We start from the raw sequence: 57,671 nt of genomic DNA, 5'->3' as shown, positions 1-57,671 counted from the left end.
CCAGTCCAGTTCGCGAATATGGATCCGGAACTTGCCGCTGCGATCACGAACCCGTTCGCCCAGCACGAGGTCTTCGCTCAACAGGCTATTGGCGCCTCCAAGTCGATTGCGCTGCTCGGCGAGAATCTCGACCCGGCGCTCTACGCACTGTTCCAGGCTTAGCTCGGCGTGCTTGAAGTAATAACGCAGCACCGCTTCGATCAAGGCTGCCGAATGGGCTCGGAGACTCAACAGGCCCAGGTACGGCAACAGGCGTTTCCAGTTCAGTTGAGTAGCCTTGCGAATTTCTTCGCCTCCCAGACCGATAAGCGCGAACAGTTGCTCCGAAAACGGGTCCCGAGCGCCACTCTGGAAACTCTGGTAGTAACGATATTTTCGCCATATCGGCAGCATCAACCGCTGGAGGCGATGGTGGAATACGTCGAGGAACTGGCGAGTCGGATTGCCATCGCCGTCTCCCAACGCCTGCTCGCCATAAAACGCCGGTACCGGTGATCCTGTTCCCACCAGGCCGATCAGGTTGATACTCAGGCGAGCCCGCACCTGCCCATGCTCCTGGAAAAATTCCACGCGCTCGATATCACTGGCCGGAAACCCCAGGCTCGGATTGGCCTGGAACTCCAACTGGTCATACAGTGCTTCGTCATCCAGCCCGGGATGGGCGCCGCGCAGCCGCTCGACCACGAGTAAGATCGCCTGGAACAACGAATACTCGCGTATACCTCTCGTCAGCGCGCTCATAGAAGCGGCTGCTGGCCCATACGGGGTGTCCATTGGTACACCTCTCCCTGCGTACTGTTTACCCGCAACTGGTGATACGAGTTGAGGCTGGCGTAGAGCGCGAAAAACTCGTTGAGGACGGACGCGAAGACGTACAAATCGCCTTCGCCGATATAGCCCTGAGGATCGATCGTCAGCTCTGTACATATGCCGCGAACGGGCAAGCCGTGATGCAGCCGATCAACATGGTGGTGTTCAATCGCCTTCAGGCCGCTCAGCAGAAGCTTGCTGACCTTTTCGGTTTGTTCGTCGTGGTAACGCGGAAAGTCGTAGGTTTCGAGTATTACCTTCAGCGCATTGACGTCCACCAGCGACAGGTAATTGAGCGACATGTTGCTGATGAGCTTCCAGAGGAAGTCACGATCCAACGGAGGCGCGTAACTCGGCGTAACCGGACCGATGTTGCGGAAGCCAAGCGACGCCGGGCTCTTGTCGCCCGGTTGATTGATATCACCCGGATTGAGCTGGCGCGGCAGGTTCCGATTGGTGCACATCAACTCGATCGACAGCGTCTCCTGGGTCGGGTTGGGCCGGATGCCGAATCCCAGGCAAGTGTCAAAGCCACCGTGTAGCAACGAAGGCCGTTGGCGAACGCTGTAATAACCGCGATTGCCAGGTACGTCGAAACTGGAATCGTGTTCGAACGATTCGAAAGGCACGTAGGCCTGGTAACCCAGCCCACCGGGGTTCCAGCCAGTAACGCTCTCGACGGAAAACACGCCGCAGTGTTCAGGGTCGTATCGGGCCGGCAAGAGCAGGTATTCATCCTGCTTCCCATCCAGGCGAATCGGCTGCGCGTCATGTTTGAACAGATTGACGATAGGCGTGCAATAAAGCTTTACGTTATCCAACGTCGGACGTAACTGCTGATTACCGCTCTTGCCGATGTCGAAACGCAGGTCCAGCCCTCGCATCTGTTTCAGGATGTCTTGCGGCAACGTGTTGAGTACGTCGAGGCCATTGACATCGATGAACAGGAATTTTTCCTGGAACGCGAAATATTCTTGCAGGTAGCGATAGCCGCGAAAGGTGTTCAACGGATAAGGGACCAGCGCGTGCTCGTCGGCGAACCCCACCGGCCGGACTTGGCTGGCGGCGATCCTGAACGTCAGGGGATCACCATTCGCAGCGGTTACGGGACCGCCATCACCGCCCAACGGGATCAGCTGGACATGTTCCAGGTTGCGCATCAGATTGAGGTAGAGCATCTGGCTGATGTAACGCTCGCCGGTCAGATGCAGGCGCAGACGGTTTAGCTGCAACTCTCCCAGGTGGCCATCGCAAGTCATCTGCAGACGCAGGCTCAATAACGAGCCGTTTCCCTTTACCGAGTAACCGAGCCCAGTCAGATCCAGCGACAATACCTCGGTCGGGTAACAGGTTCGAAAACGACAGATCACCTCTTTGATCGGCTTGCTCTCCACCGGCGTATCGCGCTCGACCTGCAATGCGGGGCCAGCCCGCTGTAGCGGATCAAACTGCAAGATACCGAAGGACGGTAGCGGCCTCATGTAGTTGGGCCAAAGCAGTTGCATCAACGAATGGCTCAACTCCGGCAATTCGTCATCGAGCTTCTGGCGCAAACGCCCTGTCAGGAACGCGACGCCCTCCAGCAACCGTTCAACATCAGGGTCGCGGCCAGCCTGGCCGAGGAACGGTGCCAGCGCAGGATTTCGCTCGGCAAAACGCTGGCCCAACTGGCGAAGCGCGCTCAACTCGCTCTGGTAGTACTGATTGAATGACATATCTATCCCTGAATGACCTTGACCTGGCCATTGCCGTCCAGGCATGCGGAGAAATTCACCGCTCCCCTGAAGCCTTCCACTTCCAGAAAGGCGTCAATGTGAAAAGACAGGCGGAGCTGGTCGGCATCATTGGGCGCTGAAACGACACAGACATTCCTCAAACGCGGCTCGTAGGCCTCGATAGAGGCCTGGATCGCACGACAGGCCTGACCACGGGCGTCGTGCAAACTCAGCCGCATATCGTTGAGGTCGGGCAATCCGTAATCGGCTGCGATTTGTGCGCTGCCCGCTCGGGTGCAAAGCATTTTTGCCAGATGGGCAGCCACGGACGCTACGGCGCAGGCATCGCGACTCAATCCCGAGCGTGCTTCGGTATCGCCATTCAAGCGTTCGAAAAGGCTGCCGTATCCAGTCATGGCGCGGGCTCCGTTTACTCTTTGTCCAGCTTGCCGACCAGCGACAGGGTGAAATCGGCGCCCATGTACTTGAAGTGTGGGCGGACATTCAGGCTGACGCGATACCAGCCCGGCTCACCCTCCACGTCTGTAACAATGACCTGGGCCGCACGCAGCGGCCGCCGGCCACGGACTTCGGGGCTCGGGTTCTCCTGGTCGGCGACGTATTGGCGGATCCACTTGTTCAGCTCCAGCTCAAGGTCGGTGCGTTCTTTCCACGAGCCGAGCTGCTCACGCTGCAGCACCTTCAAGTAATGAGCCAGGCGGTTGACGATCATCATGTAAGGCAGTTGCGTACCGAGCTTGTAGTTCAACTCGCTCGCCTTGCCTTCGGCACTGATGCCAAAGAATTTCGGTTTCTGCACGGAACTGGCGGAGAAGAACGCAGCGTTATCACTACCTTTACGCATGGTCAGTGAGATGAAGCCTTCTTCGGCCAGCTCGTATTCGCGACGGTCGGAGACCAGCACTTCGGTCGGGATCTTGGTTTCGATCTCGCCCATGCTTTCAAAATGGTGCAATGGCAGATCTTCAACCGCGCCGCCGCTCTGGGGGCCGACGATGTTCGGGCACCAGCGAAACCTGGCAAAGCTGTCGGTGAGCCGAGTGCCGAATGCGTACGCCGTGTTGCCCCACAAATAATGCTCATGGTCATTGGCAACGGTTTCCTTGTAGACGAAGGATTTGACCGGGTTTTCCTGCGGATCATAGGGTGTACGCAAAAGGAACCGCGGCACGGTAAGGCCTATATAACGTGCGTCTTCCGATTGACGAAAACTTTGCCATTTGGCGAATTGCGGACCTTCAAAATGCCCTTTGAGATCCTTGAGGTCTGGCAGGCCAGTGAAGCTTTCCAGACCAAAAAATCCTGGACCGGCCGCAGCGATGAAGGGCGCATGGGACATGCACGCCACGCTGGCTACGTACTGCATCAGCTTCACATCGGGGGATCCGGGAGACAGGAAATAGTTCGCGATAATCGCCCCGACCGGCTGGCCGCCGAACTGACCGTATTCGGCGGTGTAGATGTGTTTGTACAAACCCGACTGCATGACTTCCGGCGAGTCTTCGAAATCATCCAGCAAATCGTCTTTGGAAACATTGAGCATCTCAATCTTGATGTTCTCGCGAAAATCCGTGCGATCAACCAATAGCTGAAGGCCACGCCACGCCGACTCCAATGCCTGGAAGTCGGCGTGATGGAGGATCTCGTCCACCTGGCGGCTGAGCTTGGAGTCGATCTCGGCGATCATGCGGTCAACCATGGCCTTCTTGACTGGCTCGCCGCTGTTCTGCGGCTTGAGAAGCTCTTCGATGAATGCCGACACGCCTCGCTTGGCAATGTCATAGGCGTCGTCTTCAGGCGTCAGGCGCGTTTGAGCGATGATGCTTTCGAGAATGCTGTACTCGCCGCTATCTCGGTGCTGCGCTGCGTGATTATTCATATGGCGACTTCCTTGGCTGAGAGAGAATCAAACGTCCGGGGCTGAGGCAGCCAGGCCCAGTTCATCCAGCACGCGACTGCGGGATGTATCGTCGGCAAGCACGCCTTCGATGGCCTTGCGAAACGCCGGTGCGTTGCCCAACGGCCCTTTGAGTGCCACCAGCGCATCTCGCAGCTCCATCAACTTCTTGAGTTCAGGCACTTGGTCGACCAGGTTCGCCGGGTTGAAATCCTTCATTGAACGCAAGCGCAGTTGTACGGCGAGCTCGTCGGTATCGCTCTCTTGCTGGAGGCGGTTCGGTACGCTCAGGAGCAGGCTCAGCTCTTGCTTGGCCAATACTTCGTCGAAGGTCATCCTGTCGATACCGATCGGTTTGCGGTTCTCGATCTTGCGTTCGTCCTTGCGATGGATGTAGTCACCGATTGCCAACAGTTTGAGGGGCAGTTCGATCTCTTCCTGGCCCCCTCCGGTAGCAGGCTTGAAGGTGACGTTGATGCGTTCCTTGGGGGCGACAGAGCCTTCTTTGGCCATGACTTTTCTCCTTGCGATTAGAGGCCTGCAGGCCTATTCGATGACCCGTTCCAGGTCGAGATGACACAACCTGCGGTAGGTTTCATCCTTGCGCTCGCGAACGAGGTGGTTCTGGGGCAATAACTCACAGCAGTGATGCAGCAAATGCAGGACCTGTAGCTCGAGATCGGGCTCCCAGGCATTCAAGCCCGCGTCTTGCAACGCCTGGTTCAGCGCTTCGAGCTGGACCTTGGCAAGCTCGTATTTCTTGGCCGAGAAGCACAAGCGAGCCAATGAGAACCGCCAAAGGAAAAGCGCCCGCGCACCCTCAGCGGTTTGCATCCCTTGCCTGAGAAACTGAACGGCAGGCTTGAGGCCGTCCACGGTCAGTATTGATCCAGCTTCTTCCAGGGCCAGCTCCCAAGGCGCCTGGTTATCGATGGCCTCGACTCGTGGCGCAGTGTTGGGGCGTTCCAGCCGAGGCATGACCTGCGCAGCGATCCAGGCCCGGGTGGCCGGGTCGGCGAACGGCTCGCCGTCGTGCCAGCGCAGCTCGACGACGCCCGGAAGGCGATGGATGAATAGTGCGAAATGGACCTCTACCTCGCGCATGGCCGATTCGGCATTCAACCCTTGAAGACACTCCCATGCGAGCCGCTGACCGTCGAACCAGAACGGCGCCTTTGTCAGGCTGGTCTCGATCTCTACCAGCAGGTCCGCGTACTCGCCCCGCTCGCGTCTGTCCTGATAAGCCTTGAGCTTATCCACCGGAAGCCTGCGTAGCTGGGTGACCTGTCCGGCATTGCGCTCCGGCACCGCGTCGATGCCCAACCAGAGCAAGGTGCGGTTGAGGCGCAGCGCGCGCGCATCCGTCACTTTTTGCTTGAGCCACCAGGCGCATAACGTACGAGCGCTTTCCTGCTGAGCCCGCAACACCTTGTGGGCATCCCTTTCGTTCTCGATCGGAGCACCGGAAGCGAGCAGTTGGGTAGCGGCTTGTTTTACTTGAGCCACCATCGTCCCGACAGATCCAGGCTGCGGCTGGCCACTGGTCACACGCTGGATCATGCCCTTGAGACGTCGGCACAGCGGCAATACCAAAGGCGCGTCATTGCCGAGATGAGTGGTGAAGACGGCATCAAGGTCTTCAAGTTGTTCTGCCAGATGACGGAACAACGGCAGTTGTTTGCCTATCGCGACATCTTCACTTAACGCCTGCTCCAGGCGAGGCACCAACCAATGAAAACTGGCGGCACGGGTTCGGGTCTTGACCGGGTGGAGCTCAAGCCAATGGTTCTTGCACAGGTGTCGCAAAAGCCCGAGGCCGGCTAGCAACCCTTGGAAGGACTCACGCTGGTACAACGCCCAGGTCAGCCAGGCGGCCACTCGCAAATCTTTTGACTGGGTACGCAGCAGGGCTTCACTTTTTTCAAGGATCTTCAGCCAGTCGATCTGGCCGTTCTCATGCATCGACTGGGCTTTGCCGAGCTCGCGTTCCAAAACTTCATATTCATCTGAAAAACGCACATCTACCCCCGCGAAGTTTTCGCTGGAAACGGGAGAACTGGCAAGGACCAGATAATGGGCAGAAAGTTTTTCAGAGTAAGACATGTATGCCTTCAAAATTTGCTCAGCTTTATTAATCAGCGGCAAGCCATCAACACCAGTTTCGACATAACCGTCAGAAATCTTTTCATCAGCGATAACTTACGCAAGCGGACTTGGCTCATGCACCGCTACCGATCGACGCGAAGCATGCCAAGGTTTTAAAAATAAAAATGTAGGAAACTTCTCTAAATACGGTATCAATCAAAAAATCTTTAGCACTCAAACTATAACCCCGAGAGCCCTACTACTTTTTTCCAACTTTTAACATACCCATTCGAAGCAGAATTGAGACGAATGATTTCTACCTACGCTTAATTTAGAGAATTCTTACATACCTGTCTTTTTTTCATCGTGATGGAGTGCGGCGGTCCTCTGACTTGCTTCAATGAAGGGAAGCCAGCCCACTGCGAAGGAACGGAACATGCCCACTCGTTACGCGTTTCCTATGTTTCATCTTGATATCGAGGATTTCGGGCGTGATCTTCAGGTACTGAAATTCGAAGGCCGCGAAGCAATCAGTACCCCTTATCTGTTCGATATAGAACTGGTCAGCGAACGAAAGAATCTGGACCTCGAGAAACTCTTGCACAAGCAGGCGTTTCTTGGGTTTAACGCAAAGGACTGTGGCGTCCATGGACAGATCCACCGTGTAACTCAACGCGACTCCGCAAAACGCCTGGCTCATTACCACGTGCAACTGACTCCCAGGCTGGCTTATTTGCAGTACCGCACCAATCAACGCATCTTTCAGCAAATCACTGTTCCCGAGATCATTTCTTCCATTCTCAAGGAATATGGAATACTGGCTGACGCCTATAGCTTCCGACTGGGTACGAGCTACTCACCGCGTGACTACTGTGTCCAGTACCACGAATCGGACTTGGCTTTCATCGCTCGCCTGTGTCAGGAAGAAGGCCTGCACTATCATTTCCAGCATAGTAAGTCGGGGCATCACCTGGTGTTTGGCGATGACCAGACCGTATTCCAGAGGCTTGATCGTCCCACGGCTTATAAACAAGGCAACGGCCTGCTGGGCGAGGAGCCGGTTGTACAACGTTTCGATGTGCAGCTGGAAACCCGGACCAGCAGGGTTACTCGTCGTGATTATGATTTTGAGAAATCAACGTTCATCCTCGAACAGGACTACCAGCCAGCCATCAACAAAATCCGACCGGACCTGGAGGCTTATGATTATCCTGGGGGGTTCATCCAACAGGAGCATGGGAAGCGATTGACCCGGCGGGCCTTTGAAAGCCATCGCGCCGACTATCGCAGGGCCGAGGGTACAAGTGATCAGCCAGAATTGGTGTCCGGCCATTTCCTGATGTTAAGTGAGCACCCGCGTCCGGAATTGAACGACTTGTGGCTGTTGACCGAGTTGCATCATCAAGGCATCCAGTCGCAAGTGCTGGAGGAAGGCCTGGACGACGACGTCGGACGCCCTGAGAACGAAGGCTACCGGAACAGCTTTGTCGCCACGCCGTGGGATTCGATTTTTCGCTCACCACGAGCTCATGAAAAACCTCGAATGTCCGGAAGCCAGACGGCTATCGTTACCGGTCCGCAAGGCGAAGAAATCCATTGCGACGCGTACGGCCGGGTCAAGGTCAGGTTCTTCTGGGATCGCGCCGGCGATACCAGTGAAAACAGCAGCTGCTGGCTGCGGGTGGCGTCCAATTGGGCCGGGAACGGCTTCGGCGCCGTCACCATCCCCAGGGTAGGCATGGAAGTGCTGGTGACCTTCCTGGAAGGCGATCCAGACAAACCTCTGATCAGCGGTTGCCTGGTCAACAGCAGCAACGCCGCGCCCTATCAGTTGCCCGCACATAAGACCCGAACGGTGTTTCGTTCCCGCAGCTCACCGGGTGGCCAAGGTTTTAATGAGCTACAGCTGGAAGACCGCGCGGGGCAGGAGCTGATTTACCTCCGAGCCCAGCGCGACATGGAGCAGAAGATCGAGCATGACAGCCGACTGGAGATCGGCAATGAACGTCGAGAAAACATCAAGGGCAACAGCACCACGGTGCTGCACGCCGGTGAACACCGGACCATCGCCGCCGATCGCACGGTCCAGGTAAAAGCCAACGACTACCTGCACGTTGCCAATCGCCATACCCACGCGGACCAGGTGCTGATCGTCGAGGCCGGCCAGCAGGTGCATATAAAAGCCGGTGCTCATCTGGTCCTGGAAGCGGGAGCGACGCTCAGCCTGAGTGCCGGAGGCGAGCATATCGTGATCGGCCATGGCGGCATTTTCAGCAGTAGCGCAATCCAATTGGGTGGCGCCCCGCTTCCCGGTGCACGTGCCGCAGCATTCGATCCAGGGTCGATCGACCCGTTGGCTACGCTGCTCAACCTGCCGCCCACGCTTGCGCCCACCCAACGCGCCCTCATGACAACCAGCAAGGTCGCCGGAGCGGATTTCTGCCCCCTTTGCGAAGCCTGCCGCGAGGGCGCATGCCCGATGGAGCCCATAGCCGCATGAACGATACCCAACCTCGGCAGTGGCTGCTTGAACACCTCCGCCTCGGCCATGCCCTGTGTGTGATCCTGGATGCGGACGGCGAACAACCGATGCTCCAGGCCCTGATCAAGAACAGTCGACCCGATCAATACCTGAGCGTCTACAGCAAAACCCTGATTGCCGATCTCAGCGAGGTCGGGCCGTTTGTCTTCACCTTCGATAACCCTAACGATAAAAATCTCCAGGAGTTGCTCAAACGACCGGACAGTCATTGGGGTTGGCTCGCCAGCCTCCCCAAGGGCCACCTCCCCAAGTTGGTCGGGCACTGGCGCGAGCGATTGATTGTCGGGGAGCGTCCTCATCAAGCGGTGTATCGCTTCCACGACAACCGGGTATTGGCCCGGGCGCTTGCGTATCTGCCAGTCGAAGCGCATGCCGCCTATCTCGGTCCGGTCAATAGCGTGTGCTATTGGCAAGGTGATCGCTGGGAACACATCGACAACTCCTCACCCGGGATCCATCCGGTGCCGGAGGTACCGCTTTGGTTGCAAGTGCCCACACCCGAACAGCAAGCACGAGCAACACGCCGGATCAATGCCCGACGCTTTTTATTGGCCGAGCACCTGGACGCCTACGCGAAGCTCGCCGAACACGAGGACCCGGACGCCTGGTTGCGTGCCACCCTCGACCAGGCCGAAGCATGGAACTGGTTGGCGCCTGAACAACTGGCTTTTTTCCTGACACAACGCCTGCAAACGCCAACACGGACGCCGACGCAGTGGCAAGCACGCGAAGGCGAAAGCCCTGAGGAGCATTTTGAACGTGTGCGGTTGATGGTGGACTTCTGGCAAGGAGAAGCATCGCTATGACACAGGTCTTACGGGGCACATGCCTGGGCTGCTGCATAGCGATCGCTGCGGGATGTGCCAAACAACCAGACACATTTACTTTGACGGGTGATTTGCCGCCTGGCTTTGCCTATGAAGCGGCGGTGTATTACGTCCCCGCTCCGGGGGAAACCTGCATCGTCGAGAAAAAAGACAACAAGGCACCAGTATTCAAGAGCAAGGACAAGCCCGTTGCCGAAATTCTTATCCGTAGGACTCGCAGCGGCTGTCCGCTGGTGGTCAGTCGCATCGAGCTTGAAATCAGCTCTGTCTACGGCCCGCATTGGCTCGATTCCAGTCGAGATACTGCCAACGTGGTTATACGTGATGAGCTGGAGGAGCAATACAAGGGCACCTTCAGCAAGGCGGGTGAGAGCACCCTCCACGGCCAATGCCAGTGGCTGTTCCGCACCTCGGGGGCCAAACGACGCATCGTAAAAATCCTCGACTGCAAAAAAACCAACCTAAAGGGCGACGTTGGAATCGGTCGGCCTTTCTCGGCGTTCACGCTTGATCAACTGCCGGGGAAAACGGTGAGGATGAAGATCAAGTTGGCAAGCGAGGAAAGACCCTACATGAAGGACACATGGGTCAAGTTCCCCCATGGCTGGAAACGCTGCATGGGCGATAACTTCGAAGACCAATACGCATTCTGCTTCGGCAATCACGAGGACTTCAGCGGTTTTCAAATGCCGGACGGAAGGCAGTGCGCCATCTATCCAGGCTGTACCGAATAAGGATTTCAGCGCATGACGTTATCAAACATAGAGTTGGCGTTACGTCTGGTGATGGCGGGTTTCTGGCGGGGAGAGGCACCGCTATGACACAGGCTTTACGGATCACATGCTTGGGCTGCTGCCTGGCGATCACTGCGGGATGTGCCGATAAACAACCGGACACATTTACTTTTACGGCGGACTTGCCGCCGGGTTTCGGCTATCAGGCCATCGCGGTGTATGTCCCGAACAAAGGCCAGACCTGCACCGTGCCGGGAGGAAGAGACACTGAGCTCGGATACAACCTGCAATGGCCTAAGGACTATCTGCCGAACGCTGAAATCCCCCTCTACCGAACCGTCAGTGGCTGTCCGTTGGTGGTCAGCCGTATCAAGCTCGTCCTCAGCTCCATCTATGGTCCGCACTGGCTCGATTCCAGTCGAGATACTGCCAACGTGGTTATACGTGATGAGCTGGAGGAACAATACAAGGGCACCTTCAGCGAAGCGGGCGAGACCGTTTTTCATGGCCAATGCCAATGGTTGTTTCGCACTTCGGGTAAGCCCCGGGTCCTCAGAAAAATCCTCGACTGTAAAAAAACCAACCCACAGGGCGTCGTCGGAACCGGTCGACCTTTTTCGGCGTACACCCTCGATCAATTGCCGGGGAAAACCGTGAGGATGAGGATCAAATTGGCGGACGAGGAACGACCCTACATGAAGGACACCTGGGTCAAGTTTCCTAAAGGCTGGAAACGCTGTATGGGCGATAACTTCGAAGACCAATACGCATTCTGCTTTGGCAATCACAAGGATTTCAGTGGCTTTCAAATGCCGGACGGAAGGCAGTGCACCATTTATCCGGGCTGTACCGAATAAGGAATTCAGTGCATGACGCAATCAAAAATGGAGTTGGCGTTACGTCTGGTGATGGCGGGTTTCTGGTAAGGAGAATCATCGCTATGACACGGGTCTTACGGGGCACATACCTGGGCTGCTGCATGGCGATCGCTGCAGGGTGCGCCGACAAACAATCGGACACATTTACTTTCAAGGGTGATTTGCCGCCGGGTTTTGCCTATGAGGCGGCGGTGTATTACGTCCCCGCGCCGGGGGAAACCTGCACCGTCGAGAAAAAAGACAACAAGGCACCAGTATTCAAAAGCAAGGACAAACCCGTTGCCGAAATTCTTATCCGTAGGACTCGCAGCGGCTGTCCGTTGGTGGTCAGTCGTATCGAGCTCGAAATCAGCTCTATCTATGGTCCGCACTGGCTCGATTCCAGCCGAGACACTGCCAATGTGGTCATCCGTAATGAGCTGGAGGAGCAATACAAGGGCACCTTCAGCGAAGCGGGCGAGAGCGTTTTTCATGGCCAATGCCAATGGTTGTTTCGCACTTCGGGTAAGCCCCGAGTCCTCAGAAAAATCCTCGACTGTAAAAAAACCAACCTAAAGGGCGACGTTGGAATCGGTCGGCCTTTTTCGGCGTACACCCTCGATCAATTGCCGGGGAAAACCGTGAGGATGAGGATCAAATTGGCGGACGAGGAACGACCCTACATGAAGGACACCTGGGTCGAGTTTCCTAAAGGCTGGAAACGCTGTATGGGCGATAACTTCGAAGACCAATACGCATTCTGCTTTGGCAATCACAAGGATTTCAGTGGCTTTCAAATGCCGGACGGAAGGCAGTGCACCATTTATCCAGGTTGTACCGAATAAGGAAGTCATTGCATGAAGTTATCGAAAACGGACTTGAAGCCACGTCTGGGCAGTCGTGTCCTCGCCTGTCCTGTGGGAGGTCGGCGGACCAGCTTTCAATTGGTGGATGAATTTGGCTCTGGCGAGCCTTACGCATGGCTGGCCTATGTTGTCACCGACTCGGAAGGGCAAACGTACCGTGGCGATCTCGATGCCACGGGAAAGGGCAAGGTCAGCAATCATTTCGCCGGGCCGATCGCCTTGACCTTGGATCAGGAATATCAGGGCCAGGAACGGTTATACATAGAGCTCCAGAGCAGAGATAGCTACCCGCTCAAAATCACTGAACTCCAAGTCCGCGCTGAGCAAACCCACTACCTGAACGACAACGCCACCAGCACCCGAGAAAACCCCGCCCAAGCCTGCGCCGATCAGTTCTTCCAAGTGGAGGTGCGCGACCTGGTCGAGCATGTAGCCCATCTGCCACCGCGAGTGTACCGGCATTACCCACCAAACCAGGGGCCGGCACGGCTCATAGGAAAGTTTGGCGAGACTGGCGTAGCGTTGATGCCTGAACTGCATACCGTGCTGGAAGTGCGCCCGCTGCGGGCCTTGCGGCCCATGCTGTCCACCACTTCGGAATTCTGCGCGCTGAACCTGTACCAACTGGCACTCATGGCGACCCTGAGTTACTGCCCCTTCGGCCAGAAGCCCGGCGAGGCGCCGATACACTCACCGGTGAGCTTTCCCGAACAACCGAGCGTGGGTAACTGGTTCGGCGATGCATTGGCCAAGTTCGAGGAGCTTTGGAAGGTCGACCCGGGACAGATAAAATCCCACTACCCCTTGTATGAGGATGTGCCCTACTCCAAGCGTCTGGAAATCGTCCCGTTCGATCCTGCTCTTTATCCTATGAACAATCCGGAACTAGGCGCAGAACAGGAACATCCTGCCGTCGTCCATTTCCTTGACGACACGAAACTCAAGGGGCAAAGCACCGATACCCAAGCCTTCATCACTCACAATGACGAAGTGATCCTGATTGCAGTGCGCGGAACAGCGCAGATGCTTGCCGACGGCCTGCGTGACGCCGATGCGCTCCAAGTTCCGTTTGAGGAAGGTCGCGGCAAGGTCCACCGAGGCTTTTATGGGGCCGCCAAAAAAGTCGCAGCCTTTGCGACCAACTATCTGGAACGGTTCTATGCCGGCCAGAAACTGCTGGTATGCGGCCATAGCCTGGGCGGTGCAGTGGCATTGTTGCTAGCGGAAATGCTACGGCTCAGACAGGAAGAGTACAACATCCAACTCTACACCTACGGTGCCCCTCGCGCCGCCGACGCGGCCTTCGTCGAAAACGCCGCCCCCCTGGTGCACTACCGCATGGTCAATCACAACGACCCGATACCCAGCGTACCGGGCAGTTGGATGGACACCAAGGCGAGTGTCTATGGCACGGGTTTCGCGCTGATGTTCGCCAACGTGCCGGCCGGCTTTTCAGTGTTCGTGGCGGGCATCTACAACTGGACGGGCGAGTCCTATGAACACCACGGCACCTTGCGCCATTTCCTGCCCGTGGAGTTCGGTCGTCAGGAGCGGTCGTCGATCCTCTGGACGCCAGGCTGCGACACCCTCACGCAACATGCCGCTTGCGAGCTGGCCTTGGAGCAGAGACGTGGCCTGCCGGACCGGGCGAAGTTCACCGCCCAGCTCTTTCAGGCCGGTAACCACCTCATGACCTCCAGCTATCTTCCTGCGTGCTGGGCAACCCTGCGCCGCTGGCAGGAAGCTCTGGAGTCGAAGAGCCCTCTGGTGACACAGCGTGAATACGAATGCATCGAAAATGCGCTGGAACAGATCACTCGGCAGTTGCGTAACGAAAGCAGACAGTTGATCGGGCGTCCAGATGGTTACGAGCGCACCCACCAACCGATCATTGATGCCCTCGCCCGTGAGGTCGACAAGGTGCACGCCACACGTGCTCGCCTGAGAGGGCTGCACACCACCTTGGTCAGCGACCAAGACGTTTACGGCAGCCTGTCCGAACACCCTGAGCAACTGGCGCAACACCTGACCCGCTGGCAGGCCCATCCGGAAAATCGCGTGGCTGAACAACTGGCCATGGCGCCTGCGGCCGGCACCGATATCGAGCTGGTCCATGGTGCTCATGGGTACGTCATCGGTAAGCCTTATACGCTGGATATTGATGCGGTCATTTGACAAAAAAGTCCTTGGCGAAAGCGACAGGAACTACCCGCCTTGGTTAACATACGACCCGCCGATTGCCTCATGAAATCGAAGCTGGTCAAACGCCTTGGCGTAGCCTTGATCAGCAAGCCATCACCCACAGGGAAGGGGCGCAATGGAAGGCTTCATATCGCTTGAAACCATAGCTGTCGAACGTTCCGCGCGCATGAGCCCGCAGCATGTCTGACGCGCTCTGGGCGGCCCGCCTGGGCGACGCGCTGGACCACACGTCAATGATGGCCGACATACTTGGCGGCGTACTGGAGGTGGCGGCGAACATTGCGATCACCGCCCTGGCGACCGCCGCGGTGGTCGCGGCCACGGGCATTACCGTGGTTACCGGCGGGCTGGGTTGCTTCGTGCTCGGTCTGGTGGTGGGCACCGTGGTTGGCCTGGCGATGAGCAAGACCGGAGCCGACAAGGGCCTGAGCAATATTTGCGAGGGCATCGGCAACGCCCTTTTTCCGCCCACGGTGCAGGCCAACATCCTCACCGGCTCCGACAATACCTTCACTAACAACATTCGCGCGGCCCGTGCGGCCGGGGCAATCGAGTCTCACGTTGCCGCCGCTGGTACCGAACTCGAAGCCCCTGAGCCTGAAGAAGAACCCAGCTACCTGGATATGGCCGGGGCGTTCTTTTCGCAGATGTGGCGCCCCACCGTCGCCACGCCCGCGCCGGGCGCGGTGCCCAAGCCGGAAGACCTGGTGCTGTGTACCAAGCACCCGCCAATGCCACCGCAGTTCATGGCCGAGGGCTCGGACAAGGTCACCATCAACGGCCAGCCCGCCGTGCGCAGCGGCGACCGTAGTACTTGCGATGCCAAGGTCGTGTCGTCCGGGCTGATTTCGCCCAACGTCACCATTGGTGGTGGCTCGGTGGTGGTGCGCGAGATCCGCAGCGGCAAGACGCCGGGCGTGGGGCTGGCGGTCACGGCACTGCTGATGCTCAAGGGCGGCAAGGGCAAGTTTTTCAGCAAGTTGCCCTGCATGCTGGTGGGCGGCGCGGTGTCCATGGCCGCGAGCAGCGCGGCCAATGCCGCGGCCAACGCCGCCATGGGCTCGTCGAACCCGGTGCATGCTGCCACAGGGGCCAAGGTGCTGGGCGGCGATGCAGAACTGGACTTCGTGTTGCCTGGCATCCTGCCGATTGACTGGCAGCGTTTCTACAACAGTCGTGACGAACGCCGCGACGGATTGTTCGGCGCCGGCTGGAGCGTTTCCTACGAGGTTCAGGTCGACATCCTGCCCCACCCCGACGGCGGCGAGACCCTGCTGTATACCGACGAACAGGCCCGCCCCATCGACATGGGCTCGATCCCGTTGGGCGGCGCGGTGTTCAGCCCCGGCGAAGGCCTCGCGGTGCGGCGCCATGTGAGCGGACAACTGCTGATCGAAAGCGACGACGGCTTGTACCGTTTGTTCGAACCGACGCCTGGAAACTCATCGCGGCTGCGCTTGAGCCAGTTGGGTGACCGCAACGACAATCGCATCCATCTCGACTATGACGAAGCAGGCCGCCTGGTGCGGCTGCGCGATACGTTTGATTTGCTCCAGGTCGAGCTGACTCGCGAAAACGAACGCGTCAGTCGGATCGAACGCCTCTACCCCGACCAGCAGCGCGAAGTGCTGGTCAGCTACGCCTACGATGCGGCGGGCAATCTCACCGCAGTGCGCGACGCTGGAGGCCAGGTGCAGCGGCGGTTCAGCTACGACGCCGGGCAGCGGATGGTCGAACATCAACTGCCTGCCGGCCTGCGCTGCTTCTACGAATGGGCCTTGATCGAAAACCAGGAGTGGCGCGTGGTCCGCCACTGGACTGACGAAGGCGACGCCTACCAGTTCGACTACGACCTCACGGCCGGCATAACGCGTATCACCGACAGCCTGCAACGCATCAGCATCCGGCATTGGAACAGCCAGCACCAGATCACCCGGTTCGCCGACAATCTCGGCCAGACCTGGTCGTTCGAGTGGAACGACGAACGCCAGTTGCTCAGCGCCACCGACCCGCAAGGCGGCCAGTACCATTTCAGTTACGACGAGGCCGGCAACCTGATCGGCGAAACCGACCCGCTGGGCCGCAGCGAGTCTACCCTCTGGCTCGAGCATTGGGCGCTGCCACTGGTGGATACCGATGCCGCCGGCAACAGCTGGAAATACCGCTACGATCAGCGCGGCAACTGCGTCGCCGAAACCGACCCGCTGGGCCATGTCACCCGCTACCGCTACGACACCCACGGCCAGGTGGTGGAAATCATCGACGCCACCGGCAAGAGCAAGAAGCTGCGCTGGAACCCGTTCGGGCAGTTGGTGGAACACATCGACTGCTCGGGCTACCCGACGCGTTTCAGTTATGACCCGCGCGGCTATCTGCAAACTCTCACCGACGCCCTCGGCGAGCGCACCCGATTCAGTTACGACGCCCAAGGGCGCCTGCTCGGCAGCCAATTGCCGGATGGTCGCACCGAGCACTACCAGCGCGACAGCGCCGGCCAGCTCACCGGCCACACCGACCCGGCCGGGCTCACCACGCATTATCAGCACAACCGCCGCGGCCAGGTGTGCCAACGCATCGACGCCCAGGGCCGGCAGGTGCAGTTTGCCTACGACAGCTTTGGCCGGCTGCAAGCGCTGATCAACGAGAACGGCGAAAGCTATCGGTTCGCCTGGGATGCCGCGGATCGGTTGAGCGAACAGCGCAACCTTGATGGAAGCGCCAAAGGTTATACGTACGATGCGCTCAATAACGTAAAACGAGTCGAAACCATCGCAGCGCCGCGAGGTGATCAGCGGTCCAGTGAAAAAACTATTGTTCATCATTTGGAACGTGATGCCGTTGGGCGGCTGACCACCCGAATCACACCGGATGGACAGTCCCGGTACAGCTATAGCCCGTTGAATCAGTTAATCGAAGCCACCGTCATCGATAACGCTGGCAACGCACAACGACTGGGTTTTGCTTATGACGCGCAGGGGTATCTGATTGAGGAGCGGAGTTCGGAAGGCGCTCTGAAGCATCACTACGACGAACTTGGCAACCTGATCCAGACCCAGCTGCCCGACGGTCGTTGGATCAACCGCCTGTACTACGGAAGCGGCCACCTGCACCAGATCAACCTCGACGGCCAGGTCATCTGCGACTTCGAGCGCGACCGGTTGCATCGAGAGGTGCTGCGCACCCAAGGCCACATCAGCACACGTAGCGAGTATGACCGTAGCGGGCGCTTACGCAGCCGCCAACGCCGGCACACCAGCCAGTCGGCGTTGATGCCCGCCGCTGATCAAACCCATTACGAGTTTGATCCTGGTGACCACCTGGTGGGGCGCCTTGAGCGGCTGCCGCAGGGTCAACAACGCCAACTGCTGCACTACGATGTGACAGGCCGGATCCTGGCAAGCCAGAGCACTCGACATAGCCAAAATGAAACATTTTCCTTCGATGCCGCCGCCAATCTCCTCGACAGTTCACCCGGTACAGGTGGGCGGGTTACGCACAACCAACTCAAGCGCTATCAGGATAAGCACTATCGCTACGATGGTTTTGGCCGAATGATTGAAAAGCGCAGTGGGCGACATGGCCTGCAGCGTTTCAGTTACGACTCGGATCACCGGCTGGTTGAAGTTCGAACCCAGAAATCCGACGGTGAAAACGTCGTCAGGATGCGCTACGACCCGTTGGGCCGAAGGATTGAGAAAACTGAACATGACGACAACGGGCGCCTCATCGGCAGCACGCGTTTCGACTGGGATGGCCTGCAATTACTCAAGGAACATAAAAACAGCCTGACCAGCCTGTACCTCTACATCGGCGATAGTCACGAGCCCTTGGCCCGCGTCGACGGCATTGGTGAACATCAACGCATCCGCTATTACCACAACGACCCCAATGGCCTACCACAAGCACTGACGGAAAGTGACGGCCATCCGCTCTGGCACGCTCACTACCAGGTATGGGGCAATACCACTGATGAAGCCCGTGAGCCGTACTACATCGAAGAACAGAACCTGCGTTTTCAGGGGCAATATCTGGACCGGGAAACAGGCCTGCACTACAACACCTTCCGCTTCTATGATCCCGACATAGGCCGCTTTACCACGCCCGACCCCTTGGGCCTGGCCGCAAGCCTGAATCTTTATCGCTACGCACCGAATCCATTTACCTGGATCGACCCGCTGGGGCTCAAAGAGAATGAGATTATTCGGTACATGGGCGAAAGCGAAACCGTCTCGTCCAAGGCCGCCAACGGAGGCAAAGGCGGCTTGGTTCCGAATATCCGAGGAGAGAAAGCGGTCTGGGTCAACCAGGACAGTAACCCTGGATTCAACCCAGGCAATGAAAAGTATCGGGTAGTGGCCACCGTCAATAACGAAGGGGTCAGCATGCTCAATAACCACAAGGACATCTCTACCGTTGACTATAAAGAGACGGGCCTGAAAGATGGCGTGCTGTCCAAGACGAATGAGCCCAAGGCCAGAGGCATCGGTTTCCGATTATTGGACAAATTTAATAGAACCATTACGTCATTTCGTGTCGAGAAGAAAGGCCCGAACGGAAAATGGAAGACCTGCGGATAAAGCCAGATGGACATATTCGACCTTCTCTCATACAAACTTGAAAATTTTCTGAACGTCCGGCCGTATCCCAAGGCGTTGGGTGCTGTTTTTTACAAAGAAGACGAGCCTTCGTTGCTGACCGTTGTCGCCAGAAAACACGATGGCGCGCCCTTCAGTGTTAGCCGCTGGCATGATTTGTTTTCCACCAGCGCTTTCGAAAAGGCCGTGTTGAAAAACGGTTTCACGGAACCCGACTGCTACGCCCTCCTCCTGGTCCTGTCGCGCTTTGGCTATCTGCTTGAAATCGATAACCGGCAACGAACCAACAAGGAATACTTTATTTTCTTTTACCTGATCCAGCTGATCAGCTTGAAAAACAGCGCCCTGGATGCGGATGCGCGCCTTCGGAACTACATGTTCAGGTTCCTCCTCTTCGAATTGAGCATTGATGACGAGGCGTATCGTCGGTTCAGCATCGAGGGCAATCAGCTGAAGATGGCGACCGATGGGCTGGGGTCCGTGGTTTTTCTGGATGTGATTGATCTGGTTTACAAAGCGATCAAGGCTGACAGCAGGAAAGAGCATGAACTGCTCAGTACATTGAAAACCTTTCAAACAAGCACAGTCAGGTTACTCACCGAGCCCGACGATACCCGTTACCGCTTCGCGATCAATGATCGCAACAGCGAGCTTATGTACCCCGACGTTTTTTTGCCCACCTATGCTCAGGACAGGCAAAAAATATTTGATGCGTTGATCGATGCGGTCAATCCGCTTCAGTCAACGGCAAACCTGTTCGTCTCCAATATGGTTGTGATGAATTTCGCCTTTCATATTCTGAAAGAAAAGCCCCGCGAAATCTTAAAACTGAAAAAACACGTCCGTGATGAAATGCTGTTCGGCCAGTTGCTGGAAGTGATCATCATGCGTCGGATGGCGGTCAACAAAGCGATGTTCGAAAAAATCCCTACTGGGCACGACCTGTCCTTGATCGGGGATGAGCAAGCCTCGTTCTACAACATCTTGTACAGCCAGTAGAAACTTGATGCATTTGTGCGCCTGACGCTTCTTTGCAGCGCACAAAATGATCAAAGCCTGGATTCGGCTGTGCTCAAAAACCCCTGGCGGCTGGAACAAATTAGGAAGCAAGCAGTTCGATCTGGCGCTTGCGAACAAACTGCTGGGCTAGGGCTAGAGCTTCCTGACCATGGGGTTTGTTTCAGACGCAAAAAAGGCATATCGACTTCATCGGTATGCCTTTTTGTTGCCGCTTGCTTTCCTCGACCGAGGTAGTCGGCGCAATTATGGGTTAACGCTGTCCTTCAGGAATTTGCCTGGCTTGAACGCAACCGTGTTGCTGGCCTTGATCTTCACCGGCTCGCCGGTTTGTGGGTTCTTGCCGGTGCGGGCGCCGCGGTGGCGTTGCAGGAAGGTGCCGAAGCCGACCAGAGTAACGCTGTCCTTGCGATGCAGGGCGCTGGTGATTTCTTCGAGAACAGCGTTGAGGACGCGGTTGGCTTGTTCTTTGGTGAGGTCCGCTTTTTCCGCAATGGCGGCGGCGAGTTCTGGTTTACGCATGAATGAAGCCCCTTTGACGATTTTTTTGTTGTTATGTCCGTGCTGTTCTCTTCGGAACAACCCCTAAGGCGCCGCAGGCTCTACTCTGCGGCAGACCGGAGTGAGGATGGCACGGGGCCGCAACCGGCGCCAGTGTCCGGCGGGCGTTTGTGGCCGGAAAAGCAGGGCATATGCGACAGAGCGACCAGTATTTACGCCAGCAGTGCCGGAAGCTGCTTGTTCAGCGCCAGTTTCTCCATCACCGCCGTACCGGTCAGGGCGTAGCCCAACAGATTGCCATGGGCGTCGCGGCACAGGGCCTTGATGTCGGCGCCCTCTCCTTCGACGCTCCACGCGCCTTCGCTGCCCCGTGGCGGCGGCGATACCACCAGCGGGCAGACCGGGGTTTTCACAGTGATCGGCATGGCGCCGTAGCTGACAGCGGTCGGGTTGCCAGCCAGGGTCTGGGCCAGGGCGCGGGCGCAGCTCATCAGCGGCATGACGTAGAGCAGGTTCAAGCCATCGACTTCGGCACAATCGCCCAAGGCATAGATATTGGCGTGGGAGGTTTTCAGCTGACGATCAACCACCACGCCGCGATTGACCACCAGCCCGGCGGCAGCCGCCAGGTCGATGCGTGGGCGCAGGCCGATGGCCGAGACCACCAGATCGCAGGGAATCACCTGGCCATCCGACAGATGCGCCTCCAATCCGTCGGCCACACGTTGCAGACGGTTGAGCACCGGCCCCAAGTGGAAATGTGCGCCAAGGCTTTCCAGCCCGGCCTGGACCGCTGCGGCAGCGGCCGGATGCAGCAGCGTCGGCATGACTTGCTCGCAGGGGGCCACCAGTTCCACTTCGTAACCGCCGAGGACCAGGTCGTTGGCAAATTCGCAGCCGATCAGGCCGGCACCGAGCAGCAGCACCCGGCGCTTGCCAGCGGCGGCGGCCCGAAAACGTGCGTAGTCTTCGAGATCATTGATCGGGAAAATCAGATCCGCCGCATCGCCCTGCACTGGCACGCGCACGGTTTCAGCGCCCCAGGCCAGGACCAGGTCGCGATAACTCACCGCTTCCTCGCCGATCCACAGGCGTTTGTGGCCCGGGTCGATGCCGCTGATGCGTGTGTGGGTGCGCACTTCGGCCTTCAACTGCTCGGCCATGGCGCCCGGCTCGGACATGCTCAAGCCATCGGCGTCCTTGTTCTTGCCGAACCCCGTGGAGAGCATCGGCTTGGAGTAGGAACGGCCGTCGTCCGCGGTAATCAGCAGTAACGGGGTTTCGCTGTCGAGCTTGCGAAACTCCCGGGCCAGGTTATAGCCAGCCAGGCCGGTACCGACGATGACGACAGGTGCGCTCATGTTGCTCTCCGTTTGATGAAACGATCAGTTGATTTCGATCATTTCGAAATCCATTTTGCCGACACCGCAGTCCGGGCACAGCCAGTCCGCCGGCACATCTTCCCAGCGGGTGCCGGGCGCGATGCCATCGTCGGGCCAACCGTCAGCTTCGTTGTAGATCAGGCCACAGACGATACATTGCCACTTTTTCATTCCGATACTTCCTCAAGATGTCAGGCCTTGGCCGGTATTTTCCGGCTCAGGGCCGTTTTGTACTGATCGGTCGCGACAGATGCAAGCGGGATCGGCGCAGCGGCGCCCTGGCTCGGTCAAAATCGCCGACCGGCATGGTAAGCTCGCGGCCTCATTCGCTGCCATTCAAGACCCTTGTGCCGCCTACAAATTCGATATTTCCTACACTTCGATGGCTGCCCCAGCACCTGCTGTCGCCCCGTCCCGATGCCTGCGTGCTCGACTGGTTGTTCGACCAGGGCTCCCTGACCCGGCGCCTTACAGGCCTGTCGGATGACCACTTCAGCGTGACACCGCTGCTGGAGGGCTGGCAGCCGTTGCGCGCCGACGAGTGTGCCGCGCTGGACCTGGCCGAGGGCAGCGAAGGCTGGGTGCGCGAGGTCTACCTGCGCGGTCATGGCCAGCCTTGGGTGTTCGCCCGCAGCGTGGCGGCGCGCAGCGCGTTGCAGGGCGACGGTTTGCAGATGGACGCACTGGGCAGTCGCTCCCTGGGTGAGCTGCTGTTTTGCGACCAGGCATTCCAGCGCCGGGCGATCGAGGTGTGCCACTACCCGAGCGAATGGTTGCCACCCGAGGTTCGCGCCCACGCGTTGTGGGGCCGTCGCTCGCGTTTCGATCGCGGTGCGTTGAGCGTGCTGGTGGCGGAGATTTTCCTGCCGCCACTGTGGACCGTCGCTCGCGCCTATTCGGAGAATTGCTGATGTACGTGCAACTGCTCAAATCCTTGAACCGCCTCAATCCGCGGGCCTGGGACTTCGTGCAACTGACCCGCATGGACAAGCCCATCGGCATCTACCTTTTGCTGTGGCCGACATTGTGGGCGCTGTGGATTGCCGGCGAAGGCTCGCCGTCCCTGGCCAACATCGTGATTTTTGTGCTGGGCGTAGTGCTGACCCGTGCCGGCGGTTGCGTGATCAACGACTGGGCCGACCGCAAGGTCGACGGCCACGTCAAACGCACCGAGCAGCGCCCGCTGGTGAGCGGCAAGATCAGCTCGAAGGAAGCCCTGGTGTTCTTCGCGGTCTTGATGAGCGTGAGTTTCCTGCTGGTGCTGTGCACCAATGCGCCGACGATTCTGTTGTCCTTGGGCGGACTGGCGCTGGCGTTCAGTTACCCGTTCATGAAGCGCTACACCTATTACCCGCAAGTGGTGCTGGGCGCGGCGTTTTCCTGGGGCATGCCGATGGCTTTCACCGCCGAAACCGGCCATCTGCCGGCCGCTGCATGGCTGCTGTACATCGCCAACCTGCTGTGGACGGTGGGCTACGACACTTACTACGCGATGACCGACCGGGACGACGACCTGAAGATTGGCGTGAAATCCACGGCGATCCTGTTTGGCGATGCCGATCGGGTGATCATCTTGACGCTGCAAGGCCTGGCCTTGGGCTGCCTGCTGCTGGCCGGGGCTCAGTTCAAGCTGGGGGGCTGGTTCCATCTCGGTCTCGTGGCCGCCGCCGCGTGCTTTGCCTGGGAGTTCTGGTACACCCGCGGCAAGGACCGGATGCGCTGTTTCAAGGCGTTCCTGCACAACCACTGGGCCGGGTTGGCGATTTTTGTCGGGATTGTGCTGGATTACGGGTTGCGGTGAGTTCTGTGGCCGAGCGCTGGGTGTGGGATTAAGAACAACCCTGTGGCGAGGGAGCTTGCTCCCGCTGGGCTGCGAAGCGGCCCCAAAAATCTTGCGGTCGCTACGCAACCGAGCGGGAGCAAGCTCCCTCGCCACGAAAAGCGGTTCGGTGCTGGTCAGTCGGGCTTGGCGATCTTCCAGACGCCGCCCTTGCCGTCGCCGGTCTTGTCACCCGCCTTCTTGTCGCCGACGAAGGTGTACAACGGATCGCCGTCATAGGCCCACTGTGACGCGCCATCATCACGCGTGATCACGGTCCATTCGCCTGAAGGAGTCGCGGTGCTTTCAGCCTTGAGTGGTGGCCAGTTTTCGGCGCATTTATCGTTGCACATCGACTTGCCGCCGTCGTCCTTGTCATAGGTGTACAACGTCATGCCCTTATGATCGACCAGCACGCCATCCTTGACCATTGCCGGTTCGCCAGCCGCAAGCGCCATTCCCGGCAGCGCCAGCGCAGCTACCAGCCCCAACGCCTTGAGGGATCGAGTGTAATAAGCCATGGAAACCTTCCTTTGCAGTTGTCAGGATTCGGACCCAAAAGCCTAGCCCAAGATCGCCTCTGCTGCCGTCCGGGGAAATAACTGTCACACGACTGCAATAATTCCGTTATCTAATGCGGCGCAAGACAGTTAAATGACAAGAGGATTACCCCATGGTTGGCAGGAGCATTCTGATCGTCGACGACGAGGCGCCCATCCGCGAGATGATCGCCGTTGCGTTGGAGATGGCCGGCTATGACTGCATGGAAGCAGAAAACTCTCAACAGGCCCACGCCATCATCGTCGATCGCAAGCCCGACCTGATCCTGCTGGACTGGATGCTGCCAGGCACCTCCGGCATCGAGCTGGCCCGGCGTCTCAAGCGCGATGAGCTGACGGGTGACATCCCGATCATCATGCTCACCGCCAAGGGCGAAGAAGACAACAAGATCCAGGGCCTGGAAGTCGGTGCCGACGATTACATCACCAAGCCGTTTTCCCCTCGGGAGCTGGTGGCGCGCCTCAAGGCCGTGCTGCGTCGTGCCGGGCCGACCGATGGCGAAGCGCCGATCGAAGTTGGCGGCCTGCTGCTGGACCCGATCAGCCACCGCGTGACCATCGACGGCAAGCCCGCCGAGATGGGCCCGACCGAATATCGCCTGTTGCAGTTCTTCATGACTCACCAGGAGCGCGCCTACACCCGCGGGCAACTGCTGGATCAGGTCTGGGGCGGCAACGTGTACGTCGAGGAGCGCACCGTGGATGTGCACATCCGGCGCTTGCGCAAAGCCCTCGGCGACGCCTATGAGAATCTGGTACAAACCGTGCGCGGCACCGGTTATCGTTTTTCGACAAAGGCCTGACCCGAGCCCTTACCGCCCGACAAGCTGACAAGGACGCGCGCTCAAGTGAATCAAAACTGGCATGGCACCCTGATCCGCCACATGTTGTTGCTGGTGACCGGTTGCCTGTTGATCGGCCTGGTCACCGGCTACTACGGCTGGAGCCTGGCCGTGGGCCTGGCGCTTTACCTGGCCTGGACCCTCAAGCAATTGCTGCGCCTGCACGAGTGGCTGCGCCTGCACCAACCCGACGAGGCCCCGCCCGACGGCTACGGCTTGTGGGGCGAGGTGTTCGACAGCATCTACCACCTGCAACGGCGCGACCAGCGCGTTCGCGGCCGCCTGCAGGCAGTGATCGACCGCGTCCAGGAATCCACCGCCGCGCTGAAAGACGCGGTGATCATGCTCGACAGCGACGGCAACCTGGAATGGTGGAACCGCGCCGCAGAAACCCTGCTGGGCCTCAAGACGCCACAGGACAGCGGCCAGCCGGTGACCAACCTGGTGCGCCATCCGCGCTTCAAGGAATATTTCGAGCAAGACAATTACGCCGAACCGCTGGAAATCCCGTCGCCCACCAATGATCGGCTGCGCATCCAGCTGTACATCACCCGCTATGGCAACAACGAGCACCTGATGCTGGTGCGCGACGTGACGCGTATTCATCAACTGGAACAGATGCGCAAGGATTTCATCGCCAACGTATCCCATGAACTGCGTACGCCATTGACGGTGATCTGCGGTTACCTGGAGACCCTGCTCGACAATGTCGAAGAGGTGAACCCGCGCTGGACCCGTGCCTTGCAGCAGATGCAGCAGCAGGGCGGACGCATGCAGACCTTGCTCAACGACCTGCTGTTGCTGGCGAAGCTGGAAGCCACCGACTATCCCTCGGACAACCAGCCGGTGCCCATCGAGGACCTGTTGCAAGTCATTGCCGAAGATGCGCAGGAGTTGTCCGGTCCCAAGCAGCAGTCCATCACGCTTGAAGCAGACCCGACCGTGCAACTCAAGGGCAGCGAGGCGGAACTGCGCAGCGCGTTTTCCAACCTGGTGTTCAACGCGGTCAAATACACGCCTGAACAAGGCCGGATCCATGTGCGCTGGTGGGGCGATGAACAAGGCGCACACCTAAGCGTGCGCGATTCCGGCATAGGCATCGACAGCAAGCACCTGCCGCGCCTGACCGAGCGTTTCTACCGGGTCGACTCCAGCCGCAACTCCAACACTGGCGGAACCGGGCTCGGTCTGGCAATCGTCAAGCACGTGCTGCTGCGCCATCGTGGACGCATGGAAATCAGCAGCGTGCCCGGCCATGGCAGTACGTTTACCTGCCATTTCACCCCGGCGCAGGTGGTCCGCGGACGGCACTCCAGCCACGACGAATGACGCCGGCGGGCGCTCCCCACTAGGCAATCGCCCGGTCAGCCGCTACATTGGCTGACTTGTGCCTGCCTTTTCAGGCACCGAATTTCCCATCATACGAACATACGGAACCTGCAAAACTCCATCATGGACCCTTCCCCTGGCTTGTCCCTCGCTACACTCTTCGCCGAATTCGGCATGATTCTTTTTGCTCTGATCCTGGTCTTGCTCAACGGTTTTTTCGTTGCGGCCGAGTTTGCCATGGTCAAACTGCGCTCGACCCGGGTCGAGGCCATTGCCGAACAGAACGGCTGGCGCGGGCACATCCTGCGCACCGTCCACAGCCAGCTCGACGCTTATCTGTCGGCCTGCCAGCTGGGTATCACCCTCGCCTCACTGGGGCTGGGATGGGTCGGCGAGCCGGCGTTCGCGCACATTCTCGAGCCGCTACTGGGCGCGGTCGGCGTCCAGTCGCCGGAAGTGATCAAGGGTGTGTCGTTCTTCACCGCGTTCTTCATCATTTCCTACCTGCACATCGTGGTCGGCGAGCTGGCGCCCAAATCCTGGGCGATCCGCAAACCGGAACTGCTGTCGCTGTGGACGGCCGTACCGCTGTACCTGTTCTACTGGGCCATGTACCCGGCGATCTACCTGCTCAATGCCAGCGCCAATGCGATCCTGCGTATCGCCGGCCAGGGTGAGCCCGGCCCGCATCATGAACACCATTACAGCCGCGAGGAGTTGAAGCTGATCCTGCACTCCAGCCGTGGCCAGGACCCGAGCGACCAAGGCATGCGCGTGCTGGCCTCCGCCGTGGAAATGGGCGAGCTGGAGGTGGTGGACTGGGCCAACTCCCGGGAAGACCTGGTAACGCTGGAATTCAATGCCCCGCTCAAGGAAATCCTGGCGATGTTCCGTCGCCACAAGTTCAGCCGGTATCCGGTGTACGACAGCGAGCGCCAGGAATTCGTCGGCCTGCTGCACATCAAGGACCTGCTGCTGGAACTGGCGGCCCTGGACCACATCCCCGAATCGTTCAACCTGGCGGAACTGACCCGCCCGCTGGAGCGAGTATCGAGGCACATGCCGTTGTCGCAGCTGCTGGAGCAGTTCCGCAAGGGCGGTTCGCACTTCGCCGTGGTCGAAGAAGCCGACGGCAATATCATCGGCTACCTGACCATGGAAGACGTTCTGGAAGTGCTGGTGGGCGATATCCAGGACGAACACCGCAAGGCCGAGCGTGGCATCCTCGCCTATCAGCCGGGCAAGCTACTGGTGCGCGGCGACACCCCGCTGTTCAAGGTGGAGCGTCTGCTGGGCATCGACCTGGACCACATCGAAGCGGAAACCCTGGCAGGGTTGGTCTACGAAACCCTGAAACGGGTGCCGGAAGAGGAAGAAGTGCTGGAAGTCGAAGGCCTGCGGATCATCATCAAGAAGATGAAAGGGCCGAAGATCATTCTGGCGAAGGTGTTGATGCTCGATTGAGTGTCGATCTGCCCGCAAGTTGAAGGCATAACCCACTGTGGCGAGGGAGCTTGCTCCCGCTGGGTCGCGAAGCGACCCCAAAAGCGACGACTGCTTCGCAGCCGAGCGGGAGCAAGCTCCCTCGCCACGAAAAGCCTTCTTGTCATCTCCCGTGCTATTGCTTGCCCAACGCAAAGTTGGGCAAGTCACCCACCGGCTGGTTGAACTGGTAGGGAATCGACACCAACCCCAGCCCGGTGTTGCGCTGGACCACGAAGTGCAGGTGCGGGCCGGAGCTGTTACCGGTGTTGCCTGATAGCGCCAGCGGCGTGCCCACCACGACCCGTTGCCCCTCCTGGACGCTCACCGAGCCCTTCTGCAGGTGCAGGTAGACTCCCATGGTCCCGTCATCGTGCAACACGCGCACAAAATTGCCGGCAGGATCGGTGCCGCGCCCGGTCTGCTCGTTCTCGGTCTTGACCACGACCCCGCCACGCGCCGCGATGATAGGCGTGCCTTCGGGCATCGCAATGTCCATGGCGTAGCGGTTCTTCGGGCCGTAATGGCTGTATTGGCCGTTGGCGCCCTGGCTCAACCGGAACGGCCCGCCACGCCAGGGCAACGGATAGCGATAAGCTTGCGCCGTGCCCGCGGGGTCGCCCAGGGAGTATTCGAACCTTGGGGTATAAGCCAGTGGCCTGCCGGGCCGGGTGGCCGTCAGCAGCGCCAGGCGAAGCTTGCTGCGCGCCGGCAGCACGCGGCGGATCGGCCGGCTCGGCGCTCCGCTCACATTGCGCAACCCGGCGAAGCTCAGCTCGATTTCCACCGGCGCATAGAGGTCGTTGCGCACGTACACCGCGTCCGCGCCCTTCTGCTTCCTGATGTCGAGAAACACTTGGCGCTCCAGGCGCTCGACCATGCGATCACGAAATACGAACACCTGGGCGCCTTTGCTGGGGCGGTCACTGTAGGAGACCACGCCATTGGCGTCGGTGGATTTGTAGATGGTCATGGCCAAGGCCGGCGTGGCGGCCAGGACAAGACCACAGGCGAACAGCAACGGCACGAGCATGGGCAAGAATTCTGTCGAAATGAAGGCCTGCAAAGCAGCCTAGCAGCTGGGATGGACCAGCGTAGTCGACGGATGTTTCAAAATTGGATCGGCGGTCGGGTTGAAGCTGGCCTTTTCGTCGGATCGCCGCCCGGAGCAGGCTCGCTCCCACAGTGATTTGCGCAGGCCACACAAATCTGTGCCCTACAAAAAACCTGTGGGAGCGAGCCTGCTCGCGAAAGCGGACTGACAGGCGCCGCCAGATCAGGCGCCCGGTACGAAGTGCTTCTGCGCCGTGCCGCGGGCGATCAGGCGGGAGATGTAGTCGAGTTTCTGCGGGTCTTTGTCGACGAAACGGAAGGTCAATTGCAGCCATTCGCTGTCAGGGGTCTGCTCATGGGCGACGATGGCGTGCAGGTAGCCGTTCAGACGAGCGGTTTCGGCGTTGTCGCCCTGCTCCATGTCCAGCACCGAGCTCTCCAGCACTTGCGGCAGGGTATCGGTGCGCTTGACCACCAGCAACGCTTCCTTGAGGCTCAGGGCCTTGATCACGCATTGCTGGGTGCCGCTGGACAGGCGCAACTGGCCTTGGCCGCGATTGGCAGTGGGTGCGGACGCGGCAGGTGCCTTGACGGGCGGGCTGTTGAGCAAGCCACGTGCCGCCGGAGCGGCAGCCGCAGCGGGTGCCGGCGCGGCAGCGGGCTTGGCAAACGGGTTCGCCGCTGGCGCAGCCGCCGCAACCGGAGCGGCCTTGCCGCCGGTCAGGGCACTGAGCGAATCATTGCCGAACGCCGAATTCATCTTGGTCGGGGCGCTGTTCATCAACGTGTCGAGCTTGCCGACCTTGTTCAAGGCCTGCTTGACCTTGGTCAGCAACTGTTCGTTGGTGAAGGGTTTGCTGACGTAGCCGGAAACGCCGGCCTGGATCGCCTGGACCACGTTCTCCTTGTCGCCACGGCTGGTCACCATCACAAACGGCATGCCCTTGAGATTGTCCTGCTGGCGGCACCAGGTCAGCAATTCCAGGCCGGACATTTCTGGCATTTCCCAGTCGCACAGCACCAGGTCGAACGCTTCACGGGCCAGCAGGGCCTGGGCTTTCTTGCCGTTCACCGCGTCTTCGATGCGGATGCCTGGGAAGTAGTTGCGCAGGCACTTCTTCACCAAGTCACGAATGAACGAAGCATCGTCCACGACCAACACACTGACCTTACTCATCCAGATACACCTCTAAAAAATCCCGGCAAGCATACCGCCTTACTGATGGCACATCGCCAAAAACCTTCAGTCACGCCGGGACTTTTCGTTCGCGGGGTGCTGCTTTTGATTAAAAAAACCGCAAAAAAAGCCCGACCAGAAGGCCGGGCGCTTTTCTTGGCAATCTTACTTATCGTCAGTTTGACCGGGAACATTAGCGGTTTCGGACGGGGTGCCCTCAACTTCTTCCTTCATCCGCTTGAGTCCCATGTGCCGGACATCGGTGCCACGCACCAGGTAGATCACCAGTTCCGAGATGTTGCGTGCATGATCGCCGATACGTTCCAACGAACGCAGCACCCAGATGATGCTCAACACCCGGGAAATCGAACGCGGGTCTTCCATCATGTAGGTCGCCAGCTCGCGCAGGGCGGTCTTGTACTCGCGATCGATGATCTTGTCGTACTGGGCCACCGACAGCGCCAGGTCGGCGTCGAAACGGGCGAAGGCGTCCAGCGCATCGCGGACCATGTTGCGCACCTGGTCACCAATGTGGCGAACCTCGACGTAGCCGCGCGGCGCTTCACCTTCTTCGCACAACTGGATGGCGCGACGAGCGATCTTGGTGGCTTCGTCGCCGATCCGCTCAAGGTCGATCACCGACTTGGAGATGCTGATGATCAGGCGCAGGTCGGAAGCCGCCGGCTGACGACGGGCCAGGATGCGCAGGCATTCTTCGTCGATGTTGCGTTCCATCTGGTTGATCTGGTCATCAATCTCGCGCACTTGCTGGGCCAGGCCGGAGTCGGCCTCGATCAGCGCGGTCACCGCGTCGTTGACCTGCTTTTCCACCAGCCCGCCCATGGCCAGCAGGTGGCTGCGCACCTCTTCCAGCTCGGCGTTGAACTGCGCGGAAATGTGGTGGGTGAGGCCTTCCTTCGAAATCATGGTTTTGCTCCGCAAAAGCTGTGAGCTGCAAGCTTCAAGCTGCAAGCTGATATATGTCGTTACTCAAACCGCCTTTACTTGCCGCTTGTAGCTTGAAGCTTGCGGCTCTACGGCTAGCCGTAGCGACCCGTGATGTAGTCCTCGGTCTGCTTCATGGCCGGATTGGTAAACAGGGTATCGGTGTCGCCGAATTCCACCAGCTTGCCCATGTACATGAACGCGGTGTAGTCGGACACCCGCGCCGCCTGCTGCATGTTGTGGGTCACGATGACGATGGTGAACTTGGACTTGAGCTCGTAGATCAGTTCCTCGACTTTCAGCGTCGAGATCGGGTCGAGTGCCGAGCAAGGTTCGTCGAGCAGCAGCACTTCCGGCTCCACGGCGATGGTGCGGGCGATCACCAGACGCTGCTGCTGCCCACCGGACAGGCCCAGCGCCGATTCGTGCAGGCGGTCCTTGACCTCATCCCACAGCGCCGCGCCCTTGAGTGCCCACTCCACGGCTTCATCGAGTACGCGCTTCTTGTTGATGCCCTGGATCCGCAGGCCGTAGACCACGTTCTCATAGATGGTCTTGGGGAACGGGTTGGGCTTCTGGAACACCATGCCCACGCGACGACGCAGTTCGGCAACGTCTTCGCCCTTGCGGTAGATGTTGTTGCCGTAGAGGTTGATTTCGCCTTCGACGCGGCAGCCGTCCACCAGATCGTTCATGCGGTTGAAGGTGCGCAGCAAGGTCGACTTGCCGCAGCCCGACGGACCGATGAACGCGGTAACGCGCTGTTTCGGGATGTTCAGGCTGACATCGTACAGCGCCTGTTTCTGACCGTAGAACAGGTTCAGGCCGGGCACTTCGATGGCGACGGTTTCCTGAGCCAGGTTCAGGCTCTGCTTGTCGCGGCCCAGGGCCGACATGTTGATGCCGTGTGTAGGTGCTTCGTGTTGCATGGGAGGCTCCCTGTGCTAACAAATTCGGTTCGGAACGCCTGTGTGGCGGCCCCATGAAATTCCAATGTGGGAGCGAGCCTGCTCGCGAAGGGGGCCTTGAGGCCGCCAAAAGCTTCGCGAGCAGGCTCGCTCCCACAGACCCTCAACTATCCAGTGCCTTGTACTTCTCACGCAGGTGGTTACGGATCCACACCGCCGACAGGTTCAGGGTCGCGATCACCAGCACCAGCAGCAACGCCGTGGCGTAGACCAATGGCCGGGCTGCTTCGACGTTCGGGCTCTGGAAGCCGACGTCATAGATATGGAAGCCCAGGTGCATGATTTTCTGGTCCAGGTGCAGGTACGGGTAGTTGCCATCCAGCGGCAGCGACGGCGCCAGTTTCACCACGCCCACCAGCATCAGCGGCGCTACCTCGCCGGCGGCACGGGCCACGGCGAGGATCATGCCGGTCATCATCGCCGGGCTCGCCATCGGCAGGACGATTTTCCACAGCGTTTCGGCCTTGGTTGCACCGAGTGCCAGGGAACCCTCACGCACGGTCCGCGGAATCCGCGCCAGGCCTTCCTCGGTGGCCACGATCACCACCGGTACGGCCAGCAGCGCCAGCGTCAAGGAAGCCCAGAGCAGGCCTGGCGTGCCGAAGGTCGGCGCCGGCAAAGCCTCGGGGAAGAATAGCCGGTCAACCGAGCCGCCCAGCACATAGACGAAAAAACCCAGCCCGAACACGCCGTAGACGATGGCCGGAACGCCTGCAAGGTTGTTCACCGCGATGCGGATCAGGCGGGTCATCGGCCCCTGGCGCGCGTATTCACGCAGGTAGACCGCTGCCAGCACGCCGAACGGAGTGACGATCATCGCCATGATCAGGGTCATCATCACGGTGCCGAAAATCGCCGGGAAGATCCCGCCTTCAGTGTTGGCTTCACGCGGGTCGTCGCTGAGGAACTCCCAGACCTTGCTGAAGTAGAAACCCATCTTGGTGAACGTGCCCATGCCGTTTGGCTGGTAGGCGTGCACCACCTTGCCGATCTCGATCTCCACTTCCTTGCCGTTGGCATCGCGGGCCGTCAGGCTGTCGCGGTTGAACTGCGCATGCAGGTCGGTCAGGCGCGCTTCGATGTCCTTGTAGCGGGCGTTCAGTTCGGCGCGTTCGCTTTCCAGGTCAGCCTGGGCGGCGGCGTCGAGCTTGCCGTCCAGCTCCAGCTTGCGACCGTGCAGGCGGATGCGCTCGAGGCCGGCGTTGATCGCGCCGATGTCGACTTTTTCCAGAGTCTTGAGTTCGTCGGCCAGTTGATTGACCCGCTCGATACGCGCCTGCAACTGCGGCCAGGCGGCTTCGCCCTCGGCGATGACCTTGCCTTGTTCCTTGACGTTGACCAGGTAGCCGTAGAAGTTGCCCCACTCACGTCGCTCCAGAGCCATCAGCTCCGGCGGGGTCGTCTGGTTGCTCAGCCAGTCGCCGACGATCCAGGTGAAATCGGTGCCGTTGAGATCCCGGTTACCGACCTTGACCAGTTCGCGGGTCATGAACTCCGGGCCTTCGTCCGGCACCGGCAGGCCAGCGCTTTTCAGGCGCTCGCGAGGCACTTCTTCTTTCTGTACGACTTCGCCGACCACCAGGTGCGCCGGCATGCCCGGTACGTTGTAGCTGGCGTGGATCAGGTCGGCCGGCCAGAAGTGGCCCAGGCCGCGCACGGCAATCACCGCCAACAGGCCAATGGTCATGATGACCGCGATGGACACCGCGCCACCGCTGATCCAGACGCCCGGGGCGCCGCTCTTGAACCATCCTTTCAGGGAGTTCTGTTTCACAGACTTCTACCTTTCTTAAAGCGACGAATATTTCTTGCGCAGACGCTGACGGATCAGCTCGGCGAGGGTGTTCATGACGAAGGTGAACAACAGCAGCACCAAGGCCGACAGGAACAGCACGCGATAATGGCTGCCGCCGACTTCCGACTCAGGCATCTCCACCGCGACGTTGGCCGCCAGGGTGCGCAGGCCTTCGAACAGGTTCATTTCCATCACCGGGGTGTTGCCGGTGGCCATCAGCACGATCATCGTCTCGCCCACCGCCCGGCCCATGCCGATCATCAGCGCCGAGAAGATGCCCGGGCTGGCGGTGAGGATGACCACGCGGGTCATGGTCTGCCACGGTGTCGCACCCAGGGCCAGCGAGCCCAGGGTCAGGCCGCGCGGCACACTGAACACGGCGTCTTCGGCGATGGAATAGATGTTCGGGATCACCGCGAAGCCCATCGCCAGACCGACCACCAAGGCGTTGCGCTGGTCATAGGTGATACCCAGGTCATGGGAGATCCACATGCGCATGTCGCCGCCAAAGAACCACGCTTCCATGTATGGGCTCATGTATAGCGAGAGCCAGCCGACGAACAGGATCACCGGGATCAGCAAGGCGCTTTCCCAGCCGTCCGGCACTCGCAGGCGAATGGATTCCGGCAGGCGGCTGAAAGCGAAACCGGCGACCAGGATGCCGATCGGCAGCAACATCAGCAGGCTGAAGATGCCCGGTAGATGCCCTTCGACGTACGGCGCCAGGAACAGACCGGCGAAGAAACCGAGGATCACCGTCGGCATCGCCTCCATCAGCTCGATCACCGGCTTGACCTTGCGGCGCATGCCCGGGGCCATGAAGTAGGCGGTGTAGATCGCTGCGGCAACCGCCAGCGGCGCGGCCAAAAGCATCGCGTAGAACGCCGCTTTCAGGGTGCCGAAGGTCAGCGGCGACAGGCTCAGCTTGGGTTCGAAGTCGGTGTTGGCGGCAGTCGATTGCCAGACGTACTTGGGCTCATCGTAGTTTTCGTACCAGACCTTGCTCCACAAGGCGCTCCACGAGACTTCCGGGTGTGGGTTTTCCAGCACCAGCGGTTGCAGCTTGCCGCCCTGCTCCACGATCAGGCGGTTGGCCCGTGGCGACATGCCGAACAGGCCTTGGCCATCGACTACCTGGTCAACCAGCAAGGTGCGGTGGGCAGTACTGTGGAACACGCCGAGCTTGCCGGCGGCGTCGAGCGCAACGAAACCCTTGCGACGCTCTTCGGCACTGATCTCGACGATGGGCGCGCTGCCCATCTGGAAGGTACGAATCTGTTTGAAACGCAGCTCGCCGTCCGGATCGCGAGCCATGAACCACTGGGCCAGGCCGCCCTTGGAATCACCGATGATCAGCGATATGCCACCGACCAACTGGGCAACGGCGGTGACTTGGGCGTCAGCGTTCTCGAGCAGCTTGTAGCGACCGTTGAGGCTCTTGTCCCGCAGGCTGAACACATCGGCCTGGGCGCGCCCGTTGACCACATACAGCCACTGCTGGCGCGGGTCGACGAAGATGTTTTTTACCGGCTCGGTCATCTGCGGCAGATCGATACGCGTCTGCTCGCTGGTGATTTCACCGGTCATCATGTTTTCTTCGCTGGTGAGCGACAGCACATAGAGCTGCGCGCCGCTGGAGCCAGCCAGCAGCAACGTCGAATCGGTCGCGTTGAGGCTGACATGCTCCAGGGCCGCGCCCTGCTCGTTCAACGCGATCGGCCCTTCACCGTAAGGGTATTCGATGGCCGGAGAGATGGTTTTCTTGCCGTCGGGGTAGCTGACTTTATACGTGTGGCGGAACACCAGGGCCTGGCCATTGGACAAGCCGATCGCCACCAGCGGGCTGCCGGGCTGATCTTCACCGATGGACGTCACAGTGGCGCCGGCCGGGATCGGCAGGTCGACACGCCGCAGTTCGGCACCGCTGTCGAGGTTGTAGAACAGCGCCACGCCCTTGTCGGAAACCCGCATCGCCACCTGGTTCTGTTCTTCGATGGCGATCATCAGCGGCTTGCCGGCGTCTTGCATCCAGGCAGGGGTAATCGAGTCCTTGGCGGTCAGGTCCGCGCCTTGGAACAGCGGCAGTACCACGTAGGCCAGGAAGAAAAAAATCAAAGTAATGGCGGCGAGCACGGCGAGGCCGCCAACCAGCACGTACCAACGGGTGAGGCGATCCTTGAGCGCGCGGATGCGGCGCTTGCGTTGCAGCTCAGGCGTATTGAAGTCAATGCGCTTGGGAGGGGAAGTCGTAGTCATTGTGGAGTTGGCCAGATCATTCATGCGCACACCCTAGCGATCCTGTATGACAGAAAGATGACAGTGAAGTGACGCAACAAATCCGCCGCCGGTGGGAACCGGCAGCGGATGGAAATTTGGTCTGTGGGAGCGAGCAAGCTCGCTCCCACAGGGGCCTGGGCTCAGGCGTTACTGCTTGGCGACGTTGCCGCCTTCCTGCAGACCCAGGTCAGCCAGTGCCTTGGCGGCGACTTTGGCTGGAACCGGGATGTAGCCGTCCTTGACCACGACTTCCTGGCCTTGCTTGGACAGGATCAGCTTGACGAACTCGGCTTCCAGCGGGGCCAGAGGCTTGTTCGGCGCCTTGTTGACGTAGACGTAGAGGAAGCGCGACAGCGGATATTTGCCGTTCAGGGCGTTTTCTTCGGTGTCCTCGATGAACTCGCCGCCTTCCTTCTTGGCCAGGGCAACGGTTTTCACGCTGGCGGTCTTGTAGCCGATACCCGAGTAGCCGATGCCGTTAAGCGAGCTGCTGATCGACTGCACAACCGAAGCCGAACCTGGTTGTTCGTTGACGTTTGGCTTGTAGTCGCCTTTGCACAGGGCTTCTTCCTTGAAGTAGCCGTAGGTGCCGGACACCGAGTTGCGGCCAAACAGCTGGACTGGCTTGTTGGCCAGGTCGCCGGTCACGCCCAGGTCGCCCCAGGTCTTGACGTCAGCCTTGGCGCCGCACAGGCGAGTCGAGGAGAAAATCGCATCGACCTGAGCCATGGTCAGGTGCTTGATCGGGTTGTCCTTGTGCACGAATACCGCCAGGGCGTCCACGGCAACCGGAATAGCGGTCGGCTTGTAGCCGTACTTCTGTTCGAAGGCTTGCAGCTCGTTGTCCTTCATCTTGCGGCTCATCGGGCCCAGGTTTGCGGTGCCTTCGGTGAGTGCGGGTGGCGCGGTGGAGGAACCGGCGGCCTGAATCTGGATGTTGACGTTCGGGTATTCCTTCTTGTAGTTCTCGGCCCACAAGGTCATCAGGTTAGCCAGGGTATCGGAGCCGACGCTGGACAGGTTGCCCGACACACCAGTGGTCTTGGTGTAGCTCGGGATCGCAGGGTCAACAGCGGCAACCGCGTTGGCAGTCGCGACGCCAGCAGCGACAAACGTCATTGCCGCCATCAAACGCTTCAGTTTCATGCCTTACTCCTAGCAGATAGGGTGTGTTAAGTCGGCCAAGTATCGACAAGCCGTATGAACACTCTATGGCTGAAATATGACAATTGGATGAAAGGCCAGCATTGGCTTTTGCAGGGATGATCCATGGTGCTCTTTTCGCGAGCAGGCTCGCTCCCACAGGGAATCCACCCCATGTGGGAGCGAGCCTGCTCGCGAAAGCGCCAGTACAAGTGGGAAAAAAGCGCCGGTTATCGGCCCTTCTTCCAGAGGTACCCACCGATCACCATCCCGATCCCGCAGATGATCGCCACGTAGTACGCCGGCCCCATCGGGCTCTCTTTCAACAGCAGGGTCACGATCATCGGGGTCAGCCCGCCGAAGATCGCGTAGGCCAGGTTGTAGGAGAACGACAGTCCGCTGAAGCGCACCACGGCCGGGAAGGCATTGACCATAACGTAGGGCACCGCGCCAATGGTACCCACCAGCAAGCCGCTCAAGGCGTAGAGCGGGAACAACCACTCGGGGTGCTCGAACAGGCTGTGGTAGAAGGTCCAGAAGGTGATCAGCAGCAAGCCACTACCAAAGACGAACACCCGGCCGGCGCCGAAGCGGTCAGCCAGCACACCCGCGCCGATACAGCCGAAACTGAGGAATACGATCGCCAGGCTATTGGCCTGCAACGCGGTGGTCGGGCTGAAGTGGTACACGGTCTGCAGCACGGTGGGTGTCATTAGGATCACCACGATGACGCCCGCCGACAACAGCCAGGTCAGCAGCATCGAAATGGCGATGGCGCCGCGATGATCACGCAGCACCGCGCGCAACGGCACTTCTTCGGCCAGGGCCTTGCGCAATTGCAGCTCGGCGAATACCGGGGTTTCGTGGAGCCAGCGGCGCAGGTACACCGAAAACAGGCCGAACACGCCGCCCAGCAGGAACGGGATCCGCCAGGCGTAATCCGCCACTTCCACCGGCGTATAAATGCTGTTGATGGCCGTGGCAACCAGCGAACCCAGCAAAATCCCCGCCGTCAGGCCGCAGGTCAGCGTGCCGCAGGCATAGCCGATATGGCGCGCCGGCACGTGTTCGGAAACGAATACCCAGGCGCCTGGCACTTCGCCGCCAATCGCGGCGCCCTGGATTACCCGCATCAGCAGCAACAGGATCGGTGCCCACATGCCGATCTGCGCGTAAGTAGGCAGCAGACCCATGATCAGGGTCGGCACGGCCATCATGAAGATGCTCAGGGTGAACATCTTCTTGCGTCCCAGCAGGTCGCCGAAGTGGGCCATGATGATCCCGCCCAGCGGCCGGGCCAGGTAACCGGCGGCAAAGATGCCGAACGTCTGCATCAGGCGCAGCCACTCGGGCATCTCGGCCGGGAAGAACAATTTGCCGACCACGGTGGCAAAGAATACGAAAATGATGAAATCGTAGAATTCCAGCGCACCGCCCAGGGCAGAAAGCGACAGGGTCTTGTAGTCGTTACGGGTTAGCGGACGGGTGGGTTGTGCGGGTGTCGCCGTGCTCGAAGGCGCAGTGGTCATGGCAAGGGCTTCTCTTATAGTCGATTCTGCGGCCCCGACAACGCTGAATGGGCGCCCGGGCAGGTTCGGCACGATAGCAAATTGTTCGAAAAAGCACATAGAGGCGCGTAATTGACAGTCGAAATCAGAACCGAGTGGTCGTCTCGACGACTATCGCCCGATATACTCGCAACCTTGCAACACTCTGTAAGGGGTTGCTGTGCGAAAACGTCGTTGGTGGCGCAATACGAGATCAGCCGGTTTCGCAGAGTTTCCCTTTGGCACGCCTTGACGAAAAACGTGACGAACGCGGCATGTTCGGGCTGAATCGTTTTTTTAAGGACGGCTACTCACCTGAAGTACAAGACAGCGTTACGGGTCAGAGGCACCCCCGGCATGATAGAGCTCGAACAAGAAGATCCAATCCCGCAGGGCGATCTGGCCCTGCAAATCACCGCGCTTCCCCGAGAGACCAACGGCTTCGGGGATATTTTCGGCGGTTGGCTAGTGTCCCAGATGGACCTGGCCGGCACCGCGATGGCCAGCAAGGTTGCCGGCGGCCGCGTGGCCACCGTGGCGATCGATCGCATGGCGTTCCTGGTGCCGGTGGCAGTGGGTGCGCAATTGTCGTTCTACACCCAGGCCCTGGAAATCGGCCGGAGCTCGATCCAGATGATGGTCGAGGTCTGGAGTGACGACCCATTGTCCAGCGAATGGCGCAAGGTCACCGAAGCGGTGTTCGTGTTCGTCGCCATCGATGGCAGTGGTCGTACCCGCTCGGTTCCACCTCGGGCGCGTTAAACACGGCGGCCGTTTTGCGGTCCATTGCAGTCCATGTTCCTGAACGAGATTTGCAGCATGCCAACGCCTAACGTCGAAGCCGTCAAACTGGATGAACTGAACGGTTGGCGCATCCGCCACGGTCAGGCCGAGTTGCTCGTGGCCCAGCAAGGCGCGCACGTTCTCAGCTATCAAGTGGACGGCCAGCCGCCGCTGATCTGGCTCAACGACCAGGCGACGTTCAAGACCGGCAAGAGCATCCGTGCCGGCGTACCGGTGTGCTGGCCGTGGTTCGGCAACCTGACGCGCAACCCCGACAGCGTCCAGGCCATGCGCGTCAGCAACGAACCGGCCACCGCCCACGGCCTGGTACGGGCAATGGATTGGGAACTCAAGGGCATCGAAGCCGAGGGTGAAAGCCTGAAGATCGAATTCATGCTGCCCTACCCCGAAAACGGTTTGTCCGGCTGGCCCCATCAGGTCGACCTGACCTTGACCATCGTCATGGACAAGCAACTGCATATCCATCTGACCAGCCATAACCGTGGCAGCGAAACCGTCAGCCTGAGCCAGGCGCTGCACAGCTATTTCGCGGTCAGCGACGTGCGCAACGTGCATGTCGACGGAGTGGATGGCTTGCGCTACGTCGAGACCCTGGATGACTGGAACGTCCATACCCAGGCCGGCAAGCTGCATTTTGCCGGCGAAACCGACCGGATCTATCTCGATACGCCGCCGACGCTGAGTATCGTCGACGCGCATTGGCAGCGACGCATCGAATTGACCGCTACCGGTTCACGTTCGGCGGTGATCTGGAACCCCTGGACCGAACGGGCCAAGGCCTTCAGCGACATGACCGATGATGGCTGGCAACGCATGCTCTGCATCGAGACGGCCAATGTGATGGATGATGTGGTGACGCTGTTGCCAGATGCCAGCCATACGCTGGGCGTGAGCATTCGCAGCAAACCGCTCTAAACACACTGAACAAATCCCCTGTGGGAGCGAGCCTGCTCGCGAAGGCGGCGTGTCAGTAAATACATATCTTGACTGACACACCGCCTTCGCGAGCAGGCTCGCTCCCACAATGGGTTGATGCCAAACCTACAAATCCGCCTCCTGCACCATCCGCACCTTCTGCGCCTCCATCGCATACGCCGCGCTCGCCAGGTCGTTGTCGACCTTTTCGATCTTCAGCGTGCCGGTGACCCACAGCGGCGTGTAGATATCATCCAGCTTCAAGCCCTTGGGATAACGCACCAGCACCAATTGATTGGGCGGCGGTGGCGGGACGTGGATGCAGGCACCGGGGTAAGGCACCAGGAAAAACAGCGTGCTACGGCCCTTGGCGTCGGTTTCCAGCGGCACCGGGTATCCGCCGATGCGGATGTGCTTGTCGTTCATTGATGCCACGGTCTTGGTCGAATACATCACCGCCGGCAAGCCTTTGCTCTGCTTCAGGCCACCCTTTTCGGTGAAGGTGCCGTTGGCTTCGGGGGAGTTGTGATCGATCTCGGGCATGGCCTCGAGGGCCTTCTGGTCCGACTTGGGCATCAGTTCGAGCCAGTCGGTTTCGGGCAGCTCGGCGGCGTGGGCCAGGCCAGTGCCCAGCAGAAGGAAGGTCAGCAGTAGACGGCGCATGTAAGGGCTCGGCATAAGGAAAAATACGACGCCGGGCATTCTAGCCCTCCGCGCGCGCCACGCGCAGAGGACTTTCGCGCGTTGATCAGTTCCTTTTGATCAGGCCGTAGATCACCAGCAGCACCACCGCGCCCACCAGGGCTCCGAGGAAACCAGCGCCTTCGCCTGCCTGATAGATGCCCAGGGCCTGGCCGCCGTAAGTGGCCGCCAGTGAACCGCCGATACCCAGCAGGATAGTCATGATCCAGCCCATGCTGTCATCGCCAGGCTTCAGGAAACGTGCGAGCAGGCCAACGATCAGGCCGATAAAAATGGTTCCGATGATTCCCATGGTATTCCCCTCTAATTGAGTAGCTATGCCAAAGCCTAGTCAGACTTTGGCACCTTGCCATGAGAGAAGACGGCCGACGAATGGTTCCACCGATGTTTCAGATTATTGCTCGGCGATCAGCGTCTCGACCTTGATGATCTGCTGGGCCAGCGTGGCCCGGTCGGCGCAACGCAGGTTGGCGTGACCAACCTTGCGCCCGACCTTGAACGCCTTACCGTAGTGATGCAGGTGGCAGTCGGCGATCGCCAGGACCTTCTCGGTGTCCGGCACCTTGCCGATGAAGTTCAGCATCGCGCTTTCGCCGACCTTGGCCGTCGACCCCAGCGGCAGCCCGGCGACCGCCCGCAGGTGGTTTTCGAACTGGCTGCACTCGGCGCCTTCGGTGGTCCAGTGCCCGGAGTTGTGCACGCGCGGGGCGATTTCATTGGCCTTGAGGCCGCCATCCACTTCAAAGAACTCGAACGCCATGACGCCGACATAATCGAGCTGCTTGAGTACCCGGCTGGAGTAGTCTTCAGCCAGGGCTTGCAGCGGGTGGTCGGTGCTGGCGACGGACAGCTTGAGGATGCCGTCCTTGTGGGTGTTGTGGACCAGCGGGTAGAAACGGATTTCACCGTCACGGGCACGTACGGCGATCAGCGAGACTTCGCCAGTGAAAGGCACGAAGCCTTCCAGCAGGCAGCCGACGCTGCCCAGCTCGGCGAATGTGCCGGGGACGTCTTCCGGGTTGCGCAGGACCTTCTGGCCCTTGCCGTCGTAACCCAGGGTGCGGGTCTTGAGCACGGCCGGCAGGCCGATGGACGCAACGGCGGATTCCAGGTCGGCCTGGGACTGAATGTCGGCGAAGGCCGGGGTCGGAATGCCCAGGTCCTTGAACATGTTCTTTTCGAACCATCGATCACGGGCGATGCGCAAGGCTTCGGCGCTCGGGAAGACCGGGACGAACTGGGACAGGAAGGCAACGGTCTCGGCCGGGACGCTTTCGAACTCGAAGGTCACCAGGTCGACTTCATCGGCCAGCTGGCGCAGATGGTCCTGATCGCCGTAATCGGCACGCAGGTGTTCACCCAGTGCCGCGGCACAGGCGTCCGGCGCCGGATCCAGGAAAGCGAAGTTCATCCCCAACGGCGTACCCGCCAGGGCCAACATGCGACCCAACTGGCCGCCACCGATTACACCGATCTTCATTCGTCAACAACCTCAGGCAATGCGTGGGTCTGGATTGTCCAGGACGCTGTCTGTCTGCTCAGCGCGGAATTTTTTCAGCACGGTATGAAATTGCGGATGCTTGGCGCCCAGGATACTCGCCGACAACAGGGCTGCGTTGATCGCGCCGGCCTTGCCGATGGCCAGGGTGGCAACCGGGATGCCGGCCGGCATCTGCACGATCGACAGCAACGAATCGACACCCGAGAGCATCGATGACTGTACCGGCACGCCCAGTACCGGCAAGTGCGTCTTGGCCGCGCACATGCCCGGCAGGTGAGCCGCGCCGCCGGCGCCGGCGATGATCACTTCGATGCCACGCGCCTCGGCTTCTTCGGCGTACTGGAACAGCAGGTCCGGGGTGCGGTGGGCGGACACCACTTTCACCTCGTAGGGGATGCCGAGCTTTTCCAGCATATCGGCGGTGTGGCTAAGGGTGGACCAATCGGACTTGGAGCCCATGATCACGCCAACCAGTGCACTCATCGTCGTGCCTCTTCTCTCTGGGCGCCCTGGGGCGCGTCAAAAAACAACAAGCCACGCAGGAAACCGGCGTGGCTTGTTGTACGAATTATGGCCGGGTGGACCGACCGAAGGCCGGGCAGTATACCGTAATGAAGCAGATAAACAGCCCCTGTCGCGACCATCTGTCATGCGTTGCGCAAACCGCGGTTTTCCTGACTATCGAGTCAGTGTGGCGGGCTCATTCACGGTGAAACATTTTGAAGTTCAGCAGCGGTTTATCCAGTTCAAAAACCAGCCTATAACAATCCGGCACGGTGCGCTCTTGTAACCAAGGGGGCACTTTCTGGAGCACTTATTGAACAGGACGTTCAAACATGCAAAAACCTATCGTGATCGTCGTCGTCAAACACGACGATCTGAAAGACTACAGTACGAGCCAACTCTATTCCGATTACTTTTCCTGGTTTAAACCCGAGCTGGAGAAAGTTGCACATCGTAAAGTCCGGATCACAATGTTTCCCGTGGGTACTTACCCCTCGCTCTCGGGATTCAATTACAAGCATGCAGAGCAAGAAAAAACCATCCGGGAGTGGTGGCGACTGATCGAGGAACTGCACATCACGACGGTGCAGAACGGCGGCCTTGAGCCGTCCCTCGCCAAGATCCTGTTGCTGACTCGGGACAATCTCAACAGCAAAGTTGCCGGTATCGCGACCGTCAGAAGCTATGCGGCCATTGCTTCAATCACTAACTACCGAACACCCGCCCATGAAATAGGCCATATGCTGGGCGCGACCCATGATGACGGCGCAATCGAATATGACGGCTGGTGGCGTAATTCGATCATGTTCGGCGACGACTTCTCGGACTTTCTTGGCAATACCTACCGCTTTACCGAAAAGAACCGGGCAAACATACGCAGTTATGTAGACAGCTTCGACTGACCCGCCCATCAGGCGTGAAAGCCCAGACGATGGCTTTCACGCCTTTCAAGCCGCAGGGCTGGCCGCGCCACCCTCCAGCTTGCGCCACAACAACCGCACATTGGCCTTGCGCACCAGGGCGCAGCGGTACAGGCGGATTTCCAGCGGCACGTGCCATTGCGCGCCCCCGCAGATCACCAGCTCGCCCCGGGCCAGTTCGTTGCGCACACTCAGGTGCGGCACCCAGGCGATGCCCAGGCCTTCCAGGGCCATGCTTTTCAGGCTGTCAGCCATGGCCGTCTCGTAGACCGTGGTGAAACGCAGGGCGCGCTGGCGCAACAACTGGTTCACCGAACGGCCCAGAAAAGCGCCGGCGCTGTAGGCCAGCAGGGGCACGCTGGTCTCGCCCTCCAGGTCGAACAACGGCTTGCGGTCGGCATCGGCCGCGCAGACGGGGAGCATTTCGGTCTGGCCCAGGTGCAGCGATGGGAAGATCTCCGGGTCCATCTGCATCGCCGAATCCGGGTCGTAGAAGGCCAGCATCAAGTCGCAGCCCCCTTCACGCAGGGCATGCACGGCATCGCCGACATTGGTCGCCACCAGCCGTGTGGCGATGTTCATGCCTTCGTTGCGCAACTGGGCGATCCAGCGCGGAAAGAAACCCAACGCCAGGGAATGTGCCGCCGCTACCTGGATAACTTCGCCCTGCCCGCCCTCCAGGTGGTGCAAGTGCCGCAGCACTTCGCCCAACTGCTCGACCACCGTACGCGCCGTCACCAGGAACAGCTGTCCCGCCGCGGTCAGTTCGATCGGCGTGCGGGAGCGGTTGACCAGGGTCAGCCCCAGCGCCGCCTCCAGGCTGCGGATCCGCCGGCTGAATGCTGGTTGCGTCACGAAGCGGCGCTCGGCCGCCTGGGAAAAACTGCGCGTCGCGGCCAAGGCACTGAAGTCCTCCAGCCATTTGCTTTCAAGATTCATCTCCGTCCTCCCGTAGGACGCACCAAAACAGGTCACACGTTCGCCGCGTCATCGGCGTCACACGCGCATTATGCCGAATGTGCATAGGCCAGTGTTTAACAGCATTGGCCCTAAATTTTCTGAAAGCCTAGGATTCACAGCGTTCCGGCTCAGACCGGGTCCTTATTGAGATGATTGACATCATGTCCTCCGCTGCATCATTCCGCACAGAAAAAGACCTGCTTGGCGTACTCGAAGTACCGGCGCAAGCGTATTACGGCATCCAGACCCTGCGAGCGATCAACAACTTTCGTCTCTCCGGCGTCCCGATCTCGCATTACCCGAAACTGGTGGTCGGTCTGGCAATGGTCAAGCAAGCCGCCGCTGACGCCAACCGTGAGTTGGGCCAGCTCAGCGAAGCCAAGCACGCCGCCATCAGCGAAGCCTGTGCACGATTGATCCGCGGCGATTTCCACGAAGAATTCGTGGTGGACATGATCCAGGGCGGCGCCGGCACGTCGACCAACATGAATGCCAACGAAGTCATCGCCAACATCGCGCTGGAGGCCATGGGTCACCAGAAGGGCGAATACCAGTATCTGCATCCGAACAACGACGTGAACATGGCGCAGTCGACCAACGACGCCTACCCGACCGCGATCCGCCTGGGTCTGCTGCTGGGCCACGACGCGTTGCTGGCCAGCCTCGACAGCCTGATCCAGGCGTTCGCCGCCAAGGGCGAGGAATTCAGCCACGTGCTGAAAATGGGCCGTACCCAACTGCAAGACGCCGTGCCGATGACGCTGGGACAGGAATTCCGCGCCTTCGCCACCACCTTGAGCGAAGACCTGGCGCGCCTGAAAACCCTGGCACCTGAATTGCTCACCGAAGTGAACCTGGGCGGCACCGCCATCGGTACCGGCATCAACGCCGATCCGCGTTACCAGGCCCTGGCCGTACAACGCCTGGCGACCATCAGCGGCCAACCGCTGGTTCCGGCCGCCGACCTGATCGAAGCGACCTCCGACATGGGCGCCTTCGTGCTGTTCTCCGGCATGCTCAAGCGCACCGCGGTCAAGCTGTCGAAGATCTGCAACGACTTGCGCCTGCTGTCCAGCGGCCCACGCACCGGCATCAACGAGATCAACCTGCCGGCCCGCCAGCCAGGCAGTTCGATCATGCCTGGCAAGGTCAACCCGGTGATCCCTGAAGCGGTGAACCAGGTCGCGTTCCAGATCATCGGCAACGATCTGGCGCTGACCATGGCGGCCGAAGGCGGCCAACTGCAACTGAACGTGATGGAGCCGCTGATCGCCTTCAAGATCTTCGACTCGATCCGCCTGCTGCAACGGGCCATGGACATGCTGCGTGAGCATTGCATCGTCGGCATCACCGCCAACGAAGCGCGCTGCCGCGAACTGGTCGAGCACTCGATCGGCCTGGTTACCGCCCTGAACCCGTACATCGGCTATGAAAACGCCACCCGCATCGCCCGCGTTGCCCTGGAAAGCGGCCGCGGCGTGCTGGAACTGGTGCGCGAGGAAGGCTTGCTCGACGACGCCATGCTCGACGACATCCTGCGCCCGGAAAACATGATTGCCCCGCGTCTGGTCCCACTGAAGGCTTGATCGACGCGACCACTGCTCACCAGGTCGAGGGACTAGACACCTCTCACCTTTTGAGGGCTTGGGGACTCGTTCCCCAGGCCCTTTTTTTTAACCGACAACTGAAAGCGGGAGCAAATTTGTAGGAGCAAGCCTACTCGCGATAAACAGCGACGCGCTGCCGTTGTACCCCGCGTCGCCAGCTATCTGGAGCCGGCTCACTTCCACAAGAACCTGACCGATAGGCCAGGAGATACAAGGGTCCGTTTCGTCGCACGCACCACAACTGTGCAGACGGGCGCCGCACTGATAGGTATAGTGCCGCCCCTCTTCGCATGAGTGGTCGTCGGTAGCGAGACCTCACAACATGCGAAAACCGAACTAATAACAAACCCGCGAAGTGGACCGGGACGAACATCGCCTCAACTGTCGTGCCGCGCGCCGGCCGATGTAACACGATGTTTCCAAATGGCCAGCATTTGCTTAAACAAAAAACAGCGAGGAATACTCATGCTTGAAGTCATCAACGACTTCCTCTCAGGGAAAGTGCTGATCGTGCTCATTGTCGGGCTCGGTGGCTACTTCACGATCCGCTCGCGTTTCGTCCAGTTCCGTCATTTCTTTCATATGTTCTCGGTGTTCCGGGACAGCCTGAAAAGCAGCACTGACCAGCTCAGCTCCTTCCAGGCCCTGATGCTCAGCCTTGCCGGCCGTGTCGGCGCGGGCAACATCGCCGGTGTCGGCATCGCCGTGACCCTCGGCGGGCCTGGTGCAGTGTTCTGGATGTGGGTGACCGCGCTGGTCGGCATGTCCAGCAGCTTCTTCGAGTGCTCCCTCGGCCAGCTCTACAAGCGCTGCGATTCCGAAGGCCAGTTCCGTGGTGGTCCGTCCTACTACATCCAGCACGGCCTGCAGAAACGCTGGCTGGGCATGATCATGGCGTTCCTGCTGCTGATCACCTTCGGCTTCGCCTTCAACGGCCTGCAAGCCCACGCCGTCACTCACTCCCTGAATAACGCCTTCGGCCTCGATACCACCTACACCGGCCTCGGCCTGGCGGTGCTGCTGGGCCTGGTATTCATCGGCGGGATCAAGCGAATCGCCAAGGTTGCGGACCTGCTGGTACCGGTCAAGACCCTGGCATACATCGCCGTGACGCTCTACGTGATCGTGCTGCAATTCGAACATGTACCGGGCATGCTGGCGACGATCGTCAGGAGCGCCTTCGGTCTGGACCAGGCCTTTGGCGGCCTGATCGGCAGCGCCATCGTCATGGGCGTCAAGCGTGGCGTGTTCGCCAACGAAGCCGGCCTGGGCAGTGCGCCTAACGTGGCCGCCGTGGCGTCGGTAGAGCACCCGGTCGCCCAGGGTGTGGTCCAGGCGTTCAGCGTTTTCCTCGACACGTTCGTGATCTGCACCTGCACCGCGCTGCTGATCCTGCTGTCGGGTTTCTACACCCCAGGCTTCGAAGGCGACGGCATTGCCCTGACCCAGAACTCCCTGGCGGCCGTCGTCGGCGACTGGGGCCGGATATTCATCTCCGTGGCCCTGTCGTTGTTCGTGTTCACCTCGATCCTCTACAACTATTACCTGGGCGAAAACAACCTGCGCTTCATGCTAGGTGAAAACCGCAAGGCGCTGATGGCCTATCGCGCCTTGGTCCTGGGACTGATTTTCTGGGGCGCCATCGAGAACCTCGGCACCGTGTTCGCGTTCGCCGATATCACCATGACGCTGCTGGCGTTCGTGAACCTGATCGCGCTGTTCCTGCTGTTCAAGGTCGGCATGCGCATCCTGCGCGACTATGACGACCAGCGTTCGGCTGGCATCAAGGTGCCGGTGTTCGACTCGAGCAAGTTCCCGGACCTGGACCTGGACCGCAAGGCCTGGCCAGCGACCCCATCGGCACCTGCCGCCGAATCTGGAAACGCTCCGGCGGGCCTGGCTGCAGCGCAACGCTGATCAACAGTCCGTTTGAAAAAAACCGGGCGCATCCCCTGCGCCCGGCGTGACACAACACAAGGTCGGCGTCATGCTCGGCCTTATGTTGCAGCAGCAAATGAAGCTGCTGTTTTCGTCCTCGGAGAACACCCATGAATGCCTCGACTTATCCTGCCGCCCAACACGTCATGGTGCTCTATACCGGCGGCACCATCGGCATGCAGGCCAGCGCCAACGGCCTGGCCCCGGCATCCGGTTTCGAAGCGCGGATGCGCGACTACCTGCACAGCCAGCCCGAACTGGTTATCCCGCCATGGCGTTTCCGGGAGATGTCGCCGCTGATCGACAGCGCCAACATGACCCCGGCCTACTGGCAGCAACTGCGCGAAGCGGTGGTTGATGCCGTCGATGTGCAAGGCTGCGACAGTGTCCTGATCCTGCACGGTACCGACACACTGGCCTACAGCGCCGCCGCCATGAGCTTCCAGTTGCTCGGCTTGCACGCGCGGGTTTGCTTCACCGGTTCGATGCTGCCGGCCGGCGTGACCGACAGCGACGCCTGGGAAAACCTCAGCGGCGCCCTGGTCGCCCTCGGCCAGGGCCTGGCGCCGGGCGTGCACCTGTATTTTCACGGTGAACTGCTGGCGCCGACCCGCTGCGCCAAGGTGCGCAGCTTTGGTCGTCATCCGTTCAAGCGCCTGGAGCGCCAGGGCGGCGGCATCAAGGCCACGTCGCTGCCGACGCAGTTGAATTACAACCAACCGAAACAGTTGGCAAACGTCGTGGTGCTGCCATTGTTCCCTGGCATTGGCGCCGAGGTTATCGATGGCTTGCTGGGCAGCGGCATCCGGGGCCTGGTGCTGGAGTGCTACGGCAGCGGCACCGGTCCGAGCGACAACCCGGCCTTCCTCGCCAGCCTGGAACGGGCGCGGGACAACGGCGTGGTGGTCGTGGCGGTCACTCAATGCCATGAAGGCGGCGTCGAACTGGACATCTACGAAGCGGGCAGTCGCTTGCGCGGAGTCGGCGTGCTGTCCGGCGGCGGCATGACCCGCGAGGCTGCGTTCGGCAAGTTGCAGGCCTTGATCGGTGCCGGGTTGCCGGTGGATGAGGTTCGGCGGCTGGTTGAGCTGGATCTTTGCGGCGAACTGGCATGACCTCCTGGCGAAGCCCTGCCCGTGGGGACTGCCAGGTCAACTGTCAGTTCTGATAGTAGTCCCTCTCTCTCCAGGCCTGACGTGAGCTCCGATAGACCCGCGCCGCATGAGCGGCGTGGGTCTATATCGATCTCGGAGCTCTTATGAAGAACCATGAATACCTCAGTGGTTCGATGGATCAAGCCGACAGGAACAATCTGGAGGCCGCCTGTCGCCCGATATCGCTACGCCAAATCCTTTCCACCGATTGCCCGGCTTGCTGCTGGGAGACCTGAAAGGCAACTCCTTGCCTACGCTGCGCTGCGGTCTTCAGATGGGCCTTGGAAAAATCCTGCGGCGCAGTGTCCTGTTTCGGGTAATGGAAGTGCGCGTACCACAGCACGCGATTGTTAACCGTGTCGCGAATCTCGTACTCCTGCAGGAAATCGCGGCCTTTGCCGCCGGAACAGTCCAATCGCTCGCCGAGCCTGCGGATGCTGACCTGGCGCTCCTGCAACAGATAGTCCACCGCGCCGACATCCGGGCGTCTCGACTTGAGCATGGCAATACGGGTCGTTAGCCCCAGCGCCCGAAGTTGCCTGGCTCCGGCCCGCAATTGCTCGATCAACACCTGCGGCGCCTGCTCGCCAAGCGGCTGGGTCAACTGCGCCATGTCCAGAGCATGGCGATCCAACTCACCGGCCTTGTTCAAGAACATGTCTTGCACATCGATCGAAGGACTATTTCCGGTGCTCAGCCGCCGGGCCTCGGCCTGGCTTTGGCTGAGCGTAGCAAGCAGTTCCCGCGCCTTTTTTTCCAATCCCTTGAGTTTCTTTCTGGCACTGGCGCTCAGCCCTCCAGCCCCGCCCAACAAGCGCGGGCCGTAGCTAAAACACCACCGACCCTGCCCGTCGTTTTCGAGCCAGGGGCCGGTTCGCGCCGGATGAGCCGTGTCGATAATCACCACGCCCTCCTCCCTGGGTGACACTCGGTACCAGTCCCCCTCCACACTGGCATACCACTCGCTACCCAGCTGGTAGAGCCCGCGATATTCACCCGAGGCCACATAACCTTGCACTGCGGAAAACGCCTCCAGCTTGAACGTGTCGAGCCGGACCAGCTCCCTGGCTGAAAACCGGCCAGGCGGGCTCGACCATCCGTAGAACAGCCTAGCTTTCGCTGCGGACGGGCGAGCGGAAACGGAGGATGTCGATGACGTGTGGATCGCAGTGTCGAGCAAGGCACGTGGAACGCTGGTTTCACCACCAGCCACTTGCAACTCATCGAGGCGGGAAATGTCGCTCAGTTGCCTTCCCCCTTGCACGAGTGCCAACGCCAGGCCGATCAATACGTCGGCCAGCGCCTGGGAGCGGTTTTCGCTGCTGTGGTTTTCGCTGCTGTGGTTCTCCCAGCTCTGGCTTTCGACCAGCTCATCGAGGCTGGCGGTGAGCTGGACCAACAGACCGACCAGCGCCAGCGGGCCGTCGAGCAGCGGCAGCAACAGGTTGAACGTGCCCCAGGCGAATTGCCTGAAACGCTCCCAACGCTCCTGGACGTCAGACACCGAAGCCTCTCTGGCCTGCTCGATCAAGGCCTGGGCGCAGGCCCTGTACAGCGCCGTGGCAACCTCATCGCGCAGAGGTATGCCGTTGAGCCGGGCCGGCTCTGGAGCAAGGATCACATCAAAATCGGAGAAGATAATCCGGGTTGTGTGAGGCTCATCAAAACCGCCATTGGCATAGATGGCGCGTACAGAGACCGACAGCCCGGCGAGGACGCTGTCCTGCAATTGCCCCTGCTCCTTGATCGCTGCAAAAAGTGACATCCGCGAGGAAAACTCCATCAGGGGCGCGGTAGAGGCAGGCCGATAAAGGATGCATGGCCCCATCGCGACGTTCGCCGGACCGATCACGAACATGTTCATCACCCCATCCGGTGTCGCATCGGCATCCGTCAGGAAGCCCAACGGCCTGACGACGATGTCCTGTCCCTCGACCCGGCGACCGAGGACGTCCGGTTGCAGCGCGGCGACAACGTAGCGATAAGCCAGGTCCGTCAGGCTGTTCTTGATTTTCAGTTCCAACGCCAGTAGCGGCAGCAAGACGCCCAGGCTGTTGCAAAAGTCCCTTTGCCTGCTGACGGCTTCCCGCTCGTCCAGCAGCTTGTACCGGAGCAGTTCGGGATAGTGCTTGCCGATATCGGCTCGTGTAGTCAACGCTCGCAGATAATCATAGGTCAACCAGGTCGGTGGCTCGCCGTCCCGGTAGGTAATGTGGTGCATTGGCGCGAGAGGGAATGCACCGAGGTTTGCCATCGCCATCTGGGGAAACGTCTGGGTTTCAGTTACATAGCGAAATGGAGGATAAGGCGGATCAACGATCTCGAACACAGTGTCCGTCATCCGCTGCAACGTCACCTTTATTTCGCTGATGCACACGTCAGCACGTGTGCGGTCGTCCTTGAGCATTTCTGCCTTGAGGGCCTGCTCGGCGAACTCGCCGATGGTCGGGATTCCCCGCATGAATGAGGTACCCTTGCGGTGCAGCGTCGCCAGCGATGACAGCAGTCGGCTGTAGGTGGCACGGTCCGCCGACGAGGCCTGCTTGAGCCAGGGTGGGAGTAAGTCGAGCAATGTCGACCGCCTGGCTTCATGCCCTGAACGCAATGCACCCAGCAGGAGGCTCAGGCTGGAAAGCTGCGCCACTCTACGTTCAAAACCCTTCGACTCGGTAAAGCCGGAAGCTTCGATCGTCGCAATCTTTCGTAGCTGTCCCTCCAGCAGGCATAAGGTCAATGCATCGAAGATGTCGTGCTCTGGAATGTAATTGCTCAATTCCCAGTAAGGCGAGCGCCGGCCGAACCAGGATTCCTCCATCGCAGACTCCGAGCTGAACACCTCGACCCCGCCCGACAGGGTGAACAGCAACGCAATCTCGCGTCCGTCCACGTTACGTGTCATCGACAGAACCAGAACATCGTCGGCTCGGTGGGTGTCAGGGTCGGTGCCATGGACATGGGTAATGAAGGCTTGAGTCGCGGTATTTCCCAGCACATCTTGGCGCTGTCCATTGTCGGGGAAATCGAGGACGGCCTGGACGGTCGCATATTCTTCGCTCCCCAACCCCGCAGAAGCCTGTTGCAATTGTGTCCGGAGAAGATCGGAGACCTGTCGCCAGACGCTGACGCGGCTCCCTTGCGGCTGGCTCCAGAAGTCCACCAGACGTTGTTGATAGCACTCCAGCAACAGTGGGCCCCGCTGCCCGAGTATCTGTTGAATGTCGGCCAGGGGAATCCCTACGTTTTCCGGGTGGTCCGTACTCGCGGATTTCGAAAGGAAGCTCTCCGGCTTCAAGGCCCTGGCGGTCCCGCTGCGACAACACTCGAGCAACAGATCGGTCAATGGATGACGGATGTACCCGTCGAAAAGGTTTTGCCCTTCCATCAGGTGCCATCGGGGTTCAACCAGCACGGCGTCGGCGACCGATATGTCCAGCGCGGAATAACGGTCGTCGAACACCTCCTGGAGGGTGCGCTGTGCGACCTCCCTCAATGTCGGGCGCAAGGTGAATGCCCCGTGAAGACTCAAGACCAACGAATCGACATCGGTAGCAGGCCACTGAAGGCTGGGGTAAGGGATCGCATTAAAAACAGACATGGGCATTTCCCTATGCAAGTGGAATGAAAGGCCCATTGCCGGGCCAGAACCGTAGTTGCGCCATGCTAGGCAACGCTCGTCTACGACGTGCGGTATCTGGTTATCGCTTTTGTTGCTGGCGATTTCCGGCTCCTCCCGTAAAACAGGCGGCATGCAACTTGCTCGATATCTGGTCTCCCCAGGCTGGAAACGGACCATGCTGCATTCCCACCTCACCACGCTCAACGCGGTCTCCTTGGTGCTCAACGCGTTCAAGAACGAAGGCTTGCCCAGTGAAGCGCTGTTGGCCGGCAGCGGCATCAGCCTGGCGGACCTGAGCCGGGCGGACACACGCATCACCACCAACCAGGAGATGCAGGTCTGCGCCAACGCCGTGGCGCTCAAACGTGACATAGGCCTGGAATTGGGCCGCAACATGCACGTTTCGTCCTACGGCATGCTCGGCTATGCCCTGCTCACCAGCGCCACCTTAGGTGACGCTTTACGCCTGGCGCTGCGTTACCCGGCGTTATTGGGAACACTCTTTGAGCTGACACTGGAAGACGACGGCGAGCACATCTGGCTCAGCGCCAGCGACTATCGGGAAAACCCGGCCCTGGCGGTGTTCAATGCCGAGTTCTGCATGGTCTCGCTGAGGGTCATCTGCAACGACCTGCTCGGTCATGCGCTCCCCTTGCGGGCGACACGTTTCGAACACTCGGCACCGGATTATCAGGCACGTTATGAGGCCCTGTTCGAGTGCTCTGTGCGTTTTAACAGTATCGACAACGCGTTCGCCTTCGATCGTCACTGGCTCGCGCAGCCCTTGCCACTGGCTGACCCCATCACTCATCACGCCATGGCCGAACGCTGCCGCCGCCAGAACACCGAGTTCACTGGCAGGCAGGCCTGGCTGGGACGCATCCGCCACTCGCTCGCCGCACAACTGGATGCGCCGCCAGGCCTGGAAGGCTTGGCCGAACAGATGAACTGCTCGGCGCGCACCCTGCGCCGGCATCTCAAGGACCTGGGCTGCAGCTACCAGGAATTGCTCGATGAACTGCGCTTCGAACGGGCCAAGCAGATGCTCGGTGAAGATCAATTGCCGATCTACCGGATCGCCGAAATGCTCGGTTTCAGCGAAACAGCCAGCTTCCGCCACGCATTCGTACGCTGGAGCGGCGTGGCGCCGAGTCAGTTCAGGCCATGAACGCAGCCCCCGTGGCGAGGGAGCTTGCTCCCGCTCGGCGGCGCAGCCGTCGTAAATCGGATAACGCGGTTTATCTGTAGAAGATGCGTCAAGCGTTTGGGGCGGCTTCGCCACCCAGCGGGAGCAAGCTCCCTCGCCACGGGACATAAGGGGAGGCCTGGATATCGGCGTTGCCCCGAACCGGCGCATGCCCGCGCCAACAAGGGGCGATTTACGGTCAACTATTTTGGCCATTTCGATCCCCTTTTGGCCTCTCCTGCCGTTCTCCCAAACGCGGCGCGCCGCAAGACTGTGGATACCGGATCAGCCCCTGCGGAGAACAAGAATGCTGACGATCTATTCCGACGATCACCACCTGCACCATGGACGTTGCGAGTTGATGGACGGGCAGCTGATGCCCTGCTTCGAAATGCCCTCCCGCGCCGATCATGTATTGGAGCGGGTCAAGGCCCGGGCGTTAGGGCCGGTGGAGGCGCCACGGGATTTCGGCCTGGCGCCGATCCAGCGCATCCACAGTCCGCAATACCTCGAATTCTTCGAGAGTGCCTGGGACCGCTGGAGCGAATTCAACCGCGACGGCGACCTGCTGCCCTATACCTGGCCGGCGCGCACCCTGCGTACCGTTATCCCGACGAGCCTGCACGGTCAACTCGGCTATTACAGTTTCGACGGCGGCGCCCCGATTACCGCCGGCACCTGGCAGGCCGCCTACAGTGCAGCCCAGGTCGCCCTCACCGCCCAAGCCGAAATCCAGCGCGGTGCCCGCAGTGCCTTCGCGTTGTGTCGGCCACCGGGGCACCACGCCGCCAGCGACTTGATGGGCGGTTATTGCTACCTCAACAACGCGGCGATCGCCGCCCAGGCTTTCCTTGACCAGGGCCACCGGAAGGTCGCGATCCTCGACGTGGACTACCACCATGGCAACGGCACTCAATCGATTTTCTACCAACGCAGCGATGTGTTGTTCGCCTCGATCCATGGCCATCCCGAAGCCGAATTCCCGTTCTTCCTGGGCTACGCCGACGAGCGCGGCGAAGGTACCGGCACGGGATTCAATTTCAACTACCCACTGCCCGCCGGTTCCGGCTGGGACAGCTGGAGCGCCGCCCTCGAACAGGCCTGCGGCGAGGTCCTGAACTATGACGCCGATGTCATCGTCGTCTCCCTGGGCGTGGACACCTTCAAGGACGACCCGATCTCTCAATTCAAGCTCGACAGTCCGGATTACCTGGCGATGGGCAAACGCATCGCGGCGCTCGGCAAACCGACGCTGTTCGTGATGGAAGGGGGTTATGCGGTGGAAGAAATCGGCATCAATGCGGTGAACGTTCTCGAAGGTTTTCAAAGCGCCCAATGAGGAATATCAGCATGAAAAGACTCAAGCGTCTGATGGCTCCAGCCCTCTGCGCCACGCTGCTGTGCGGCGCGGTCCAGGCCGAGGAGCGCACCCTGCGTGTCTACAACTGGTTCGACTACATCACGCCCAAGGCCCTTGAAGACTTCAAGGCGCAGCACAGCCAGGTCAAACTGGTCTACGACATCTTCGACACCAACGAAGCCCTGGAGGCCAAGCTGCTCACCGGTAACGCCGGCTACGATGTGGTCGTGCCGTCCAATGTGTTCCTGGCCAAGCAGATCGAGGCCGGCGTTTTCCAGCCCCTGGACCGCAGCAAATTGCCGAACTGGAGCCACCTCGATCCCAAGCTGATGAAGCTGATCGAAGCCAACGATCCGGGCAACAAGTTTGCGGTGCCCTACATGTACGGCACCATCCTGATCGGCTTCAACCCGGCCAAAGTCAAGGCCGCGCTGGGCGACAATGCGCCGGTGGACAGTTGGGACCTGATCTTCAAGGAAGAAAACATCAGCAAGCTCAAGCAGTGCGGCGTGGCCCTGCTCGATTCGCCTTCGGAAATCCTGCCCTTGGCCCTGCAGCACCTGGGCCTGGATCCCAACAGCAAAAAACCGGCGGACTATGCCAAGGCCGAAGCGCTGCTGATGAAGATCCGCCCGCACATCACCTATTTTCACTCGTCCAAGTACATGGCCGACATCGCCAACGGTGATATCTGCGTAGCGGTCGGCTACTCCGGCAGCTTCTCCCAGGCCGCCAACCGCGCCAAGGAGGCCAAGAACGGCGTGACCGTGGACATGCGCCTGCCCAAGGAAGGCGCGCCGATCTGGTTCGACATGCTGGCCATTCCCAAGGGCGCGAAGAACCCGGACGACGCCTACGCCTTCATCGACTATCTGTTGCAGCCGAAGGTGATCGCGCCCGTCAGTGACTTTGTCGGCTACCCGAACCCGAACAAGGACGCCACCGACATGGTCGATCCGGCAATCCGCAACAATCCCAACCTGTACCCGACCGAGGCGGCAATGACGACGCTGTACACGTTGCAACCCTTGCCGAGGGATGCCGAGCGGGCACGGACGAGGGCCTGGACGCGGATTAAATCCGGCCAGTGACGCAGGCTGCAGCCTCGGTATGAACTCCAGGGCCGGGGGCGCGCGCCCGGCTCCGTATCAACGGATTCCCCAGGCTTTTGCCAAGCTTGCCAGCGCAGTGTCTATCGCCGCAGGCGGCACGGCGGCGAACCCCAGCACCATGCCTGCACGGATTTGGGACGGCGCCGTGGCGGGCAGCCAATAACTGCTCAATCCGTTGATTTCGATGCCCACGCCGGCGGCCTGGGCAACCAGCTCGCGCTCGCGCTCGATGCTCTGCACTGGAACCGTGACGTGCAGCCCGGCGACCACGGTGGGCATCGCGCCAACGCCTGCGACAGCCTCCGGCCAGCCCGCCAGAAGCGCATCGCGGCGGGCCAGAGCGGCCCGACGCATACGCCTGATGTGCCGCTGGAAATGTCCAGCGGCCATGAATTCGGCCATCA

47 protein-coding genes (2 of these 47 cut by a window edge) are annotated in these 57,671 nt (G+C 60.0%); 22 read left to right on the top strand and 25 right to left on the bottom strand.

Annotated features, from left to right (window positions below; translation table 11 throughout):
- The 6 genes in view from tssG to tssA are tightly spaced (at most 33 nt apart) and all read right to left on the bottom strand, a layout consistent with a single transcriptional unit that may run on beyond the window.
- Positions 1 to 774, bottom strand: the 5' portion of a protein-coding gene (gene tssG, locus J3P97_RS00490) for a type VI secretion system baseplate subunit TssG (protein WP_434673229.1). It extends 246 nt beyond the left edge of the window; 774 of the gene's 1,020 nt are visible here — the first part of the coding sequence; the start codon lies at positions 772 to 774; its stop codon lies beyond the left edge, outside the window.
- Entirely contained in the window at positions 738 to 2,525 is a 1,788-nt protein-coding gene (gene tssF / locus J3P97_RS00485) for a type VI secretion system baseplate subunit TssF (RefSeq protein WP_434602419.1), read from the bottom strand. The genes tssG and tssF overlap by 37 nt, the downstream gene beginning before the upstream one ends.
- Before the next feature lie 2 nt (positions 2,526 to 2,527).
- Positions 2,528 to 2,941 (bottom strand): type VI secretion system baseplate subunit TssE, encoded by a 414-nt coding sequence (tssE, locus tag J3P97_RS00480; RefSeq protein WP_434673228.1) that lies wholly within the window; start codon positions 2,939 to 2,941, stop codon positions 2,528 to 2,530.
- Positions 2,942 to 2,955: 14 nt separating this feature from the next.
- Positions 2,956 to 4,425 carry a type VI secretion system contractile sheath large subunit gene (gene tssC, locus J3P97_RS00475; RefSeq protein ID WP_434673227.1) on the bottom strand — a complete coding sequence of 490 codons (1,470 nt, stop codon included), beginning with the start codon at positions 4,423 to 4,425 and terminating at the stop codon, positions 2,956 to 2,958.
- A gap of 27 nt (positions 4,426 to 4,452) precedes the next feature.
- Positions 4,453 to 4,956, bottom strand: coding sequence for a type VI secretion system contractile sheath small subunit (gene tssB, locus J3P97_RS00470; RefSeq protein WP_434673226.1), 504 nt, complete (start codon positions 4,954 to 4,956; stop codon positions 4,453 to 4,455).
- Between the two features lie 33 nt (positions 4,957 to 4,989).
- Positions 4,990 to 6,546, bottom strand: a complete 1,557-nt coding sequence (tssA, locus tag J3P97_RS00465; RefSeq protein ID WP_434674597.1) for a type VI secretion system protein TssA — start codon at positions 6,544 to 6,546, stop codon at positions 4,990 to 4,992.
- A gap of 418 nt (positions 6,547 to 6,964) precedes the next feature.
- Between tssA and J3P97_RS00460 the strand changes: the two genes are divergently transcribed.
- From J3P97_RS00460 to J3P97_RS00425, 8 genes are all read left to right on the top strand, one after another.
- Complete coding sequence (locus J3P97_RS00460; RefSeq protein WP_434673225.1) at positions 6,965 to 9,028, top strand: type VI secretion system tip protein VgrG; 2,064 nt, start codon at positions 6,965 to 6,967, stop codon at positions 9,026 to 9,028.
- A complete protein-coding gene (locus tag J3P97_RS00455; protein ID WP_434673224.1) occupies positions 9,025 to 9,876 on the top strand; it encodes a DUF4123 domain-containing protein in 852 nt (283 codons plus the stop codon). Before J3P97_RS00460 ends, J3P97_RS00455 begins: the two co-directional genes overlap by 4 nt.
- Complete coding sequence (locus J3P97_RS00450) at positions 9,873 to 10,631, top strand: hypothetical protein (RefSeq protein WP_434673223.1); 759 nt, start codon at positions 9,873 to 9,875, stop codon at positions 10,629 to 10,631. Before J3P97_RS00455 ends, J3P97_RS00450 begins: the two co-directional genes overlap by 4 nt.
- A gap of 83 nt (positions 10,632 to 10,714) precedes the next feature.
- A complete protein-coding gene (locus J3P97_RS00445) occupies positions 10,715 to 11,488 on the top strand; it encodes a hypothetical protein (protein ID WP_434673222.1) in 774 nt (257 codons plus the stop codon).
- Positions 11,489 to 11,571: 83 nt separating this feature from the next.
- Entirely contained in the window at positions 11,572 to 12,333 is a 762-nt protein-coding gene (locus J3P97_RS00440) for a hypothetical protein (RefSeq protein WP_434674596.1), read from the top strand.
- Positions 12,334 to 12,345: 12 nt separating this feature from the next.
- On the top strand, positions 12,346 to 14,529 hold the full coding sequence (locus J3P97_RS00435) for a lipase family protein (protein WP_434673221.1): 2,184 nt from the start codon (positions 12,346 to 12,348) through the stop codon (positions 14,527 to 14,529).
- Positions 14,530 to 14,735: 206 nt separating this feature from the next.
- Positions 14,736 to 19,133: an RHS repeat-associated core domain-containing protein gene (locus tag J3P97_RS00430; RefSeq protein WP_434673220.1), complete on the top strand. Its 4,398-nt coding sequence runs from the start codon at positions 14,736 to 14,738 to the stop codon at positions 19,131 to 19,133.
- A gap of 6 nt (positions 19,134 to 19,139) precedes the next feature.
- Entirely contained in the window at positions 19,140 to 20,150 is a 1,011-nt protein-coding gene (locus J3P97_RS00425) for a hypothetical protein (protein WP_434673219.1), read from the top strand.
- A gap of 264 nt (positions 20,151 to 20,414) precedes the next feature.
- On the opposite strand, the gene J3P97_RS00420 is transcribed toward J3P97_RS00425, so the two are convergent.
- The 3 genes from J3P97_RS00420 to J3P97_RS00410 all read right to left on the bottom strand — a co-directional run bounded on the left by J3P97_RS00420 (position 20,415) and on the right by J3P97_RS00410 (position 22,222).
- Positions 20,415 to 20,690 carry an HU family DNA-binding protein gene (locus J3P97_RS00420; RefSeq protein ID WP_065758133.1) on the bottom strand — a complete coding sequence of 92 codons (276 nt, stop codon included), beginning with the start codon at positions 20,688 to 20,690 and terminating at the stop codon, positions 20,415 to 20,417.
- 191 nt (positions 20,691 to 20,881) lie between these two features.
- Positions 20,882 to 22,030: an NAD(P)/FAD-dependent oxidoreductase gene (locus J3P97_RS00415; protein WP_434570564.1), complete on the bottom strand. Its 1,149-nt coding sequence runs from the start codon at positions 22,028 to 22,030 to the stop codon at positions 20,882 to 20,884.
- A gap of 24 nt (positions 22,031 to 22,054) precedes the next feature.
- Positions 22,055 to 22,222, bottom strand: a complete 168-nt coding sequence (locus J3P97_RS00410) for a rubredoxin (RefSeq protein WP_003177199.1) — start codon at positions 22,220 to 22,222, stop codon at positions 22,055 to 22,057.
- 134 nt (positions 22,223 to 22,356) lie between these two features.
- Here J3P97_RS00410 and J3P97_RS00405 point away from each other — a divergent pair, with 134 nt between their 5' ends.
- Positions 22,357 to 22,962, top strand: coding sequence for a chorismate--pyruvate lyase family protein (locus tag J3P97_RS00405; protein ID WP_434570566.1), 606 nt, complete (start codon positions 22,357 to 22,359; stop codon positions 22,960 to 22,962).
- Positions 22,962 to 23,852: a 4-hydroxybenzoate octaprenyltransferase gene (ubiA, locus tag J3P97_RS00400; RefSeq protein WP_434570568.1), complete on the top strand. Its 891-nt coding sequence runs from the start codon at positions 22,962 to 22,964 to the stop codon at positions 23,850 to 23,852. The genes J3P97_RS00405 and ubiA overlap by 1 nt, the downstream gene beginning before the upstream one ends.
- Before the next feature lie 155 nt (positions 23,853 to 24,007).
- Here ubiA and J3P97_RS00395 read toward each other — a convergent pair whose 3' ends face one another.
- Entirely contained in the window at positions 24,008 to 24,391 is a 384-nt protein-coding gene (locus J3P97_RS00395) for a COG4315 family predicted lipoprotein (RefSeq protein ID WP_434570569.1), read from the bottom strand.
- A gap of 152 nt (positions 24,392 to 24,543) precedes the next feature.
- Between J3P97_RS00395 and phoB the strand changes: the two genes are divergently transcribed.
- The 3 genes from phoB (at position 24,544) to J3P97_RS00380 (ending at position 28,065) form a co-directional block, all read left to right on the top strand.
- Positions 24,544 to 25,233: a phosphate regulon transcriptional regulator PhoB gene (gene phoB, locus J3P97_RS00390; RefSeq protein ID WP_003177195.1), complete on the top strand. Its 690-nt coding sequence runs from the start codon at positions 24,544 to 24,546 to the stop codon at positions 25,231 to 25,233.
- Positions 25,234 to 25,314: 81 nt separating this feature from the next.
- Complete coding sequence (gene phoR, locus J3P97_RS00385) at positions 25,315 to 26,601, top strand: phosphate regulon sensor histidine kinase PhoR (protein ID WP_434605237.1); 1,287 nt, start codon at positions 25,315 to 25,317, stop codon at positions 26,599 to 26,601.
- A 123-nt stretch (positions 26,602 to 26,724) separates the two neighbouring features.
- Entirely contained in the window at positions 26,725 to 28,065 is a 1,341-nt protein-coding gene (locus tag J3P97_RS00380) for a hemolysin family protein (protein ID WP_186611377.1), read from the top strand.
- Between the two features lie 154 nt (positions 28,066 to 28,219).
- On the opposite strand, the gene J3P97_RS00375 is transcribed toward J3P97_RS00380, so the two are convergent.
- The 8 genes from J3P97_RS00375 to J3P97_RS00340 all read right to left on the bottom strand — a co-directional run bounded on the left by J3P97_RS00375 (position 28,220) and on the right by J3P97_RS00340 (position 38,970).
- Entirely contained in the window at positions 28,220 to 29,116 is an 897-nt protein-coding gene (locus tag J3P97_RS00375; protein ID WP_434673218.1) for a peptidoglycan DD-metalloendopeptidase family protein, read from the bottom strand.
- A gap of 243 nt (positions 29,117 to 29,359) precedes the next feature.
- Positions 29,360 to 30,313: a response regulator gene (locus tag J3P97_RS00370; RefSeq protein ID WP_434570573.1), complete on the bottom strand. Its 954-nt coding sequence runs from the start codon at positions 30,311 to 30,313 to the stop codon at positions 29,360 to 29,362.
- Positions 30,314 to 30,478: 165 nt separating this feature from the next.
- Positions 30,479 to 31,240 (bottom strand): phosphate signaling complex protein PhoU, encoded by a 762-nt coding sequence (phoU, locus tag J3P97_RS00365; protein WP_072397242.1) that lies wholly within the window; start codon positions 31,238 to 31,240, stop codon positions 30,479 to 30,481.
- Positions 31,241 to 31,353: 113 nt separating this feature from the next.
- A complete protein-coding gene (gene pstB / locus J3P97_RS00360) occupies positions 31,354 to 32,187 on the bottom strand; it encodes a phosphate ABC transporter ATP-binding protein PstB (RefSeq protein ID WP_305497678.1) in 834 nt (277 codons plus the stop codon).
- Between the two features lie 142 nt (positions 32,188 to 32,329).
- Entirely contained in the window at positions 32,330 to 34,000 is a 1,671-nt protein-coding gene (gene pstA / locus J3P97_RS00355) for a phosphate ABC transporter permease PstA (protein WP_434602405.1), read from the bottom strand.
- A 15-nt stretch (positions 34,001 to 34,015) separates the two neighbouring features.
- Positions 34,016 to 36,049, bottom strand: coding sequence for an ABC transporter permease subunit (locus tag J3P97_RS00350; protein ID WP_434674595.1), 2,034 nt, complete (start codon positions 36,047 to 36,049; stop codon positions 34,016 to 34,018).
- A 396-nt stretch (positions 36,050 to 36,445) separates the two neighbouring features.
- Positions 36,446 to 37,444: a phosphate ABC transporter substrate-binding protein PstS gene (locus tag J3P97_RS00345; protein WP_053127032.1), complete on the bottom strand. Its 999-nt coding sequence runs from the start codon at positions 37,442 to 37,444 to the stop codon at positions 36,446 to 36,448.
- Between the two features lie 227 nt (positions 37,445 to 37,671).
- Positions 37,672 to 38,970, bottom strand: a complete 1,299-nt coding sequence (locus J3P97_RS00340) for an MFS transporter (protein WP_434602404.1) — start codon at positions 38,968 to 38,970, stop codon at positions 37,672 to 37,674.
- A 375-nt stretch (positions 38,971 to 39,345) separates the two neighbouring features.
- Between J3P97_RS00340 and J3P97_RS00335 the strand changes: the two genes are divergently transcribed.
- Complete coding sequence (locus J3P97_RS00335) at positions 39,346 to 39,750, top strand: acyl-CoA thioesterase (RefSeq protein WP_003177184.1); 405 nt, start codon at positions 39,346 to 39,348, stop codon at positions 39,748 to 39,750.
- Positions 39,751 to 39,807: 57 nt separating this feature from the next.
- Positions 39,808 to 40,707 (top strand): D-hexose-6-phosphate mutarotase, encoded by a 900-nt coding sequence (locus tag J3P97_RS00330; RefSeq protein ID WP_434673217.1) that lies wholly within the window; start codon positions 39,808 to 39,810, stop codon positions 40,705 to 40,707.
- 126 nt (positions 40,708 to 40,833) lie between these two features.
- Here the strand turns inward: J3P97_RS00330 and J3P97_RS00325 are convergent, their stop codons facing one another.
- From J3P97_RS00325 to purE, 4 genes are all read right to left on the bottom strand, one after another.
- A complete protein-coding gene (locus J3P97_RS00325; protein WP_434673216.1) occupies positions 40,834 to 41,370 on the bottom strand; it encodes a DUF3299 domain-containing protein in 537 nt (178 codons plus the stop codon).
- A gap of 85 nt (positions 41,371 to 41,455) precedes the next feature.
- Positions 41,456 to 41,701 (bottom strand): GlsB/YeaQ/YmgE family stress response membrane protein, encoded by a 246-nt coding sequence (locus tag J3P97_RS00320; RefSeq protein ID WP_256229514.1) that lies wholly within the window; start codon positions 41,699 to 41,701, stop codon positions 41,456 to 41,458.
- 102 nt (positions 41,702 to 41,803) lie between these two features.
- Positions 41,804 to 42,889, bottom strand: a complete 1,086-nt coding sequence (locus J3P97_RS00315) for a 5-(carboxyamino)imidazole ribonucleotide synthase (protein ID WP_434602402.1) — start codon at positions 42,887 to 42,889, stop codon at positions 41,804 to 41,806.
- Between the two features lie 12 nt (positions 42,890 to 42,901).
- Positions 42,902 to 43,393 carry a 5-(carboxyamino)imidazole ribonucleotide mutase gene (gene purE, locus J3P97_RS00310; RefSeq protein ID WP_003196369.1) on the bottom strand — a complete coding sequence of 164 codons (492 nt, stop codon included), beginning with the start codon at positions 43,391 to 43,393 and terminating at the stop codon, positions 42,902 to 42,904.
- Between the two features lie 353 nt (positions 43,394 to 43,746).
- On the opposite strand from purE, the gene J3P97_RS00305 reads away from it, so the two are divergent.
- Positions 43,747 to 44,316: a reprolysin-like metallopeptidase gene (locus J3P97_RS00305; RefSeq protein WP_434673215.1), complete on the top strand. Its 570-nt coding sequence runs from the start codon at positions 43,747 to 43,749 to the stop codon at positions 44,314 to 44,316.
- Positions 44,317 to 44,361: 45 nt separating this feature from the next.
- On the opposite strand, the gene J3P97_RS00300 is transcribed toward J3P97_RS00305, so the two are convergent.
- Positions 44,362 to 45,273, bottom strand: a complete 912-nt coding sequence (locus tag J3P97_RS00300) for a LysR substrate-binding domain-containing protein (RefSeq protein ID WP_434602400.1) — start codon at positions 45,271 to 45,273, stop codon at positions 44,362 to 44,364.
- Positions 45,274 to 45,455: 182 nt separating this feature from the next.
- Between J3P97_RS00300 and aspA the strand changes: the two genes are divergently transcribed.
- From aspA to J3P97_RS00285, 3 genes are all read left to right on the top strand, one after another.
- Entirely contained in the window at positions 45,456 to 46,880 is a 1,425-nt protein-coding gene (gene aspA, locus J3P97_RS00295) for an aspartate ammonia-lyase (RefSeq protein WP_030139110.1), read from the top strand.
- A 486-nt stretch (positions 46,881 to 47,366) separates the two neighbouring features.
- Positions 47,367 to 48,818 carry an alanine/glycine:cation symporter family protein gene (locus tag J3P97_RS00290; RefSeq protein WP_434602399.1) on the top strand — a complete coding sequence of 484 codons (1,452 nt, stop codon included), beginning with the start codon at positions 47,367 to 47,369 and terminating at the stop codon, positions 48,816 to 48,818.
- A 131-nt stretch (positions 48,819 to 48,949) separates the two neighbouring features.
- The gene (locus J3P97_RS00285; RefSeq protein ID WP_434673214.1) at positions 48,950 to 49,954 is read left to right on the top strand and encodes an asparaginase; all 1,005 of its coding nucleotides are present in this window, start codon (positions 48,950 to 48,952) and stop codon (positions 49,952 to 49,954) included.
- A gap of 178 nt (positions 49,955 to 50,132) precedes the next feature.
- Here J3P97_RS00285 and J3P97_RS00280 read toward each other — a convergent pair whose 3' ends face one another.
- On the bottom strand, positions 50,133 to 53,741 hold the full coding sequence (locus J3P97_RS00280) for a dermonecrotic toxin domain-containing protein (RefSeq protein ID WP_434673213.1): 3,609 nt from the start codon (positions 53,739 to 53,741) through the stop codon (positions 50,133 to 50,135).
- 43 nt (positions 53,742 to 53,784) lie between these two features.
- Here J3P97_RS00280 and J3P97_RS00275 point away from each other — a divergent pair, with 43 nt between their 5' ends.
- The 3 genes from J3P97_RS00275 (at position 53,785) to J3P97_RS00265 (ending at position 57,246) form a co-directional block, all read left to right on the top strand.
- The gene (locus J3P97_RS00275; RefSeq protein WP_434673212.1) at positions 53,785 to 54,777 is read left to right on the top strand and encodes an AraC family transcriptional regulator; all 993 of its coding nucleotides are present in this window, start codon (positions 53,785 to 53,787) and stop codon (positions 54,775 to 54,777) included.
- 325 nt (positions 54,778 to 55,102) lie between these two features.
- Positions 55,103 to 56,134, top strand: a complete 1,032-nt coding sequence (locus J3P97_RS00270; RefSeq protein ID WP_434673211.1) for a histone deacetylase family protein — start codon at positions 55,103 to 55,105, stop codon at positions 56,132 to 56,134.
- Between the two features lie 11 nt (positions 56,135 to 56,145).
- Positions 56,146 to 57,246: a polyamine ABC transporter substrate-binding protein gene (locus J3P97_RS00265; protein ID WP_434673210.1), complete on the top strand. Its 1,101-nt coding sequence runs from the start codon at positions 56,146 to 56,148 to the stop codon at positions 57,244 to 57,246.
- Positions 57,247 to 57,303: 57 nt separating this feature from the next.
- Here J3P97_RS00265 and J3P97_RS00260 read toward each other — a convergent pair whose 3' ends face one another.
- A protein-coding gene (locus J3P97_RS00260) for a PLP-dependent aminotransferase family protein (RefSeq protein WP_434673209.1) crosses the window boundary here: on the bottom strand, positions 57,304 to 57,671 show its final stretch. Its footprint extends 1,183 nt past the window's final position; only the last 368 of its 1,551 coding nucleotides appear in the window; the start codon falls outside the window, past its right edge — the gene reads right to left on this strand; the stop codon is at positions 57,304 to 57,306.

Source organism: Pseudomonas sp. R1-15 (assembly GCF_051132085.1).
GTDB lineage: Bacteria > Pseudomonadota > Gammaproteobacteria > Pseudomonadales > Pseudomonadaceae > Aquipseudomonas.
The sequence above is the reverse complement of the archived record's forward strand: the minus strand, read 5'-3'. Positions and strand labels throughout refer to the sequence as shown.

Bases quoted from the DNA above. Each gene is read 5' to 3' on its own strand.
- tssF (WP_434602419.1), bottom strand. From the start codon at position 2,525: ATGTCATTCAATCAGTACTACCAGAGCGAGTTGAGCGCGCTTCGCCAG.
- tssE (WP_434673228.1), bottom strand. From the start codon at position 2,941: ATGACTGGATACGGCAGCCTTTTCGAACGCTTGAATGGCGATACCGAA.
- tssC (WP_434673227.1), bottom strand. From the start codon at position 4,425: ATGAATAATCACGCAGCGCAGCACCGAGATAGCGGCGAGTACAGCATT.
- tssB (WP_434673226.1), bottom strand. From the start codon at position 4,956: ATGGCCAAAGAAGGCTCTGTCGCCCCCAAGGAACGCATCAACGTCACC.
- tssA (WP_434674597.1), bottom strand. From the start codon at position 6,546: ATGTCTTACTCTGAAAAACTTTCTGCCCATTATCTGGTCCTTGCCAGT.
- J3P97_RS00460 (WP_434673225.1), top strand. From the start codon at position 6,965: ATGCCCACTCGTTACGCGTTTCCTATGTTTCATCTTGATATCGAGGAT.
- J3P97_RS00455 (WP_434673224.1), top strand. From the start codon at position 9,025: ATGAACGATACCCAACCTCGGCAGTGGCTGCTTGAACACCTCCGCCTC.
- J3P97_RS00450 (WP_434673223.1), top strand. From the start codon at position 9,873: ATGACACAGGTCTTACGGGGCACATGCCTGGGCTGCTGCATAGCGATC.
- J3P97_RS00445 (WP_434673222.1), top strand. From the start codon at position 10,715: ATGACACAGGCTTTACGGATCACATGCTTGGGCTGCTGCCTGGCGATC.
- J3P97_RS00440 (WP_434674596.1), top strand. From the start codon at position 11,572: ATGACACGGGTCTTACGGGGCACATACCTGGGCTGCTGCATGGCGATC.
- J3P97_RS00435 (WP_434673221.1), top strand. From the start codon at position 12,346: ATGAAGTTATCGAAAACGGACTTGAAGCCACGTCTGGGCAGTCGTGTC.
- J3P97_RS00430 (WP_434673220.1), top strand. From the start codon at position 14,736: ATGTCTGACGCGCTCTGGGCGGCCCGCCTGGGCGACGCGCTGGACCAC.
- J3P97_RS00425 (WP_434673219.1), top strand. From the start codon at position 19,140: ATGGACATATTCGACCTTCTCTCATACAAACTTGAAAATTTTCTGAAC.
- J3P97_RS00420 (WP_065758133.1), bottom strand. From the start codon at position 20,690: ATGCGTAAACCAGAACTCGCCGCCGCCATTGCGGAAAAAGCGGACCTC.
- J3P97_RS00415 (WP_434570564.1), bottom strand. From the start codon at position 22,030: ATGAGCGCACCTGTCGTCATCGTCGGTACCGGCCTGGCTGGCTATAAC.
- J3P97_RS00410 (WP_003177199.1), bottom strand. From the start codon at position 22,222: ATGAAAAAGTGGCAATGTATCGTCTGTGGCCTGATCTACAACGAAGCT.
- J3P97_RS00405 (WP_434570566.1), top strand. From the start codon at position 22,357: ATGGTAAGCTCGCGGCCTCATTCGCTGCCATTCAAGACCCTTGTGCCG.
- ubiA (WP_434570568.1), top strand. From the start codon at position 22,962: ATGTACGTGCAACTGCTCAAATCCTTGAACCGCCTCAATCCGCGGGCC.
- J3P97_RS00395 (WP_434570569.1), bottom strand. From the start codon at position 24,391: ATGGCTTATTACACTCGATCCCTCAAGGCGTTGGGGCTGGTAGCTGCG.
- phoB (WP_003177195.1), top strand. From the start codon at position 24,544: ATGGTTGGCAGGAGCATTCTGATCGTCGACGACGAGGCGCCCATCCGC.
- phoR (WP_434605237.1), top strand. From the start codon at position 25,315: ATGTTGTTGCTGGTGACCGGTTGCCTGTTGATCGGCCTGGTCACCGGC.
- J3P97_RS00380 (WP_186611377.1), top strand. From the start codon at position 26,725: ATGGACCCTTCCCCTGGCTTGTCCCTCGCTACACTCTTCGCCGAATTC.
- J3P97_RS00375 (WP_434673218.1), bottom strand. From the start codon at position 29,116: ATGCTCGTGCCGTTGCTGTTCGCCTGTGGTCTTGTCCTGGCCGCCACG.
- J3P97_RS00370 (WP_434570573.1), bottom strand. From the start codon at position 30,313: ATGAGTAAGGTCAGTGTGTTGGTCGTGGACGATGCTTCGTTCATTCGT.
- phoU (WP_072397242.1), bottom strand. From the start codon at position 31,240: ATGATTTCGAAGGAAGGCCTCACCCACCACATTTCCGCGCAGTTCAAC.
- pstB (WP_305497678.1), bottom strand. From the start codon at position 32,187: ATGCAACACGAAGCACCTACACACGGCATCAACATGTCGGCCCTGGGC.
- J3P97_RS00350 (WP_434674595.1), bottom strand. From the start codon at position 36,049: ATGCAAGACGCCGGCAAGCCGCTGATGATCGCCATCGAAGAACAGAAC.
- J3P97_RS00345 (WP_053127032.1), bottom strand. From the start codon at position 37,444: ATGAAACTGAAGCGTTTGATGGCGGCAATGACGTTTGTCGCTGCTGGC.
- J3P97_RS00340 (WP_434602404.1), bottom strand. From the start codon at position 38,970: ATGACCACTGCGCCTTCGAGCACGGCGACACCCGCACAACCCACCCGT.
- J3P97_RS00335 (WP_003177184.1), top strand. From the start codon at position 39,346: ATGATAGAGCTCGAACAAGAAGATCCAATCCCGCAGGGCGATCTGGCC.
- J3P97_RS00330 (WP_434673217.1), top strand. From the start codon at position 39,808: ATGCCAACGCCTAACGTCGAAGCCGTCAAACTGGATGAACTGAACGGT.
- J3P97_RS00325 (WP_434673216.1), bottom strand. From the start codon at position 41,370: ATGCGCCGTCTACTGCTGACCTTCCTTCTGCTGGGCACTGGCCTGGCC.
- J3P97_RS00320 (WP_256229514.1), bottom strand. From the start codon at position 41,701: ATGGGAATCATCGGAACCATTTTTATCGGCCTGATCGTTGGCCTGCTC.
- J3P97_RS00315 (WP_434602402.1), bottom strand. From the start codon at position 42,889: ATGAAGATCGGTGTAATCGGTGGCGGCCAGTTGGGTCGCATGTTGGCC.
- purE (WP_003196369.1), bottom strand. From the start codon at position 43,393: ATGAGTGCACTGGTTGGCGTGATCATGGGCTCCAAGTCCGATTGGTCC.
- J3P97_RS00305 (WP_434673215.1), top strand. From the start codon at position 43,747: ATGCAAAAACCTATCGTGATCGTCGTCGTCAAACACGACGATCTGAAA.
- J3P97_RS00300 (WP_434602400.1), bottom strand. From the start codon at position 45,273: ATGAATCTTGAAAGCAAATGGCTGGAGGACTTCAGTGCCTTGGCCGCG.
- aspA (WP_030139110.1), top strand. From the start codon at position 45,456: ATGTCCTCCGCTGCATCATTCCGCACAGAAAAAGACCTGCTTGGCGTA.
- J3P97_RS00290 (WP_434602399.1), top strand. From the start codon at position 47,367: ATGCTTGAAGTCATCAACGACTTCCTCTCAGGGAAAGTGCTGATCGTG.
- J3P97_RS00285 (WP_434673214.1), top strand. From the start codon at position 48,950: ATGAATGCCTCGACTTATCCTGCCGCCCAACACGTCATGGTGCTCTAT.
- J3P97_RS00280 (WP_434673213.1), bottom strand. From the start codon at position 53,741: ATGCCGCCTGTTTTACGGGAGGAGCCGGAAATCGCCAGCAACAAAAGC.
- J3P97_RS00275 (WP_434673212.1), top strand. From the start codon at position 53,785: ATGCTGCATTCCCACCTCACCACGCTCAACGCGGTCTCCTTGGTGCTC.
- J3P97_RS00270 (WP_434673211.1), top strand. From the start codon at position 55,103: ATGCTGACGATCTATTCCGACGATCACCACCTGCACCATGGACGTTGC.
- J3P97_RS00265 (WP_434673210.1), top strand. From the start codon at position 56,146: ATGAAAAGACTCAAGCGTCTGATGGCTCCAGCCCTCTGCGCCACGCTG.